The sequence below is a fragment of the Stenotrophomonas sp. UBA7606 genome, from assembly GCF_002477705.1.
Taxonomy (GTDB): domain Bacteria; phylum Pseudomonadota; class Gammaproteobacteria; order Xanthomonadales; family Xanthomonadaceae; genus Stenotrophomonas.
This window is the reverse complement of the sequence record NZ_DLJW01000046.1, coordinates 1-56,861: the sequence shown is the minus strand read 5'-3', so window position 1 is coordinate 56,861 and position 56,861 is coordinate 1. Positions and strand designations below refer to the sequence as shown.

The window sequence follows — 56,861 nt, the reverse complement described above, 5'->3', positions numbered from 1 at the left end:
CGGTCCAGCTCCTGCAGGCGCGAGGACACCACCACCGTCACGAAGGAAATGGTGAAGGTGACGTGCGCGATCCAGATCGCCACCACGCCCTTGGACGGCAGGCCGAACAGGCCACCCATCGACACCAGCATCAGCAGGATCGACAGGCCGATGATCACTTCCGGCATCACCAGTGGTGCGGTCACCAGGGCGCCGAAGATGGTTTTGCTGGGGAAACGCTTGAAGCGGGTCATCGCCATCGCCGCCATGGTGCCGATCACCATCGCCGCGCTCGCGGTCCAGAACGCGATCTTGATGCTGATCCACGCCGCCTGCAGCAGTTGGCGGTCACGGAACAGCTCGCCGTACCACTGCGTCGAGAAACCCGCCCACACCGTCGCCAGACGCGAGGAGTTGAACGAATACACCATCAACAACAGGATCGGCAGGTACAGGAACGCAAAGCCGAGCAGCAGGATGCTCCAACCCAACCAGGAACTACGCCGGGTCATGCTCATGCCAGCTTCCCTTCCAGCTCACGCTGCTGGGACCGGTTGAAGATGATGATGGGGATCAGCAGCAGGATCAGCATCACGATCGCCACCGCCGAGGCCAGCGGCCAGTCGCGGTTGTTGAAGAACTCGCCCCACAGCACGCGCCCGATCATCAGCGTATCCGGGCCACCCAGCATTTCCGGGATCACGAATTCACCCACCGCCGGGATCATCACCAGCATGCAGCCGGCGATGATGCCGCTGCGCGACAGCGGCAAGGTGATGCGCAGGAAGGCCTGCCAGGGCTTGGCGCCGAGGTCGTAGGCGGCCTCCAGCAGGCGATGGTCGAGCTTGACTAGATTGGCGTACAGCGGCAGCACCATGAACGGCAGGTAGCAATAGACGATGCCGATATAGGCCGCCACCGGGGTATAGAGGATGCGCAGCGGTTCGTCGATCAGACCCATGCTCATCAGCGTGCGGTTGATCAGGCCATTGCTGTCGAGGATGCCGATCCAGGCATAGACGCGGATCAGGAACGAGGTCCACGACGGCAGCACCACCAGCATCATCGCGATGTTGCGCGCCGACGGCGACATGCGCGAGATCACATAGGCCATCGGGTAGCCGATCAGCAGGGTCAGCAAGGTCGAGATCACCGCGATCTTGATCGAGCTCAGGTAGGCCACCACGTACTGGCTGTCGGTGAACAGCGCGGTGTAGTTGCCCAGGTTGAGATTGACCGTGAACGCGTTGTCCACGTATTCCACGATGGAGGTATACGGCGGCATCGCCACCGCCATCTTGGCGAAGGAGATCTTCAGCACGATCAGGAACGGGATCGCGAAGAACAGCAGCAGCCACAGGTAGGGCACGCCGATCACACCCGCGCGTGCACCCGGCAGCCAACGCCGCCAACCGCTGGTGAGTGGACGGGTCGCGCTCATGAGGTCAGCACCACGCCGTCGTTGTCGTCCCAGGACACCCAGACTTCGTCGTTCCAGGTGATGCCGTCGCTGTCCCAGCGCTTCATGTTGGCGAAGTTGGACAGGATCTTGGCGCCGCTGGGCAGGCGCACGTGATAGACCGAGTGGCTGCCGAAGTAAGCAATGTCCTCGACCACGCCAAACGCCTTGTTGGTTTCGCCCTCGGGCTCTTCCTTGGCGATATGCACCTTCTCCGGGCGCAGCGCGAACGCCACCGGCTGGCCTTCGTAACCGGTGATGCCGTGGCCGACATAGATCGGCGCAGGGAAGTCGGCGGTGCGCACGGTGACGTACTCGGGCAGATCCTCGTCGATCACGCCTTCGAAGGAATTCACCGAGCCGATGAATCCGGCGACGAAGCGGTTGGCCGGTTGCTCGTAGATATCATCCGGCTTGCCGATCTGCTGGATCCAGCCCTGGTCCATCACCGCGATGCGGGTGGCCATGGTCATGGCTTCTTCCTGGTCATGGGTGACCATGACGCAGGTGACGCCCAGCTGCTCGATGATGTTGACCAGCTCCAGCTGCATCTTCGAGCGCAGCTTCTTGTCCAGCGCGCCCATCGGTTCGTCCAGCAACAGCAGCTTGGGGCTCTTGGCCAGCGAGCGGGCCAGGGCCACACGTTGCTGCTGGCCGCCGGACAGCTGGTGCGGCTTGCGCTTGCCCAGCTTCTGCAGCTGCACCAGCTCCAGCATCTCGCCGACGCGGCGGGCGATGGCGTCCTTGGCCATGCCATCCTGCTTGAGGCCGAAGGCGATGTTCTGCTCCACCGTCATGTGCGGGAACAGCGCATAGGACTGGAACATCATGTTGATCGGCCGCTCGTACGGCGGCAGCGCGGTAATCGGCTGGCCGTCGAGCAGGATCGCGCCCTTGGTCGGGGTTTCAAAGCCGGCCAGGCAGCGCAGCAGGGTGGACTTGCCGCTGCCCGAACCGCCCAGCAAGGCGAAGATCTCGCCCTTGCGAACGTCCAGGTTGACGTCATCGACGGCGACAAAGCCATCGAACTCCTTGCGCAGATCGCGAATGGACAGATAGCCGGGCTCGCTGCTGAGGGCGATCGGGTCCGGCTTGGCGTCAACGGGCATGTAGGGGCTCCGGGAACAGGCGATTGGAAAACCGGCGTAGTGTAGCCCCCGTACAGGTCAGGGACACCGCCGATTTTGGCGCTTGGGGCGGGAAGACGCCTTCACATTCCAGCGGTCGGGGGAGCCCGGACAATCCGCGGTTGGCTGCTTCCCCCTCTCCCCAACCCCGCTCCCGCCAGGGGGAGAGGGGCTCAACATCGCGCAAGTTGAAGCACTGTCTGCAATTGCAGCTTCAAAGCCCCTCTCCCCTGGCGGGAGCGGGATTGGGGAGAGGGGGGGGAACTCCCCGCAAAAAAAACCCGCCGTCTCCGGCGGGTTTTCAGTGATCAGCGCGGCACTTCAGTGCCACCCAATCAGCGCGAACAACTTCAGGATCAGGTACGCACAACCACCTGCCGCCGGGATCGTCAGGATCCAGGCCCACAGGATGCGCTCGATCACGCCCAGGCGCAGGGACTTGGGGTTCTTGGCAAAGCCAACGCCCATGATCGCGGTGGAAATGCTGTGGGTGGTCGAAACCGGCATGCCGAAATGGGCGGCCAGGGTCAGGATGGTGGCCGAGCTGGTCTCCGCGGCGAAACCGTGGATCGGGTGCAGCTTGACCATCTTGTGACCCAAGGTCTTGATGATCTTCCAGCCACCGGAAGCGGTACCCGCGGCCATCACCACCGCACAGGTCAGCACGATCCACATGGCGATGCCATCACCGCTGTGCGCATCCGGGTGCATGAAAGCCAGCCAGGACGGCAGGTCGTTCAGCGCACCGGTGGCCTCGGCGCCGATCAGGGTCATGGCGATGATGCCCATGGTCTTCTGCGCGTCATTGTGGCCGTGGGCAAAGCCCATGTAGGCCGCCGAAACGATCTGCGCCTTGCCGAAGAAAGCATTGACCCAGCGCGGACGGGCCAGGCGACCGAGCAGGCCACCCACACGTGCCATGCCGGCAATGATCGCCCACAGCAGGCACATCACCACCACGCCAAGCAGGAAGCCGGCGATCGGCGAGGTGATCATCGGCACGAACACCTTCCACAAAAGGCCCTTGTTCTGCGCCCAGTTGCCGACGTTCTGCGACCAGATCAGCGCGTCCCAGTTGTTGTGCGCCGCAGCCAGGCCGGCACCGCACAAGCCACCGATCAGTGCATGCGAGGACGAGGACGGCAGGCCCTTCCACCAGGTGATCAGGTTCCATACGATGCCGCCAAGCAGCGCGCACAGGATCACCTGCGGGGTCACTTCGACCACGCTGGTGTTGAGCAGGCCATTGGCGATGGTCAGCGCCACGGCAGTGCCGGTGAGCGCGCCGATCAGGTTCATGCCAGCGGCCAGCATCACTGCCCAGCCGGGTGACAGAACCTTGGTTGCCACCACGGTGGCGATTGAGTTGGCGGTGTCGTGGAAGCCGTTGATGAACTCGAAGACGAGCGCGGCCAGGATCACCACCAGGACGAGGGTGAGCATCGAGCGTCCCCGTCAGCTGTTCTTGAGCACGATCTGGTAGACCACCACGCCGGCTTCGCGGCAACGGTCAATGGCCTTTTCCAGGATCTCGAAGAATTCCTTGAGCAGGAACATCTGCAGGTTGTCCAGGCGACCGGAATAGATGTCGCGGTACAACTCCAGCATCAGGCGGTCAGCCTCGTTTTCCAGCGCGCGCAGCTTTTCATTGAGCGCGGTCATGCGGTCCAGGTTCATGTGGCGCAGGTCATTGACCATTTCCACCACCACGCCGGCGGCCTGCTCCAGCATCGCCGCACGCGGGGCGAAATCGATCTGGTCCAGGTGCTGCACAGCCAACGAATAGCGATCGGCGAACTTCTCGATCTGCTTGGGGATCTTGTACAGCGCCGAACCCAGCGCTTCGATGTCCTCGCGTTCGATCGGGGTCATGAAACTGTCAACCAGCGCCTGGCTGATCTTGTCCGATGCCGCGCGCTCGCGCAGGCGGGCAAGTTTGAACGCATCCAGCGCCGGCTGACGATCGGCCTCGCGCATCATTCCATGCAGTGCCTTTGCACTGTCATAAGCGGCCTGCGCGGCCTCGTCGAGGTAGGTATAGAACTGCTTGCCGGAGCCAAAGATGGTCTGCAACGAAAACATGGGGAGCCTATTCGCCGTCGCGGGAGGGACGGCACCAAGGGGAATTATGACGGCTAGATGGCATTCAGGGTATTCCCGGCGTGCTCCCTGAACGAAAAGTGTGAACGTCTCGTTGCCGCCCCCGTGCCCAGGTTTGCTAAGATTCCCCGGCGCCTGCATGGCGCACCCTATGGACGACGACCCTTATCCCCCGCCACAGCGCCGGATCCCGCCCCTGAGCGGCCGCCGCCTCCGCAAGCACCCGCCCTCCCTGTCACCAACCCGGGGAGAGACCCGTGTTTGAGTTTTTCATCGTACTTGCCCTGATCCTGCTCAACGGCTTCTTTGCCATGTCCGAGATGTCGGTCATGACCTCGCGCAAGAGCCGCCTCAAGCAGCAGGCTGCCACCAGCAAACGCGCCGCCCGTGCCCTGGCCCTGTCCGAGAAGCCCGAGAATTTCCTGTCGACGGTGCAGATCGGCATCACCCTGATCGGCATCCTGACCGGTGTTTACGGCGGCGACGCCATTGGCGGCGCCATCGCGGCACAGCTGCAGGCCCTGTTCCCGGCGCTGTCAGCCAACTTCTCGCTGTTTGGCGCGGTCCAGCCCTGGTCGGACTTCCTTGGCAAGACCCTGGCCGTTGCGCTGATCACCTACCTGACACTGATTTTCGGCGAACTGGTGCCCAAGCGCGTTGCCTTGACCCGTTCCGAGGACATTGCCGGCATCGTCGCGGTGCCGATGAGCTGGCTGGCCCGCATTGCCGCCCCTGGCGTCTGGCTGCTGTCGCGCTCCACCCAGCTGGTACTGCGCCTGCTCGGCCTGGGCAAGACCGAATCGGCCTCGGTCAGTGAAGAAGAGATCCGCATGTTGGTGGCCGAAAGCCACGAGCAGGGCGTCATCGACAGCCACGAGCGCGACATGATGAACCGTGTCATGCGCCTGGGTGATCGCACCGCCGACAGTCTTATGACTCCGCGCAACCGCATCGCCTGGCTGGACACCACCAACGATCCGGAGAAGAACCTGCAGGCCATGCGCGACCATGCCTTCTCGCGCTACCCGGTATATCGGGGCAACGACCAGGACATCGCTGGCATCCTCGAGGTCAAGAGCCTGGTCACCCGCCTGAGCGGTGGCAGCCACAACCTGTTCGAGAACCTGCGCGAAACGCTGTATGTGTCCGAATCCACCCATGCGATGAAGCTGCTGGAGATCTTCCGCGAGGAGCACCAGTCGATGGCGCTGGTAGTGGACGAGTACGGTGAGATCCAGGGCCTGGTGACCATCTCCGACCTGATGGGCGCGGTGGTCGGTCGCCTGCAGGCCCCGGAGAACACCGACGATGACGCCCTGGTGGTGACCCGCGCCGATGGCTCGCTGCTGGTGGACGGCTCGCTGCCGGTCGACGACCTGCAGGAGCTTATGAACGGCGCCGAGCTGCCCGATGCCGAGGAAGGCGACTACTACACCCTGGCCGGCATGTGCATGCATTACTTCGGCCGCATCCCACATGCGAGTGAATACTTTGACTGGGCCGGCTGGCGCATCGAGATCGTCGACCTGGACGGTGCCCGCATCGACAAGCTGCTGCTACGCCGCTTGCCGGAAGAAGACGCCGATGACATCACCGGTTGAAACGGGTGACCATGCGGCGCCGGGCAACGGCTACCGCAATGAAGGCATCCGCACCCTGCTGGCGATGTTCGACCACGGCGATCCGGAAGAACACCTGACCCTTGGGCAGATCCTCAAGGGCCTGGAGCAGAGTGCGTTCGGCGTGTTCCTGTTCATCGCCATCCTGCCCTCCTTCATCCCGATCCCGGGCATCGGCGGCGCGGTCAGCGGCCCACTGGTGTTCCTGATCGGCATGCAGTTGCTATGCGGCATCACCCGGCCGTGGCTGCCAGGTTTCATCGCCCGCCGCGGCCCCAAGCGCGGCACCGTCCATCGCTTCCTGAGCAAGATCAGCCGTCCGCTGCAGCGCCTGGACCGGATGTTGAAGCCGCGCCTGCCCGCGCTGATCGGGCCCCTGCCGGCACGCATGCTGACCGGCGCCCTGTTGCTGCTGGTGGGGCTGCTGCTGTCGCTGCCGATCCCCTTCACCAACTACCTGTTCGGCTTCCAGCTACTGCTGTTCGCACTGGCGCTGCTTGAGCGTGACGGTGCGCTGATGTTGTTCAACTGGGTGGCCGCGATCGCTGCCGGCCTGTTCTTCGGCCTGGGCTCGGGCCAACTGATCAACGAAAGCATCGCACTGTTCCAGCGCTGGACCAGCTGAAGATTCAAGGTAGTGCCGAGCCATGCTCGGCAAGGGGCGTCACCAACAAAAACCCTCCCCTTCACCACCTGAGAAAGGGAGGGGTGAAAGGCTTACGCCGTTCCCACGCCCTGCCAGGCCTGCATGGCCAGCTCAAACGAACGCAGCCGAGCGGCCGGGTCGTAGATATTGGCGGCTACCATCATTTCATCGGGACGATGACGCTCGGCGAAGGCCTTCAGCCCTTCAGCCACCTGCGCCGCGTCACCGACGATGCTGCAGGCCAAGGCGCGCTCGACGCCGGCCTTTTCATGCGGCTCCCAGAACGTTTCGATGTCATCCAGCGGCGCCGGAATCCGCCCGGGCGTGCCACGCCGCAGATTGACGAAGGCCTGCTGCTGGCTGGTGAACAGGCGCTTGGATTCGGCCTGCGAATCACTGGCCACCACATTCAAGGCCAGCATCGCGTACGGCGCCTGCAGGCGCTCGGAAGGACGGAAATCGCGGCGGTACAAGGCCAAGGCTTCATCCATCGCGTCCGGCGCGAAGTGCGAGGCAAAGGCAAACGGCAGGCCCATCGCCGCCGCCAGCCGCGCACTGAACAGACTGGAACCCAGCAGCCACACCGGCACCGGGATGCCGCCGCCGGGCACCGCCTGCACGGCCTGGCCAGGCTGCACCGGCTCGAAGTAATGCAGCAGCTCATTCACATCCTGCGGGAACTGGTCGGCACTGTCGAAGTAGCGGCGCAGCGCGCGGGCGGTGGCGTGATCGGTGCCGGGCGCGCGGCCCAGGCCCAGGTCGATACGGTCCGGATACAGCGAGGCCAAGGTGCCGAACTGCTCGGCCACCTGCAGCGGCGAATGATTGGGCAGCATCACACCGCCCGAACCCACCCGGATGCGCGTGGTGCCGCCGGCAACGTGGCCGATCAGGACCGAGGTTGCCGCACTGGCGATGCCGGGCATGTTGTGGTGCTCGGCCAGCCAATAGCGGTGGTAGCCCCAGCGGTCGGCGTGCTGGGCCAGTTCCAGCATGTTGGCAAAGGCCTGCTGCGGGCTGGAACCCTCGCAGACCGGGGCCAGGTCAAGAATGGAAAGTGGAATCATGGGGCGGTTTCCAAGGGCAATGCACAGGACATGGGGCTGCTGCCCGCATTCTCCATGGCATTACCCCGCCCCTTGCCGGGACACTGTTTCCCATCCCGGCCCGTACCCGAGGCTCAGGCCTGGGCGTCGTCCTGGCGGTCCACCAGCGGCTGCAGCTGCGCATCCAGCGCCACCCGCTCGTCGAACACGAAGCAGCGGCCGTCATAGCCCTCGCCGCCCACTTCCTCGAAATAGCCGAGGATGCCGCCTTCCAGCTGCAGCACATTGTCCATGCCATCGTTCTGCATCCACAGCGCGGCCTTCTCACAGCGGATGCCGCCGGTACAGAAGCTCACCACCGTGGCATCGGCCAGGGCTTCGCGGTGCGGCTGCAGCGCCGCCGGCAGATCGGTGAACTTGGCGATAGGCAGGGTCAAGGCGCCGGCAAACGTGCCGTGGGCGAATTCCTGCCAATTGCGCGTGTCCAGCATCACCACGCGCTTGCCGTCGTCGTCGTGGCCTTGCCGCAGCCAGCGCTGCAGCGTGGCCGGGGCCACGCTGGGCGCGCGCGGGTAGTCCAGCGGCTGGCCGTCGTCACGGCGGAAGCTGATGATTTCCGACTTCAGCTTGGCCTTGAGCCGGGCGAACGGCTGCATCTGGCTGTAGCTGTACTTGATGCGCATGTCGGCAAAGCGCACATCGGCCTTGAGCTGGCTGTAGAAGCTGTCGATGCCTTCGCGGCTACCGGCCAGGAACAGGTTGATGCCCTCCTCGGCAACCAGGATGGTGCCGCGCAGCTCCAGGATCCGGGCGCGTTCAAGCAGGGTGGCGGTCAGCGTCTCGGCGTCGGTGAGCGGGACGAACAGGTAAGCGGCGGTATTGACGATCATGCGCCTAGTTTAAACGACGCTCCATGGACCGTAGCGTAAGCCGTAAAACACCGCGAAAGCCAAACCCCTCCCCAACCCTCCCCTCCGCCTTCGGCGCAAGGGAGGGGGCGAAACGAAAGGCAGGTGTAGGCCGAGCCATGCTCGGCAGGAGCCTGGCCAGCGCCCTCACCCCCGCAACAGGAAGAACGGCAACAACACCAGGGCCGCCGCCGCCAGCATGCCCAGCAGCACCGCCACCACGAACAATGGCCGCTGCCGCAGCAGGGAGCTGAACGTCTCCGCGCTGCCATCACGCAGCGCAGCCGCCCGCTCCTCGCGCACCCGCTGCCCGCGCTCGGCCTGGTAGGTCGCCATCAATGCCTTGGCGCGCGGCTGATCCTCGTTGTCGCGCAGCCAGATGCCGCCGCTGGAAATACCCCAGGGGCTGGCTTCGGTGCGGTACCAGGCGATGCCATTGCGGTCGAGCAATTCGCCGACCTCGGCGCTTTCGTCGTCACCGACATTACGTAGATTGAGCAGCAGTTTGGCCATGCCGCCATGATACCCGGCAGCGATGCGCTACCCTGCACGCCCCTTTCAACGGAGCGCGCCATGCGTCGCCTGTTCCTCCCGCTGCTGCTGTCCCTCCTGGTTGCCGGCTGCACCCCGCCCGGCCCGCCCCCCGGTGGCACCATCGCCGCATTCCAGCCCATCGATACCCAGCCCGGCAGCGGCGCCGAAGCCGTACCTGGCAGCAAGGTCACCGTGCATTACACCGGCTGGATCTACGACGAACGCAACGCCGACAAGCACGGCGAGAAGTTCGACAGCTCGGTGGATCGTGGCGAGCCGTTCAGCTTCAACCTCGGTGACAAGCAGGTCATCCGTGGCTGGGACGAAGGCGTGGCCGGCATGAAGGTTGGCGGCAAGCGCACCTTGATGATTCCGCCCGAGTACGGCTATGGCAATCGCGGCGTCGGCCCGATCCCGGCCGGTTCTTCGCTGGTATTCGATGTTGAACTGCTCGATGTCAAAGCTCGCTGATAGAACCGTCGCCGTCATTGGCGGCGGCCCCGCCGGCCTGTTCGCGGCCGAGCGGCTGCGCGCAGCGGGGCTGGCGGTCAATCTGTACGAAGCCAAGGGCTCGCCCGGGCGCAAGTTCCTGATCGCCGGCAAGGGTGGGCTAAATCTCACCCACTCCGACCCACGGCCGCTGTTCGACAGCCGTTACCGCGAACGCCAGGCCGAGATCGCAAGCTGGCTGGACGGTTTCGACGCGCAAGCGCTGCGCCATTGGGCGCAGGGCCTGGGCGTGGAGACCTATGTGGGCAGCTCCGGACGGGTATTCCCGGTCGATCGCAAGGCCGCACCGCTGCTGCGCGGCTGGGTGCGCCGCCTGAAGGAACAGGGGGTGCGCCTGCACGTGCAGCACCGCTGGCTGGGCTGGAACCCCGACGGCAGCCTGCGCATGGCTACGGCCGACGGCGAGATCGCCGTGCACGCCGATGCCACGGTATTGGCGATGGGCGGTGGCAGCTGGCCGGAACTGGGTTCGGACGGCAGCTGGATGGAGGTATTGCAGGCGCGCGGCATCGATACCGCGCCGCTGCAATCTGCCAACTGCGGGTTTGATATTGCCTGGACGCCGCATTTCAGCAGCCGCCACGCCGGTGCGCCGCTCAAGCCGGTGGTCGCACACTGGCGGGACCTGCACGGCCAGCCGCAGTCCCTGCAGGGCGAATGCGTGGTCAGCACCTACGGCATCGAGGGCAGCCTGATCTATGCCCTGGCCGCCGACCTGCGCGAGACCCTCAATCGCGATGGTGCCGTTACCCTCAGCCTGGACCTGGTGCCCGGCCGTGACGAAGCGCGCCTGCTGGCCGACCTGTCCCGCTCACGCAAGGGCCGCAGCTTCGGCGAACACCTGCGCCGTGCCGCAGGCCTGGACGCAGTGAAGGCGGGCCTGCTGTTTGAAGTACTGGGCAAGGATGCCGGCAACGATCTGGCCGCCGTCGCCCGCACCTTGAAACAGGTTCCGCTGCCCTTGCTGCGGCCTCGGCCCATGGCCGAAACCATCAGCACCGCCGGTGGCGTACGGCTGCAGGCACTGGATGCGGGCTTGATGCTGAAGGCACAGCCCGGCGTGTTCTGCGCGGGCGAGATGCTGGACTGGGAAGCGCCCACCGGCGGCTATCTGCTCACTGCCTGCTATGCCAGCGGCCTGCGCGCCGCCGAGGGCGTGGTGCGTTGGCTGCAGGACAGCGCCACCTGATCGGACACGCGCAGCCGCATCATCACCGGCAGGGCCGCACCAGCGGCGGCCCTGCCAGGTTTGGCGGTTCAATCGCCGCGCTGGCTGCGGCCCCGCTTGTGCATCTGCATGCAGGCCAATGCGATACCGCTGGGATGCGGGTAAAGCGCCTCGCCATCCGCGCTGAAACCAGCGCGCAGATAGAACGGCACTGCGTTCAACGATGCCGACAAGTGCAGCCCCCGCTGTGGATCCGACAAGGCTTCCACCCGCTCCAGCAACATCCTGCCTATCCCCTGCCCCGACCTGTCAGGGTCGACAAACAGCGCATCCACCTCGTTACCGGTCAGGTCGATCACGCCATAACCCAATAGCGTTCCCGCCGCATCTTCGGCCACCACGCAGCCCCCGCCTCCACCAGCGGCTGGAACTGCACCGGCGCCGCTGACGCCGCCCAACGCGTAATCACGTCGGGCGGATAATGCGTGCTGCAGGTTTCGCGCACGCAACGCGTGCGCAGTGCCCACAGCGCCGGAATGTCCGCAACGGTGCCGGCGCGACACCGCATGGCTCAGCACATCTTGGTGGTGCGCAGCGCCGCCACCCGCGCCGGCGGGGTAAATGAATCACTACGCGCCTCGGCCCAGTATTCGCGGAACACGGTGTGCTCGGGCACCTTCTTCAGCAGCTCGCCCGGTGCCAGGTAGCGGTACAGGCTGGCCAGCGAGCGGATCTCCACCGGCGAAACACGGCGCAGGATGTGCTCCGGGCCCAGCTCGGAAGGATCGTGCAGCCCGGCCGCACCCAGCAGGTCACGCAGCGCACGCAGGGTGTTCTGGTGGTAATTGAACACACGCTGACCCTTGTCCACCGGCTCCAGGTGGCGCCAGCGGCTCGGGTCCTGGGTGGCGATACCGGTCGGGCATTTGTCGTTGTGGCAGCTCAGCGACTGGATGCAGCCCAGCGCGAACATATAGCCACGGCCGGCATTGCACCAGTCCGCGCCCAGCGCGATGGTGCGGGCGATATCGAAGGCCGTGGTGACCTTGCCGGCCGCACCCAGACGAATGCGATCACGCAGGCCCAGGCCGACCAGGGTGTTGTGCACCAGGATCAGCGCCTCGTTCATCGGCACGCCAACGTGGTCGATGAACTCGGCCGGCGCAGCACCGGTACCCCCTTCGGCACCGTCTACGACGATGTAGTCAGGCAGCAGCCCGGTTTCCTGCATGGCCTTGGCGATGCCGAACCATTCCCAGGGATGACCGATGGCCAGCTTGAAGCCCACCGGCTTGCCACCGGACAGTTCGCGCAGACGCGCGACAAACTGCAGCAGTTCGATCGGCGTGGAGAACGCCGAATGCTTGGACGGCGATACGCAATCCACACCCATCGGCACACCGCGCGTCGCGGCGATCTCGGCACTGACCTTGGCCGCCGGCAGCACACCACCGTGGCCGGGCTTGGCACCCTGCGACAGCTTGATCTCGATCATCTTGACCTGATCGGAGCTGGCGTTCTCGACGAAACGCTCCTCGCTGAAGCGGCCGTTCTCGTCGCGGCAACCGAAATAGCCCGAACCAATCTCCCAGACCAGGTCGCCACCGTTCTCGCGGTGGTACGGCGAAATGGAACCTTCGCCGGTGTCATGGCAGAAGCCACCCAGCTTGGCACCCTTGTTCAAGGCCCGGATGGCATTGGCCGACAGCGAACCAAAGCTCATCGCCGAGATGTTGAACACGCTGGCCGAATAGGGCTTGGCGCAATCCGGGCCGATCAGCACGCGGAAATCGTGGTGGGCAATGGTGGTGGGTGACAACGAATGGTTGATCCATTCGTAGTCCACCGCGTAGGCACTGCGCAGGGTGCCAAATGGCACCACATCCATCTCGTTGCGCGAGCGCTGGTAGATCAGCTGGCGCTGCTGGCGTGAGAACGGTACGTCTTCCAGATCGCTCTGCACGAAGTACTGGCGGATCTCGGGACCGATGGATTCAAAGCCGTAGCGGAAATGCGCCAGCACCGGGTAGTTGCGGCGCAGCACGCTGCGGCGCTGCAGCACGTCCCAGGTACCCAGCACGGCCATCAAGCCGAACAGGCCGACCCCCCAGTACCAAGCCGGCCAATGGGAGGCCAACGCCAGCGAAACCGGCAACAGGATCAATGCCAGCACATAAACCAGATAACGATGCATTACCGTCCTCAACCAACGGGGATGGCGGATTCTACAACCGGTCGTCCACCACTTGCCTCGGCCAGACTGATTTCACGTCGTAGACCACCACGTCCGGCACACCCAATGCGCGGATCTGTGCGACGTCCAGGTCGCGGAACTGCTGGTGGGCCACGGCAAGCACCACTGCGTCGTAGGCAGCTGGCTGCGGTGCCTTCACAAGTTCCACACCGCCCATGTCATGCGCGCCGCGCGGATCGGCCCACGGATCATGGGCATCCACCCGTGCGCCGGCAGCCGCCAGCATCTGCACAAGGTCCAGCCCGCGGCTGTTGCGCAGGTCCGGACAGTCCTCCTTGAAGGTGACACCCAGCACCAGCACGCGCGCGCCCTGCAGCTGCTTGCCCTTGCCTTCCAACAGGCCCCGCACGCGGCTGACGACATGCGCGACCACGCGATTGTTGACGTCACGCGCGGTGTGGATCAGGTCCGGGTGATAGCCGACGCTTTCGGATTTGTGCAGCAGGTAGTAAGGGTCCACACCGATGCAGTGCCCGCCGACCATGCCAGGCCGGAACGGCAGGAAGTTCCACTTGGTCCCGGCCGCCTCCAGCACATCCAGCGTATCGATGCCAAGCCGGTCGAAGATCAGTGCCAGCTCATTGACCAGGGCGATGTTGACGTCGCGCTGGATGTTTCCACCACCTTGGCGGCCTCCGCCACGCGCAGGGACGCTGCCGGCCAGGTACCGGCGCTGATGATGCGCAGGTACAGCGCATCGACCACGCGCGCCGCCTCCGGGGTGGAGCCAGAGGTGATCTTGCGGATATCCGGCAGCCGCCGCTGTCGATCGCCCGGATTGATTCGTTCCGGGCTGTAACCACAGAAAAAATCAATGTTGAAACGCAGGCCCGAGCCCTGTTCCAGCAGCGGCACGCAGACCTCCTCGGTCGTACCGGGGTAGACCGTGGATTCGTAGATGACCAGGTCGCCCGGCTTGAGCATCCGCGCAATCAGCTCACTGGCCCCGCGCAGCGGCGCCAGGTCCGGCTGTTCAAAGGCATCGATCGGCGTTGGAACGGTGACGATGAAGGTATTGCATGCTGCCAGATCGGCCGCCTCTGGCGCTGTAGCGTGCATGCACGCCCGCAGCCAGTTCCGCGTCGTCCAGTTCCAGGGTGTGGTCATGGCCGGCCTGCAGCTCGGCGACCCGCGCCGCGTCGATGTCATAACCCAGCACATCCAGCGTCTTGCCAAACTCAACCGCCAGCGGCAGGCCTACATAGCCCAGCCCGATGATCGCAATCCGCGGTTGAGCCGCGGCAGTGATCTGGGCACTCATGCTGTCCCTTGAAAGTCTGCGAACTGGTGCCCGGAGCCGGAATCGAACCGGCATGGAGTTGCCCCCGGCGGATTTTAAGTCCGATGCGTCTACCAGTTTCGCCATCCGGGCATCGGCATAGCGTGCCTGATCGCGCCGCAATTGTGAATTGCGACGTCCTCCCAAAACCCGGTTGGCGCCCAGCGCCCGGGACTCAGCCGATGGCGCGTGAGTAGCGTGCCGGCTGCTGGGCGGCACGCAGGTAGCGGTCAAAGCACATGGCGATCAGGCGCAGCAGCGGCCGCCCCTGGCGGGTGGCGGCGACCACGCCATCGCGACAACTGGCCAGGCCATCGTGCTGCAGACGCTGCAGATCCTGTAGTTCATCGGCGAAGTACTGCTCGAACGCAACACCGTGGCGCTGGGCCAGCGCGCGCCCATCCACCCGCCCGTGGCACATCAGCTGCTGGATGAGTTCGGCACGCAGCAGGTCGTCGGCATCCAGCTCCAGCCCGCGCCAGATCGGCAACTCCGGCCCCTGGATACGCGCCTCCCATTCCTTCAGCTCGCGCGGGTTCTGGCTGTAGCTGTTGTCGATGCGACTGATCGCGCTGACCCCCAGACCCAGCAGGTCGCTGTCGGCGTGGGTGGTATAGCCCATGAAGTTGCGATGCAGGCTACCGGCCCGCTGGGCCTGCGACAGGTCTTCATCGGGCAAGGCGAAGTGATCCATGCCGATGTACTGGTAGCCCGCCGCCGACAGCCGCTCCACCGCCAGCCCCAGCAGGGCCAGCTTCTGCTCCGGATCGGGCAGGTCGGCGTCGAGGATCTGCCGCTGGGCCTTGAACATGTGCGGCAGATGGGCGTATCCATAGATCGCCAGCCGGTCCGGGCGCACCGCCATCACCGTGTCCAAGGTGCGGCCGAAGCCCTCCAGCGTCTGCTTCGGCAGGCCGTAGATCAGATCGACATTGACCGAGCGCATACCGTTGTCACGGCAGGCCTGGATGATGGCCATGGTCTCGTCCACGCCCTGCACACGGTTGATTGCCTGCTGCACGGCCGGGTCGAAGTCCTGCACACCCAGGCTGGCGCGATTGAAGCCCAGCGCCGCCAGCATGGCGATGTCCTCGACGCTGACCGAACGCGGATCCAGTTCGATCGAGAAATCACGCGCGGCACGCTCGCTGAAGTGGAAGTGGCCGGCCAGGCCTTCGATCAACCGGCGCAGCTGCTGCGGCTCAAGGAAATTGGGCGTACCACCGCCCAGATGCAGCTGGATCACTTCCCGCCCGGCTGCGAACAACGGTGCCACCCGCGCGGCTTCGGCCAGCACCTGGTCCACATAGCGCTCACCCTTGCTGCGATCGCGGCTGATTACCCGGTTGCAGCCGCAGTAGAAACAGGGGCTGGTGCAATAAGGCACATGCACATACAACGACAGCGGCCGGTCGGTGGCATTGCTGCGGCCGATCGCGGCACGGAAGTGCGCGGGGCCATAACCGTCATGGAAGTGCGGCGCGGTCGGATAGGACGTGTAACGCGGGCCGGGCCGGTCATGCCGGCGCAGCAGTTCAGCGTCGAAGGTCCAGCCCAGGGGGTTCAACAGTACGGGAGTGGTGTCCATGGGCAGCAGTTTGCCCGCGCAGGGCAGCACTCGCCTTGAGCCAGATCAATCCCGCCGCATAGGATGGCGGTCGTTCAGCCGAACAGCGGGAAGCGCTGGCTGCTGTAACGGCCCCATAGGGCGGCAGCCACCCGCTGCGCGGCGGCATCAGCCAGCTGCTTCATGTCCGGATTGCCCATTTCCGCGGTAGTCGCCGCGAACAGTGACAGCCAGCGCTCGAACAGCCGCCATTCCAATCCCGGAATAGCCAGGTGTTTGGGCATGGGCGCACCGGCAAAACGGCGGGTACCGCGCAGCATCGCCGACCAGAAATCGACCAGGTGCAGGATGTGCTGCTCCCAGTCATGCACCCTTGCCTGGAAGACCGGCCCCAGCAATGCATCGTCCTGCACCCTGGCATAGAAGCGGCGCACCAACTGCTCGACCTCGGCTTCGCTGCACACCTCCGGACCCGGCCGGGGGCCGTCCACACTGATCACCACCCTCCACCTCCAGCTCACTGGGCGCCCTTGATCAGGATCAAGGACGCAACCGGGCATTACCCCTAGCCTCGCATGCCGGGCAACCACTGAAAGGCCACAGCACACATTGCGCGGCCACATTCTAGCCCGCCAACCCGCGCCCCCCCGGAACCCGTGATGAATCCAGACAACACGTCAGCCAACGGACATCGCCGCCCGCTGATACAGCGGCTTGGCGCCGTGCTGTGGCCCAGTTTCTTTGCCGCCGGGGTTGCCGCCGCCGTGTTTTTCAGCATGGTCGATCCATTGGCCTTGGCCCATATCAGCTTCCCGGACCATTCAATCAGTCGTGAACTGGGCTACAGCGCCGGCTTCCTCCTGTTGTGGCTGGCAACTGCGTCGGCCAGCGCTTTCACCAGCCTGTTGCTGCGCCCGCGCGCCGACGAACTGCGGGACGAAGAACTGGAATGAGCAGCGCCGACAGCACGCGTGCGAAACGCAGCCTGATCCGGCAAGCGGTGGCCGCAGCGCTGTTGCTGGCCTTCTATGGCCTGCCGTGGCTGCGTATTGATGGCGCTCCCGCCCTGCTGCTCGACCTGGACACGCGCCAGCTGCAGCTGTTCGGCCTTGGGCTGCGAATGGCCGAGGCAACCCCATTGCTGTGGCTGACGTTGGCCGCCGCCGCAGGCCTGGCCCTGTTGACCGTACTGCGCGGACGCTTGTGGTGCGCCTATGTGTGCCCGCAGACCGTGCTTACACGGCTGTTCCGCAGCCTGGACCGGCTGACGACCCTGCCCGGCGCTGCCCGCCCCCTGGGGCCGGTAGTGCGCCACCTGCTGTGGGCAAGCATCGCGTTGTGGACGGGGATTTCCTTCGTGGGCTACTTCACCCCTATCCCAACATTGGTATCGGGCCTGCTGACACTGACCTTGGGGCCGTGGGAATACTTCTGGATAGCCTTCTACGCCCTGGCCACCTGGGCCAATGTGATCTACCTGCACGAGCAGGTCTGCAGCTACCTGTGCCCCTACAGCCGCCTGCAGCACCTGCTCAGCGACGCCGACACCCCCACCGTGCAGTACGAAGCCCCGCGCGGCGAACCGCGCGGCAGCCGTGAACACCCGCAGGCCAGCGTCCTGCAACGCGAACGTGGCCTGCTGGATCCGGTCACCGCCAGCGACTATGTATTCCGCGCCGCACATCCGGCCATCGCCGGGGTGATGCCCCGGTTCGCACCGGCCCATCTGGGTGACTGCATCGATTGCGGCGCCTGCGTGCGCGCCTGCCCGATCGGGCTGGACATCCGCAATAGCCGCTCCAGCAGCTGCATCGAATGTGGCGCCTGCATGGATGCCTGCGACGCGGCCATGGCGCGACTGCACTTTCCAGCCGGGCTGGTACACCGCAGCTGCAATGCGGACAGCGACGATGCTCGCCGCAAGCCGCGCGGCAAGCCTTGGCTGTTCGGAGCGTTGTGCCTGGCGGCCACCGCCATGGCCATCCACGGCTTCCTGCAGCTGGCTTGAGCCCTTCCCCGCGACCCGCCAGCCAACGCAACGGTAGTGCCGAGCCATGCTCGGCAAGGGCTTTCCCGGCAACCCCTTTGCACAAGCCGTCAAGCCAGTACTGCGTGGAAGACCCAGGAGCTTACCCCTCCCCAACCCTCCCCTTCGCTGCGCGAAAGGGAGGGGGGCCGAGGCCAGGTTGCAGCCTGCACAAGCACCGGTAGTGCCGAGCCGTGCTCGGCAGGGGCTTTCCCGGCGACCCCTTTGCAGGAGCAGCAAGCCATCAAGCCGGCATTGCGTGGCAGGCCCAGGAGCTTACCCCTCCCCAACCCTCCCCTTCGCTGCGCGAAAGGGGGGCCGAGGCAAGGCTGCAACCTGCACAAGCACCGGTAGTGCCGAGCCGTGCTCGGCAGGGGCTTTCCCCGGCAAACCCCACAAACAACAACGCCTCCCCGATGAAGGAAGGCGTTGCAAAGATCACATCACGAACCAGACGAGGCCCGCATCCGGCAATGCCGGATGCGCCCCCACCCGGATCAGCGGCCGGTCTTGATCTCGGTCCACAGACGGGTATACAGCTTGTCCGTCTCCGGGCTGTTGATCGCGTAGGTGAACATCTTGGCGGCCACATCCTCGGCCGGGTAGATGGTCTTGTCGTCGCGGATGGCCGGGTCGACCAGCGAGGTGGCCGACTTCACCGGGTTGGCGTAGTGGGTCACGTTGGTGTTGTTGGCGGCCACCTGCGGCTCCAGCAGGTAGTTGATGAAGGCATAGGCGTTGCCCGGGTGCTTGGCATCCTTCGGGATGGCCAGCATGTCGAACCACTGCGGTGCGCCTTCCTTCGGGATGGAATACGCCACTTCCACACCGTTCTTGGCCTCCTCGGCGCGGTCACGGGCCTGGATGATGTCACCCGACCAGCCCACCACCAGGCAGGTGCTGCCATTGGCCAGCGAACCCACGTACTGCGAGGAGTGGAAGTTCTGCACGTACGGGCGGATCGACTTCAGCAGGTCGGCCGCCTTCTGCAGCACGGCCGGGTCGGCGCTGTGCGGGTCTTCGCCCAGGTAGTGCAGGGCCACCGGGATCATGTCGGCCGGGGTGTCCAGCAGGGTCACGCCGCAGTCCTTCATCTTGGCGATGTTTTCCGGCTTGAACACCAGATCCCAGCTGTTGGCGATGTCAGCGCTGCCGCCGAAACGCTCCTTCAGCTTGGCCACGTTGTAGCCGATGCCGGTGCTGCCCATCATGTACGGCACGCCGTACTGGTTGCCCGGGTCCTGGCCGGCAATGCGCTGCATCACCGCCGGGTCGAGGTTGGCCAGGTTCGGGATCTTGCTCTTGTCCAGCGGCAGAAACACGCCGGCCTGGATCTGGCGACCGAAGAAGTTCAGCGTCGGCACCACGATGTCGTAACCGCTGTCGCCGGTCAGCAACTTGGTCTCGACCATTTCATCGCTGTCGAACACATCGTAGGTGACCTTGATGCCGGTGGTCTTCTCGAAGTTCGGGATGGTGTCCTCGGCGATGTAGTCCGAGTAGTTGTAGACGTTGAGGACCTTGGCCTCGCCGCCTTCGGCGGGCTTGGCGCCCTCTTCCTTGCCGCCGCAGGCAGCGAGCAGGGAGATGGCGACACCAACGGTGAGAATGCGCAGATTCATGGGTTCTCCAGTGGGATCCGGGAGCGGTATGGGGGACCGGCCAGGCCGGGTGGTGGCCTATTGTCCCATCTGCGGCGCCTTGATGTGTAGAAGGCCCTGGTTCTGCACTGGGAGGAGCGGCGTCATCGGCGAAGCCACTGCAGCAACAGCCAGCGCAGAGCTACCCCTCCCCGCCCCTCCCCTTTGCTGCGCAAAAGGGAGGGAGACAAGCCTTGCGCTCAGACATTCAGCAGCAGGAACTCCCGCTCCCAGGAGCTGATCACCCGGAAGAAAGTCTCGTATTCCTTGCGCTTGACCGAGATGTAGGCGCGGCAGAAGCGCCGCCCCAGCAGCTCCTGCAGAGCGTCGCAGGCTTCCAGCGCGTCCAGCGACTCGCCCAGCGAGCGCGGCAGCTCGTAGCCCAGCTCCTTGGCGTTGCCGGTGATCGGCGTGGTCGGCTTGAGCTGTTCGCGGATGCCCAGCAGGCCGCAGGCCAGGGTTGCCGCCATCGCCAGGTAGGGGTTGGCATCGGAGCCGGCAAAGCGGCTCTCCACGCGGTTGTTTTCCAGGCTGTCCATCGGCACGCGCAGGCCGCAGGTGCGGTTGTCGAAGCCCCATTCCACATTGCTCGGCGAGACCTCGCCAAACACCAGCCGGCGGTAGGAGTTGACGTTGGGCGCGAAGAAGCCCATCGCCGCCGGCACGTACTTCTGCAGGCCGGCCAGGTAGTTGTCGAAAATCTCGCTGTACTGGCCCTCGGTGCTGCCGGCAAAGACATTGCGGCCATCGCTCAGGCGCACCAGGCTCTGGTGGATGTGCATGGCGCTGCCGGGCTCGGTTTCCATCGGTTTGGCCAGGAAGGTGGCGTAGATGCCGTGCCGCAGGGCCGCCTCGCGCATGGTGCGCTTGAACAGGAATACCTGGTCGGCCAGCGACATCGCATCGGCGTGGGTGAAGTTGACCTCCAGCTGCGCTGCGCCGGATTCGTGGATCAAGGTGTCCACGTCCAGCTTCATCGCGTCGCAGTAGTCGTACATAAGATCGAGGATGGGGTCGAATTCGTTGACCGCGTCGATCGAGTACGACTGGCGGGCGGTTTCCGGGCGACCGGAGCGGCCGGCCGGTGGCAACAGCGGGAAGTCCGGATCGGTGTTCTTCTGCACCAGGAAGAACTCCACTTCCGGCGCCACCACCGGTTTCAGGCCAAGCTCCTCATAGGCCACCAGCACCCGCCGCAGCACATTGCGCGGCGCCAGCTCATGCGGCTGCCCGCTCTTGGTGTAGCAGTCATGGATGATCTGCGCAGTCGGGTCCGTCGCCCACGGCACCATGCGCACCGTGTCCGGGTCCGGGCGCAGGATCATGTCCGCATCGGCCGGCGAAGTCAGCTCGTAATAATCGTCCGGGAAGTCGCCGGTCACCGTGGTGGCGAAGATGCCTTCGGGCAGGCGCGTGCCATAGTCATGCGAGAACTTGTCTGCCGGGATGATCTTGCCGCGCGCGTTGCCGGTGACGTCCGGCACCAGGCACTCCACCTCGGTGATGTGCCGCTCCTTGAGCCAGCGCAGCAGCGAGCTTTCTTCCTGTACGGCGGCGGCGGTCTTGCGGGTGCGGGGGCGCGAAGTCATGGGGAACCAACTTGTTTATCTAACCGATAGCGGCGACAGGCCTCGCCGAAGGCTTGGAATATGCCCAGATGGAACGGGTTTTCGGTAACCCGCCACTCCGGGTGGAACTGCAGGCCGAGCAGGAAGCCCGGGGCGGGGCCACGGAAGGCCTCGACCAGCCCGTCCGGTGCCCGCGCCTCGATCTGCAGGCCTTCGCCCAAGCGGGCTACGCCCTGTCCGTGCACCGAGTTGACCATCACCTGGTTGCTGCCGGCAATCTCCGCCAGCATCCCACCCGGGCTGAGCTGCAGCGGATGCGCCGGCCCATATTGCACCGCCAATGATGACGCCGGGTCTTCACGGTGGTCGGCCAGGCCCGGCACCTCGTGCACCCGCGGGTGCAGGCTGCCGCCGAAGGCGACGTTGATCTCCTGGAAACCGCGGCAGATAGCCAGGATCGGCAAGCCCATTGCCAGCGCCTGCGGGATCAGCCCGAATACATTGGCATCGCGCGCCGGGTCATGCGGATTGCCCGGCCAGCTGAGGCCACCAGCGTAATGGTGCGGCTCGATATTGCTGGTGGCGCCGGTCAACAGCAGGCCATCAAGGGTGGCCAGCCACTGCGCCGGCGGCAGCGGCGGTTGCAGCAGGGGCAGCAGCAGCGGCATGCACTGCGCGCCGTCGACAACTGCCCGCACGTACTTTTCGCCGACCACGTGGAAGGGGTGTGAACCGATCGGTTTGCTGTCGGTGGGCAAGCCGACCAGCGGCAGGCTGGCCATGGGTGAAGCTCTTGAGACGTGCAGGCACGCTACCCCTGCCCCGCCCAATAGGCAACCACAGCGCATCTGCCATTCAACTGCGCGGCCGCACAATACCGCGGGTAACGCGCCGGCCTGCGCACGCTGCAGACATCCAGGTCGTTACACTTCCCGCCCCTGATCCGGCACAGTGCCCGTGGACGCCGCTGCATCCGTTTATCCCCCCAGCTGGTATGCCGCCAGCCAACCCGAGCTTGCCCCCCATCCGCCGCTGCGCGGCCAGACGCGTGCCGATGTGGCGGTGCTGGGTGCCGGCTACACCGGCCTGACCGCAGCACTGGCGCTGGCCGAGAAGGGCTACAAGGTCACCGTACTGGAAGCCGAGCGCGTGGGCTGGGGCGCTTCTGGCCGCAACGGCGGCCAGGCCATCGTCGGCTATGGCTGCGAGCAGGACACCCTGGAAGCACTGGTCGGTGACGCCGACGCACGCCTGCTGTTCGATTTCTCGCGCGATGGCATGCACATGCTCAAGCAGCGCATTGCCCGCCACGGCATCGACTGCGACTGGCGCGACGGCCACGCCAGCGTGCCCATCCATCCGCGCCAGGAACGCGCCCTGCGCGCCGACATCGAACGGATGGCGCAGCGTTATGACTACCCGCTGGAATGGTGGGACCGCGCCCGCCTGCGGCAGGAGCTGGCCAGCGAACGCTATCTGGGCGCAATGTATGACGCGGCCAGCGGCCACCTGCACCCGTTGGCCTATGCACAGGGCCTGGCCCGCGCGGCTGCAGCGGCGGGGGTGACCCTGCACGAACAGTCACCGGTGATCCGCCTGGAACGTGGTACACAGCCGGCGCTGGTAACCGCGCAGGGCCGGGTCGATGCCGATTTCGTGGTGCTGGCCGGCAATGCCTGGCTGCAGGACATCGCCCCCGAGCTGGAAACGCGGATGATGCCGGTGGGCACCTATATCGGTGCCACCCAGCCGCTGGGCGCCGAGCGCGCACGGGCCTTGATCCGCAACGACATGGCCGTGGCCGACGTCAACTGGGCGCTGGACTACTTCCGCCTCAGCCGCGACCACCGCCTGCTGTTTGGCGGCCAGGCCAATTACTCCGCGCTGCCGCCACCGGGCCTGCGCGCCAGCATGACCCGGCGCATGCGGCGGGTATTCCCGCAGCTGGCCGATGTCGAGCTGGACTACGTGTGGGGCGGCTATATCGACATCACCCGCAACCGCGCCCCGCACTGGGGCCGGATCACCCCGAACGTGTACTTCGCCCAGGGCTTCTCCGGCCACGGCGTGGCCAGCACCGGCCTGGCCGGCGAGGTGATCGCCGCCGCCATTGCTGGCCAGGCGCAGCGGCTGGATGTGTTCGAGCGCATCCCGCACGGCGTGTTCCCCGGCGGCAAGGCCCTGCGCATGCCGCTGCTGGTGGCGGCGATGTCCTGGTACAAGCTGCGCGATCTGTTGTGGTGAGGCAGGGAATCGCGATACCCAATTGCGGATGAAGGGCGCGGACCACCGCGAGTACGGGACAAGCGCTTGCCCATCCCAAAGCCCGAATCCCAGCTGCATACCGCCTCAAGTTCTTACGTTGGCAGCCGCTACACCCTCCGATGCTCCCCATTCCCGCCACCCCTGCCCCAACCTCCCCGGCCAGCTTCGACAGCCCGTCGATCGCGCCGCTGCCGCAGCGCATCCTGCTGGTGGAGAACTCGCGCACCTTTACCACGATGCTGCGCGAGGCCATCGAACAGCGGCTGGAACTACCCGTAAGCGTGGCATCCAGCTTGGCCGAGGCCGGCGAATTGCTGGACCGGGAGAGCGGCTGGTTCCTGGTGCTGACCGGGCTGGTGCTGGCCGACGGTGACCGCGACCAGGTGGTGAGCTACTTCGTCGACCGTGGCCTGCCCACCATCGTGGTCAGCGGCGTCTACGACGAGGACCTGCGCAAACGCGTGCTGCAGCAGCAGATCATCGATTACGTGCTGAAGAACACCCCCGGCAGCATCGACTACCTGGTGTGGCTGGTGCAGCGCATGGACCGCAACCGGCGCATCGCCGCATTGGTGGTGGATGACTCGCCCTCCGCACGCGCCTATGCCGCCGCCCTGCTGTCGATGTATGGCTACCAGGTGATCGAGGCCGCTGACGGTAGTGCGGCTCTGCACGCGATCGAGGCGGACCCAGCCATCCGCCTGGTCATCGTCGACCAGGAGATGCCCGGCATGGAGGGGGTGGAGCTGACCCGGCGCCTGCGTGCCCTGCGTGCACGTGACAAGGTGGCGGTGATCGGAATTTCCGGCAATTCCGATCCCTCGCTGATCCCGCGTTTCCTCAAGAACGGTGCCAACGACTTCCTGCGCAAGCCCTTCTCGCGTGAGGAGTTCTTCTGTCGCGTGTCGCAGAACGTGGACCAGCTGGAGCTGATCGGCACGCTGCAGGACCTGGCCACCCGCGACTTCCTCACCGGCCTGCCCAACCGCCGCAGCTTCCTGGAACAGAGCCAGCGCCAGCTGGCCAGCGCAGGTACCGGCGATGTATCCGTGGCCATGGTCGACATCGACCATTTCAAGCACATCAACGACAGCCTTGGCCATGAAGCCGGCGACCAGGCCATCCGCGCGGTGGCCGGCGTGCTGCAGGCACATACCCGCGGCCACAACATCAGCGCCCGATTTGGCGGCGAGGAATTCTGTCTGCTGGTCGCCGGCATGAGCGCCAGCGAAAGCACCCGGCACTTCGAGCAGCTGCGCGAGGCCATTGCCGCACTGCACCTGCAGTTTGCCGAGCGCAGCCTGCGCATGACCGTCAGCATTGGCGTCTGCCGCATGCCGCTCCGCGCCGGCGCCCTGCACCAGCTCATCACCGAGGCCGACCGCCAGCTTTACCTTGCCAAAGCCGCCGGCCGCAACCGCGTCTGCAGCGTGCAGTTGCCCTGAGCCGCCTGCAAAAACTGAACGGACGCCGCCGTCAACCACCGCCATTGATCCAGATCAACGCGAGCCTGCCCCGCCCTGCCTAGAGTGCAGTCCAGACACTCAGAGGGGAACCGTGGTGGCACTACTGGTATGGCAGGACGATCTCAATACGGGCGTGGAGGTCATCGACCACCAGCACATGCGCATCGTGGAGATGCTCAACCATCTGCATGTCGCGCAGAAAAGCCTGGAGCGCGTGGCCGTTGCCGAGGTGATCGATGAACTGGTCGACTACACCATGTCGCACTTCGCCTTTGAAGAAGAGCTGATGGAAGAAGCCGGTTACCCCTTCTGTGCTGCCCACAAGCGCGTGCATGAAGTGTTTGGCAAACGCGTCTCCGAATACCGCATGCGCTTCCAGGCCGGTGAGGATGTCACCGACGAACTGCGCAACATGCTCTCGCGCTGGCTGTTCAACCACATCCGTGGCGATGACAAGGCCTACGCCGAGCAGGTGAAACGCCACCTCAACCAGTTCGCCAAGGACCACCAGGAAGGCAGCTGGCTGGGGCGCACGCTCAAACGCCTGTTCCGCTGATCCCGCATGTGCAGGATCGGCACGGTGTATGCCCTCCCCTCAGTGCAATCGCCCGTGCCGGTCCTGCCTCCTGCCGTTCACCCCTGTTCCCGTGCCAGGAGTTGCTGGCGCCGCCCGATGGCCAGCAAGGCCAGGCCGGTCACCACCGCGGTGGCACACAGGTAGCCGCCGACCGCGGCAATGCCGAATCTGCCGGCCAGCCAGGTAGCCGCATACGGTGCCGGCGCAGCGCCCAGGATGCCGGCCAGGTTGAACGACAGCGACGCACCGGTATAGCGCACCTGCACCGGGTACAGGCTGGCCAGCATGGTGCCGCAGGGCCCGTAGGTCAGGCCCATCAGGAACAGCCCCAGGGACAGGAACAGCAGTACCTGCAGCGGATGACCTGCCTGGAACAGCGGCTGGAAAAGCAGGCCGAACAGGAAGATGCCCAGCGTCGCCCACAACATTGCCTTGACCGTGCCATACCTGTCGCCGTACAGCGCAGCCAGCGGAATGCCTGCCGCGAAGAACAGGATGCCGACCATCTGCAGCAGCAGGAAGTCCTCGCGCGCATAGTGCAATGCAGAGGTGCCATGACCCAGGGTGAATACCGTCATCAGGTAGAACAGCACGAAGGTGGCAAATGCCGCCAGGGTGCCCACCACCACCGCGAAGCCATGCGTGACCAGCACCTCACGCATGGGCAGGCGCACCCGCTCGCCGCGCTCCAGCGCCTTCTGGAAATCCGGTGTCTCGCGGATGTTCAGCCGCACCCACAGGCCAACAATCACCAGCAGCGCACTGGCAATGAACGGCACGCGCCAGCCCCAGGCCAGGAAGCTGGCGTCATCCAACACCCGCCCCAGCAGCAGGAAGGTGCCAGCCGACAGCAGAAAGCCCAGCGGCGCGCCCAACTGCGGGAACATGCCGTACCAGGCGCGCTTGCCTGGCGGCGCATTCTCGGTGGCCAGCAACACCGCACCGCCCCATTCGCCGCCCAGCCCCAAGCCCTGCCCAAACCGGCACAGCGCCAGCAACAACGGCGCCAGCATGCCGATGTCGTGGTAGGTGGGCAGCAGGCCGATCGCCACCGTGGACAGCCCCATGGTCAACAGCGCTGCCACCAGCGTGGCCTTGCGGCCGATGCGATCACCGTAGTGGCCAAACACCGCCGAACCCACTGGCCGGGCGATGAAGGCCACCGCAAACGTCGCCAGCGACTGCAGCAAGGCGGCATTGCTGCTGCTCTCGGGAAAGAACAGCTTCGGAAACACCAGCACCGCCGCCGTGGCGTAGATGTAGAAATCAAAGAATTCGATGGTGGTGCCGATCAGGCTGGCCGCCAGGACGCGGCGCGTGGAGTTCAACGGGGCAGAGCTGGCGGTTGTCGACATGGTGGTGGCGGCGGAAACAGTGACGGCAGTCTGCCACGCAGCCCTCGGTTCCCCGCAATTGGTTGCAGGCGACACGGATGTCACGCAGCGCCGACGTGCTGTCCTGGCCCCCGCCCGCCTGGGCAGCTTGGCGGAAAGCGCGTTGCCGATCTGCCCGATACCGCCCGGGACCGTGTCGCGTGCCACCTATCACGCTTTTCCGCCCGCTTTTACCTGGCTGAACGCAGCTTGACCGAGCGCCGTTTACGCTCGACAAGTTCCTTGTGTACCTCCCCCCAAGCATCAGGAGAATCCCATGAGCGAATCCACCCCGCGCTTCGACCACGCCCCCGACGCAACCCGCCGCTACTGGCATAACACCCCCCTCAACACCCTGCCGCCGCCGGACATGGTTGGCAACTACCAGCGCTTCAAGCCACTGCCCACCGAAGGCATAGAAACCCGCAAGGCCTGGATCGTCGGCGGCGGCATCGCCGGCATGGCCGCTGCCTTCTACCTGATCCGCGATGGCCATATGCCGGGCGAGAACATCACCTTGATCGAGGGCCTGGATATCGAAGGAGGTTCGCTGGACGGTGCCGGCAATGCTGAGGATGGCTATATCGTGCGCGGCGGCCGCGAGATGAACTGGAACTACGACAACCTCTGGGACATGTTCCAGGACGTGCCGGCGCTGGAACTGCCCGCAGGCTTCAGCGTGCTTGACGAGTACCGCCTGGCCAATGATGCCGACCCCAACTGGTCCAAGTCACGTTTGATGCACATGCAGGGCCAGGTAGTGCCCGACTTCAGCCGCTTCGGCCTTACCCGCAAGCAGCAATGGGAGGTTGTCAGCCTGCTGCTCAAGCGCAAGGACCAACTGGACGACCTGACCATCGAGGATCACTTCAGCGCAGGGTTCCTCACCAGCAATTTCTGGTTCCTGTTCCGCTCCATGTTCGCCTTCGAGAACTGGCACAGCCTGCTGGAAATGAAGCTGTACATGCATCGGTTCCTCGACGCCATCGACGGCTTCGGCGACATGTCGACACTGGTGTTCCCCAAGTTCAATCAGTACGACACCTTCGTCACCCCGCTGATCAAGCTGTTGCGCGAGAAGGGGGTGCAGGTGAAATTGGGCACGCAGGTGCTGGACATGGACTTCGACCAGCAAGGCGAGGAGCGCACGGTCACCGCACTGCATACCCGCACCCGGCAAGGCGACGGGCGGCTCGAGGTGGCTCCGCGCGACCTGGTGATCGCCTTGACGGGCTCGATGACCGAAGACACTGCCTATGGCGATCTCGACACCGTGCCGGTGCTTGCAAAGCGCCACGGTGGCCCCGCCGAAGGCAGCAGCTGGGGTCTGTGGCGCAACCTTGCCGCCAAGTCGCCGGTGTTTGGCAAGCCCGACAAATTCTGCGGCGACATCGACCGCTCGATGTGGGAGTCGGCCACTCTCACCTGCAGGCCGTCACCACTGGTTGACAAGCTTGCCGCGCTGTCGGTCAACCCTCCAGATTCGGGACGAACAGTCACCGGCGGCATCATCACCTTCACCGATTCCAATTGGGTGCTGAGCGTCACCATCAACCGTCAACCACACTTCCCGGGCCAGCCGAAGGACACCGTGGTGATGTGGGTCTATGCGCTGCTGATGGACCAACCGGGCAATTTCGTCAAGAAAGCGATGCCCGAATGCACCGGACGCGAGATCATCGCCGAGCTCTGCCACCACCTGGGCATCGCGGACCAGCTCGATGCCATCCTGCCGCATACCAAGGCACGCCTGGCGCTGATGCCCTACATCACGGCGCAGTTCATGCCGCGGGCAGCGGGTGATCGCCCACAGGTGGTGCCGGCCGGCTGCACCAATCTGGCCCTGGTGGGCCAGTTCGTGGAAACCGCAAACGACGTCGTTTTCACCATGGAAAGTTCGGTGCGCACAGCGCGCATCGCAGTCTACAGTCTGCTTGACCTGCCAAAGCAGGTGCCGGACCTCAGCCCCACCCAATACGACATACGCAACCTGCTGAAGGGTGCGCGCGCCCTCAACAACGGCGAGCCGTTCATTGGTGAGCGGCTGTTGCACAAGCTGCTGGACGACACCTACTTCGCCCACATCCTGCCGCCGCTGCCAGACAACGAAGGTGAAACCACCCGGCGCGAGCGTCTGGAAACAGAGCTGGTCGCATTGCGTGACAACGGCGGTGCGGTACTGCAGGGTTTCGCACAGTGGCTGGACCGCTTTGCCTCGCAGTTGCGCAAGCGCAGCGGCAACTGATGCCAGCGGCGACATCGCCGGGGGCCACGTACCCGGCGATGTCCTGGTAGATCACGCCTGCAGGGCCGCCGGATAACCCCCTGCAGACATGTTCTTGCCCTGCCCTGCACATCCGTTAACCGCTCTTCCGTGCCGCTGCGCCCCTGCGCAAGGATTCACGCCGCGGTACAGGATCGACCGTTTAGGGTTTGACCCGCGCCACAAGCGCGAGGAATCCGAAGGAGCACACCATGATGACCAGACGACCCCTTTGCACCGCCCTGCTCAGCGCAGGCTTTCTGATGGCCGGCATCGGCCTGGCCCAGGCCCAGAACGCGTTGACCGCACCACAGGTACGCGCCCAGCTCGAAGCGCAGGGCTATACGGATGTGAAGGACATCAAGTTCGACGACGGCATGTGGGAGGCCGATGCCAGGAGTGCGGATGGCAGGCAGGTCGACGTAAGGCTGGATCCTCGCAACGGCACCGTCTACCCCGACAAGGCGGTCTCGCAGTTGAGCGAAGCCGATATCCGCGCGCAGCTGTCCAGCGCCGGCTACACCGGCGTCAGTGATGTAAAGCTGGACGACGGCATGTGGAAGGCCAAGGGCAGGACCGCCGCCGGCGAGAAGGTCGAGGTCCACCTGGACCCCGCGACGGGTGCGGTGGTCGCCCAGGAAAAGGATTGAGGGGCAGCGAGGCGGTCCCGAACTGGCACCGCCTCGCCCATGCTCAGGCAAATGCATCCATGAACAGGAAGGTGCCTGGCTGACGCTGGTACTGATCGATCATCGGCACCAGCCGCTGGAAGTGCGCGCTGGCGCAGTGTGCATCCAATGCCGCGTGATCGGGCCATTGCTCGATGAAGATGAAATGGCCGGGATCGGTCTGGTCGAGGAACAGATCGTAGGCAATGCAAGCGGGCTCAAGGCGGGTTTGCCGCACCAGTTCGCGGTACAGCGGCAACACATCGTCGATGTGCTCGGGTTTGATGAAATCCTGCGCGATGACTTTCAGCATTGTTTCGGAAACGGGGTTGGCAAGTTGGCGCCCAACCTTGGCTGCAGATGTTGTTGCTGGCAAGCGCTGTGTCGTTGTTGTCGTGGCACACGGGAGGCAGGAACTGTTGCTGTCGCTTGCAAAGCCTCAAAAGCCAACCCCTCCCCAGCCCTCCCCTTCGCTGCGCGAAAGGGAGGGGGCAACAGCTCCTCCCCTTTGGCGTAGCCAAGCGGGAGGTTGGGAGGGGGTAGCTTTTGCTGTTGCTTGCAACGCTCCCAAGGCCCCCAGCCCTCCCCTTCGCTACGCGAAAGGGAGGCCGACAAAGGGCAATCATCAGCCTTCCAGATTGATCCAGGTCGCCTTCATCTCGGTGTACTTGTCGAAGGCATGCAGGGATTTGTCGCGCCCATTGCCCGATTGCTTGTAACCACCAAAAGGGGCGGTCATGTCACCGCCATCCCAGTAGTTGACCCACACACTGCCAGCACGCAGGCCACGCGCAACACGGTGCGCGCGCGCGATGTCGCGGGTCCACACGCCGGCCGCCAATCCATATTCACTATCATTGGCCAGCTGCAGCGCCTGCTGCTCCCCATCAAAGGCGATCACCGACAGTACCGGCCCGAAGATCTCCTCGCGCGCGATGCGCTGCTGCGGGCTCACCTCGTCAAATACCGTGGGCTCGATATAGCAGCCCCCCTCCACCACCTGCGCACGTTTGCCGCCCAACAACAGCCGCGCGCCCTCGGCGGTGCCTGCTTCGATATAGCCCAATACGCGCTGCGCCTGGGCCTCGTCCACCATCGCGCCCATCGCCGCCTTTGGCTCGAAGGGATGCGCCGGCTGCATGTGCCGGCCGTGCTCGACCACCCGTGCCACGAATTCATCCTTGATCGAGCGCTCCACCAGCAGCCGCGAGGCCGCTGTGCATACCTCGCCCTGATTGTAGAAAATGCCGGACGCAGCGGCTGCCGCCGCTTTGTCCAGATCGTGCGCATCGGCAAACACGATGTTCGGGCTCTTGCCGCCGCATTCCATGTAGGCGCGCTTCATGTTGGACAGGCCCGCACACTGCAGCAGACGCTTGCCTACCGCGGTGGAACCGGTGAACACCAGCCCGTCCACGTCCATATGCAGCGCCAGCGGCTCACCCGCGCCCTTGCCATTGCCGGGCACCACGTTGAACACCCCGTCGGCAATGCCGGCCTCGGCTACCAGTTCGGCGAAGCGCAGCGCGCTCAGCGGCGACTTCTCCGAGGGCTTCAGCACCACCGAGTTGCCGGCCGCCAAGGCCGGTGCGATCTTCCAGGCAGCCATCAGCAGCGGGAAATTCCACGGCACGATGGCCGCGATCACGCCCAAGGGTTCCCGGGTTATCAGGCCCAGCTCGTTGGCGCCGGTTGGCGCTACTTCGCCATACAGCTTGTCCACCGCTTCGGCCGTCCACTGGATGCAGCGGATCACCCCGCCGATATCGACACTGCGCGCCTCGGCTACCGGCTTGCCCATGTCCAGGGTTTCCAGCACGGCCAGTTCATCGGCATGCTGCTCGACCAGGGCCGCCAGCTTCAGCAGATGGTGCTTGCGCTTGGAGGGCTTCAGTGCTGCCCAATGCCCGGCATCGAAACTGCGCCGCGCAGCAGCCACCGCGCGATCAACATCCACCTGCCCGCACTCGGCCACCCGCCCCAGCACGCGTCCGTCAATCGGGCTGATGCAGTCGAAGGTGGCGCCGGACGCGGCATCCACGTACTGGCCGTTGATGAACGCGCGGGTACGCAACGAGACGCTGTCAGCCAGCGCCTGCCATTGTTCGCGGATATGGGGGCTGTTCATGGTCGTTTTTCCGGTGGCGGCGCTTTGCGGCGATGCGTTCATGGTACGCCGCCGCCCCTGCACAGCTGGTGTGGATACCCAAACCGGCGCGATTGCAAGGGTTGGCGCTGACCGTCGCGGGCTTCACAATGCCGGCCCAATGTTTCAACCGGCAGCGCAATGGACATCATCGTCAACCAGGAACTCAAGGCCTATATCGACCCGCTCACGCAGGACGAACACGACGCGCTGGAGCGCAGTCTGCTGGCCGAAGGCTGCCGCGACGCACTGGTGCTGTGGGGCGATGTGCTGATCGACGGCCACAACCGTTATGGCATCTGCAGCAAGCACGGCATTCCGTTCAACACGGTGCAGAACACACGTTTCAAATCCATGGATGACGTGCATCTTTGGATGATCGAGCAGCACCTGGGGCGTCGCAGCGTGTCCGATTACCAGCGCGGCGTGCTGGCACTGCGCAAGCGCGACATCCTGGAGGCGCGGCGCCGTGCTGAACAGGAGCAGCTGCGCCGCGAAAGCGACGGCGAAGCCACCCTCAGCGAGGCCGGCGACGATACCGACACCCCGCCGTGGGAGCCGGCACCCAAGCTGTCCAAGGCCGATCTGGCCCGCGAGGCCAAGCTCAGCCCCAGCCAGGTGACGATGATCGAGAAGATCCACGAGCACGCCACTGCCGAGGTGATCGAGGCGATGCGCGTGGGCGCGATCTCGCTGAGTGCGGCAGCCACCGTGGCCAGCCTGCCCGAGGAAGAACAGCGCGCGGCCGCGCGTGGCGGCAAGGACGAGCTCAAGCAGGCTGCCAAGCGCGTGCGTGAAAGCAAGCGCAAGCCCAAGCCCACGCGTGAGGATGCCGATGACGCGGCGCAGCCGCTGAGCATGGCCGAGGCCGATGGCCTGGACGGCAGCAGCGAAAGCCCGGAAGTGCAGGCCCTGCGCCAGCGCGTGGCCTCGCTCACCGCCGAGAACCAGGCCCTGCGCATGGAGCTGGACGCACTGCGCGCGCGCATGCTGGCCGCCCAGGCCGAACCTGCAACCGAGGCTTGATCGCGCCGAGCCCGGCCCCTAGGCTGCTGACATCCCTGCAAGGAGCATGTGATGGCCTCGGCCTCCCCGGAACTTGAAAGCTTTGTCCGCGACGCGCTGATGCGCGGGCATAGCCGCCAGCAGGTCAGCACCGCCTTGTTGGCGGCCGGCTGGAGTGAACAGCAGATCAGCGGCGTGCTCGACGGCTGGGCCGAGGTGGACTTTGCCCTGCCGGTGCCGCGCCCGCGCGCCTCCTTGTCGGCGCGCGAGGCCTTTGCCTACCTGGTGTTGTTCAGCACGCTGTATTTCTTCGCCTGGAACCTGGGCAGCCTGCTGTTCCAGCTGATCGAATACCTGCTGCCCGATCCAGCCGATGCCGATTGGCAACGCCTGCGTCTGGACGGCGGCATCCGCTGGGCGATCTCGGCACTGGTGATCGCGTTCCCGGTATTTGCCTTCGTTGCCCGCCGGGTCAGCCTTGATGTTGACCGCCACCCGATCAAGCGCCTGTCACCGGTACGCCGCTGGCTCACCTACCTGACCCTGTTCGTCGCCGCCATCGTCCTGATCGGCGACCTGACCGCGCTGGTCTACAACCTGCTCGGTGGCGACCTGAGCCTGCGCTTCGTGCTGAAGGTGGCGGTGGTCGCGGCCATCGCCGGTACCGTGTTTGGCTACTACCTGTGGGATCTGCGCCAAGAGGAGGTAGACGCATGAGCCGCACTCCTTGGGGCAGCCGGGTCCTGTGGGCCACCGGCCTGGTCACCGCCGCCGCCATCGCTGCCGGGGTATGGGTGATCGATTCCCCCAACCAGCAGCGGCTCAAGCGCCTGGATGGCGCGCGCCTGTCCGAACTGCAGGCCTTGGACAGCGCGGCCCGCAGCTATTGGCGCGAGCACGATGCCCTGCCCGCCGACATCCACGCCCTGCTCGAGCAGCCCGGGGTGGCACTGTCCAGCAGCGACCCCGCGGGCGGTCCGGACTTCAGCTACCGGCCGTTGGATGCGAGCCACTTTGAACTGTGCGCACGCTTTGACACCAGCAGCGCCGATGGTCCGCGCCGCGCCGCGCTCAACGAATGGGCGCATCCGGCCGGGCGACACTGTTTCCGCCGCACGCTGGCCCGCAACGATGACACCTGAGCCGTGAGCCCGCCCGCTGATCCCCGCCGCGCGCAGCTGCGCCGGCTCAAGGCCTATGCGCTGGCGATGCTGCTGGCCATGCTGGCCGGCTTCATCGTCAGCCATATCAACGGCGAGCGTGGCATCTGGGCCTGGGTGGGCGCGTTCTGCGAGGCCGCCACGGTCGGTGCACTGGCCGATTGGTTCGCGGTGGTGGCGCTGTTCCGGCGCCCGCTCAACCTGCCCATACCGCACACCGCCATCATTCCGCGCAACAAGGCACGCATTGCCGACAGCCTGGCGGTATTCGTGCGCGATCACTTCCTGGAGCCGGAAGCGCTGCTGGCCAAGCTGAAGGTATTCGACCCCGCCACCCGCCTGGGCGAATGGCTGTCGCAGCCGGCGCAGGCCAGGATGCTGGCCGGCATGGCGCGCGGCTGGGCGGTGCAGGCGCTGGATCTGTTGGATGAAGCCGCCGTGCGCCGTTCCATCCAGGGCTTTGTCGTCGCCCAGTTGCGGCAATGGAACGCGGCGGCCACCGCCGGTGAACTGCTGGGCCTGCTCACCGCCGACAATCGCCACCAGCGCGTGCTCGATGAAGGGCTTACCCGCGTGGCCAACTGGCTGGACAACGACAAGGTGCGGCAGCAGGCCTCGGCGCTGATCGTGCGCTACATCCGCAAGGAATGGCCCAAGCTGGCCAGCACGGTGGACTGGGTCAAACCCATCGACGAGATCGGCGATTCGCTGGCGGACCGGCTGGCACGCGCAGGCCTGGAAGAACTGCAGGCCATCCTCTCCCAGCCCGACCATCCGCTGCGCCAGGACTACGCGCTGTGGCTGGGCAACTACATGCGCCGCCTGCGCGAGGACCCCGCATTGGCCGCCAGGGTGGACGCACTCAAGCAGCAGGTGATCGACCACCCGGCCGTGCAGGACTACGTGCAAGGCCTGTGGCAGCGCATCCACGAGTACCTGCGCAGCGACCTGTCCCGCGAGGACTCGGTATTGGCCGGGCACCTGGAACGCAGCCTGGGCCGGCTTGGCGCCAGCATCGGCAGCGACCCGGCCCTGCGCGATGCACTCAACCAGCACATGCTGTCCGGTGCGGAGAAGCTGACCAACCGCCTGCGCAGCGGTGTCACCGAGCACATCGCCCAGACCGTGAAGGGCTGGGACGAGAACAAGCTGGTCGAACAGCTGGAGCTCAGCGTCGGCCGCGACCTGCAATACATCCGCTTCAACGGCACGCTGGTCGGCGGCCTGATCGGCCTGCTGCTGCACGCCCTCACCGGCTGGTTGAAGTTCTGATCAGCGCAGCGGCAGGGGCGGCGCCGGCAACGGCGCTATCGCTGTTACAGCGGGGCGTTTCAACAAGCTCAGCTTTGCGGCTTACGCCGCTCCTACCGCGATGCCGTCTCCTACCCTTTTGCGGCCAGCGCCTGCAGCGCTGTGGCCAGCCGATCCACCTGCGCTGTGGAGGTGAAAATGCCCGGCGTTACCCGCACACATGCACCTTGCGCCAGCCCATCACGGTGCACGGTGAACACCCCATGCTGTTCCAGCAACTGACGCGCCACCGCTACGTTTTGCTCCAGCGTGGTGCGGCCATGCAGGCGGAACGATGAAATGGCGCTGCTGCTGGCCGTCTCATCACTACCGATCAGCTGTACGCCGGGCACCTCCCGCACCGCATCGCGCCAGCGGTTGCGCAGCAGCAACAGACGCTCGCGCTTGGCCTGCACACCGATGGCCGCGTGGAAATCCAGCGCTGCCGGCAAAGCCAGGAAGGCGGCGAAATTGGCGGTACCGGTATGCACGCGGCTGGCAATGCCACGATCCGGGTCGCCCATGTAAGGGTCGATATCCGCGACCCGCCCGCGTCGCACATACATCGCCCCGACACCTACCGGCGCGCCTATCCACTTGTGCAGGTTGATGCCGACAAAGTCCGCCCCCAGCTCCGCCACCTGCATGTCCACCTGCCCCACCGCATGGGCAGCGTCCACGATCACATCCACGCCACGCGCACGCGCCATCGCCGCGATCTCGGCCACCGGCAGCAACATGCCGTTGCGGTGGTTGACCTGGGTCAGCAGCATCAGCTTCAGACGCGGATGCCTGCGCAGTGCATCGGTGTAGACCTGCAGTGCGGTCGCTGCGTCGCAGGGTTCGGGCAGGCTGATCGCCACCGGCGCCGCACCACGCCGTTGCTGCAGCCAGCGCAGCGCGGTGATGGTGCTGTCGTAGTCGATATCGGCATACAGCACCTGGTCACCGGGCTGCAGCCGGTTGTACCCACCGATCAAGGCCTGCAGCGCTTCGGTAGCACTGCGGGTCAGCACAATCTCATCCTCGCCAACCCCGAGGAAGGCGGCCAGCCGTTGTTGCACCTGCCGCGCGCGCGGCGGGAAGGCGACGCGGCCAAACCACGCATTGCCCTGATTCACCTCCGCCGTGGCCTGCTGGTAGGCCTGCAGCACCGGCCGTGCCATCGCCCCCCAATAGCCGTTGTCCAGCATCACCACGTCATCGGTGAGATCGTACTGGGCGGCCACCGCCGCCCAGTACGCTTCATCACCGGCCAATTGCCGCGCGGTTTTCCCCGCTGCCGTTGGCAGCGGCGCAGGCGCTACCTTTGCCAGCGCAGCGCTGGCGGCACCTGCCAGCGGCAACCAGGCTGCCGAGCGCAGCAATCGACGTCGGTTGCTGTCCATACTCAGAAGCTCAGCCGGTATTCGGCGTACACATTGCGCCCGTCGGTGTCGTAGGGAGCATTGCGCGAATAGATCAGGCCACGGCTGGCCTGGAAGCTTGCCTCGTCCGGATACCGATCAAACACGTTGTCGGCACCTACCCGCAGCGTATGCATCGCGTTGATGCGGTAGCTCACCGCCAGGTCGAAGAACTGCATGGCACCAAAGCGCTGGAAGATATCGCCGGTGGCGTTGCCGGAGGAATCGGTCCATGCGCCGTAGTGGCGCAGCTTGCCCAGCAGGCTCCAGCTGCCCACCTCATAGTTGGCGCTGAGCGTGCCTTTCTGCCGCGGCAGGCGTTCTTCGAACACCACCCGCTGGCTGGCGTTGGTGGCCACACCCGTGGTGCCCTTGTCGACCTCGGTCTTGTTGTAGTTCCAGCCCAGGGTCAGGTTCAGGCGGCCCGCGCCCAGCCCGGTGGCGTAGCTCCCGACCAGGTCGATGCCGCGGGTGGTGGTGTCGAAATCGTTGGTGAAATAACTCACCGAGGTATAGCCCATCGGATTGGCAACGCCAGCCGGTATCTGGAACGAGGCCGACTGGCTGAAGCGGTCGGTGACCTTGATGTCGTACAGGTCCACCGAGCCGGAGAAGCCAGCATCGTTGCGCCAGGTCAAACCCAGCGATGCGGTGCGCGACTGCTCCGGCTTCAGGTCCTTGGCACCCAGCATGCGTGCCAATGGGTCACTGGGCGACAGCCGGCCGGAGGTGAATACCTGCAGCGTCACCGTGTCCAAACCCTGCTGGGTGTTGGTGGTATAGAGCTGGCCTGGCGTCGGTGCGCGGAAGCCGGTGGATACCGAGCCGCGCACCGCCAGATCGGGGGTGAACTCGAAGCGCGAGGACAGCTTGCCATCCACGGTCTGACCGAAGCTGGAGAAGTGCTCATAGCGCGTGGCCGCACCCACGCTCCAGCGCGCGGTCATTGGCACCTCCACGTCCACATAGGCGGCATAGCTGCGCTGATCCCAGCTGCCGGCGTTGTCCGGGCTGAAACCCGGTGCACCGTTGGAGTTGCCGGCCAGGCCGGCCGCAGCGCCGGGGCCGATCGCATAGGAGGCCGGATCACCGGCATCCACGCTGTAAGTCTCCTCGCGGAACTCGGCACCAAAAGCTACGTTGACCGGCGAGGCCAAGGCCGCCAACGGCAGGCTGTAGACGAAGTCGGCATTGAGGTTGCGCTCTTCCTGGCTCAGGCGGCCGAGGTAGAACGCGGTCGGGCTGTCCGGGCCCAGCGAGGCGTTGATCGAGTTGCCAAGGCTGTACTCGATGCGGTTGCGGCCGTAACTGCCGCTGACGTCCCAGTCCAGGTTGTCGCCGGCATGCCCGCGTACGCCGAACAGCAACTGCAGGTCATCGTAATCGGTGCCGTACTTCGGGCTGAAGCCGGTGGGATACAGATCACGCACATCCCAGCCCGGGAACAGCGCAGTGGTGTTGTATACCGACGCGGTGCCGTCGGGGTTGCGCCAGTTGAAGTCGCTGACGCCATCGCCCTTGCCATACAGGCCATAGCCATAGACTTCGGTGGTATCACCCAGCTGGTGCTTGAGGTTGAAACCGATACGCTTGTTCTCAAGGTCCGGCTGGCCCCAACGTTGCACCGGGTTGGGCACCTGCAATTCCGGATGCGCCTGCTGGAAGGCAATGGCATCGGCGCGCTGGCGGGTACGCGAGGTAGCGTCGGACTTGTCGTAATCGGCAAACAGCGACAGGCTGCCGGTGTCGCCCAGTGCAATGCCGGTACGCGCACCGATGTTGCGCGAGGTGCCGTCACCTTCGCTGTACTGCGACAGGCCCATGGTCACGTCGGTGCCGATGCTGTCGTCGAGGATGATGTTGATGACGCCGGCAATCGCATCGGAGCCGTACTGCGCCGAGGCGCCGTCGCGCAGCACTTCGATACGCTGGATGGCGCTCTTGGGAATCTGCGCCAGATCAGGCCCCTGCGCGCCGCGCGCGCCCAGCAAGGCGGAGCGATGGAAACGCCGGCCATTGACCAGCACCAAGGTCTGGTCCGGCGACAGACCGCGCAGCGTGGCCGGGCGCACGAATACCTGGCCATCGTTCATCGGCATGCGCTGCACCACGAACGAAGGCACCAGCTGTGCCAGCACGTCGGCCAGATCAGCGGATTCGATGCCGCGGATTTCTTCCTGCGAGAACACATCCACCGGTGCCAGCGTATCGAACTGGGTGCGATTGGAACCACGCGTACCGGTGACGATCATCGCATCCAGCGTGGTCGCCTTTGCCGCCGGCGTTGCCTCGATCTGTTGTGCCCTTGCGCCGGTTGCAGCGCCCCCTGTTACCAACACGCCTACTGCAATCGCCAACGCACTACGCTTCACTTGCTGCTCCGTAATTGAAAGAACGCTGCGCCTGCCGGTCTGCAGCGCGCGCCGCATTGTCGTAACAGCCTGTTGCCCGGCGATGACAGATGCGCACCCTCACGGTATGCAGAGAAACAACAGACGCTTGCCTGTGCCGTAGCTCGCAGATCCCAGGCATGCAGATGCAACAGCCACGCCACTGCAGCGGACAGCCCAATCGGCAACGCCGGCATCGATGACACTTGTGCTTGCTTAATCAAATGCGAACAATTATCGTTACCAGGTAGGCAGTACGCCCAGCTCCGTGCGGCAAGAAGGCTTCACTTCTGTTCCGCCACGCCCCGTGTACCCCGATATCCGAACTGATGCCATGCGTGCCGTTGCAGGCCACGCCGTGCATGCAGGCCAACTGGCGGGAGCGGCATGACCCGGGCATCCACGCATCGCGTGGGCTGCGCCGTGGGCGATTCCTGTGGTTGGCAACCCATTGCCCAACAGGAAATCATCATGTCCTCCCGTACCAACCTGCCCCGGCCGGCACTGCTGGCTGCCGCGCTTTCCGTCGCTGTAAGCAGTATTGCGCTGCCGGCCCTGGCCGAAGAAGCGGCCCCTGCCGCCACCACCCTGGACGCGGTGAAAGTCGTCGCCGAAGGGGAGTTGCCAAACTCCTACACCGTCAAACATGCGCGGACCGCGACCAAGCTGGACCTGTCACTGCGTCAGACGCCGCAGTCGGTCACCGTCATCACCCGTCAGCGGCTGGACGACATGGGTCTGTTCTCGCTGTCCGACGTGATGGGCCAGGTTACCGGCGTGCATGTGTCTGTCACCGACAGCGAGCGCATCAACTACGTCTCGCGCGGCTACAACATCACCAATTTCCAGGTCGACGGCATGCTCAACACGTTTGGTGGGTCGATCAAGACCAATACCGACAACGTGATCTACGAGCGCATCGAAGTGGTGCGTGGCGCCACCGGCCTGACCACCGGTGCAGGCGATCCGTCCGGCACCATCAGCTTCGTGCGCAAGCGTCCCACCGATACCGTGCAGATGGGTGCGAACCTGACGCTCGGCCGTTGGGGCAACCAGCGCATGGAGTTCGACATCGGCGGCCCGGTGGCCTGGGACGGTCGCATCCGCGCCCGCGCGGTCGCTGCCAAACAGCAGAGCGATTCGTTCCGCGACGTCTACAAACTCGACAAGAACGTGTTCTACGGCATCATCCAGGCCGACGTCAGCAACAGCACCCTGCTTGAGCTCGGCTACGAGTACCAGTCGCCGGAGACCTCCGGCGTGACCTGGGGCGTGGTGCCTTACTGGGGCGTGGATGGCAACCCGGCCAACCTGCCGCGCTCGACCAACATGTCAGCCTCGTGGAGCCAGTGGCCCATCGTCGAGAAGACCAGCTTTGCCCGCATCGAGCAGCAGCTCGGCGCCGGTTGGGCATTGAAGGGCAGCTTCACCCACGCCGATCGTGAAACCGATGGCAGCGTCTGGTACGGCGCCAATGGTTTCCCGCGCCCGGATGGCACCGGCGTCACCGCCTACCTCTCGCATTTCGCCGAACAGAGCACGATGGATGTGTTCGACGTGAACGTCGGCGGCAACTTCAAACTGTTCGGCCGCGAGCACGAGCTGGTGTTCGGGCTGGGCGAGTCCGTGCGCAAGGGCGAGTACCCGTCCATCACCATCCCCGCCTACTCCAATGACTACGCGAACGTACCTGACTGGCGCAACTGGACCGGCGACATCGCCGAACTGCCGATCGTGCGCAACGGCTACCTGGGTTCGGAAGACGAATTGAAGCAGCGTGCCGCCTATGTCGCCGCCCGCCTGCAGTTGGCCGATCCGCTGCTCGCCGTTGCCGGTGCCCGTTACAGCACCTGGGAAACCAAGACCTGGCGCTACACCTACGACACCGCCGGCAACCGCACCGGTACCACCCGCACGGGTTACAAGCCGGAGAACACGCTTACCCCGTACCTTGGCCTGATCTACGACATCAACAAGTACTTCAGCGCCTACGCCAGCTATACCGACATCTTCCAGCCGCAGAACTACCGCGACAAGAACAACAGCTACCTGGAGCCGGTGGTCGGCGACATGTGGGAAGCCGGCTTCAAGGCTGAATTCTTCGATGGCCTGCTCAACACCTCGGCCGCCGTGTTCAAGGGCGTCAAGGACAACGTCGCCGAACTGGACGACAGCGTGCCGGTGAACTCGCTGCCCGATGGTTCCAGCGCCTACCGTTCCACCGGCAAGGGCAACAAGGTCAAGGGTTGGGAAGTGGAAGCACAGGGCAGCCTGGGCGAGCACTGGAACCTGTCGGCCGGCTTCGCCCATACCACCAGCTACAGCCAGGCAGGCGTTCGCCAGAACACCACCACACCGGTGGACACCTTCCGCCTCAATACCAGCTGGCGTCCCGGCGGTGCCGAAGGTCGCTTCTGGCTGGGCGGCGGCGCTACCTGGCAGAGCGAAATCTGGCGCAACAGCAGCAAGCCCGCCGCCGACTACCTGACCAGTGGCCGCACCGTAAGTGCGCGCATCACCCAGGACTCGTTCTACCTGCTGAACCTGTCGGCGGGCTACCGCTTCAACGAGAACTTCAGCGCCCAGCTCAACGTCAACAACCTGCTGGACAAGGCGTACTTCAGCAACGTGGGCTTCTACAACGGCGTGTACTGGGGTGAGCCGCGCAATGTGCTGCTGACCCTGCGCTGGAAGCTCTGATCCCTCCAGGGAACCACTGCCCGGCAGTGGCGGCCACGGACGGCCGACTTATCCCTCGCCACCGACACCGCCGGTGGCGTCCGTATTGATCCGACTATGCAGGTCTCCGTGGACAGCACGCCTCTCGCCAGCCCCTGGTACACCCGTTTTGGCAGTTTCCTCGCACGCCCCTGGTGGGGCGTGTTGTCGCGCTCGCTTGCCGCCATCGTCGGCGGCTATGCGCTGGCCGCCACTTCTTCGATGTTCTTCGCCGTGGCCTTGCCCATCGCCCGCAGCCAGGCCGTGCTGACCGGCATGCTGGTCGCCATCGTGCTGTGCGCCTGCGCCGCGTTGTGGGCATTCGCGACCCGCAGCGCGCTGCGCGCGTGGGTCGGCATCCTGATCCCGACCGCGCTGTTGTGGCTGGGTACCCAGTGGTTGGGAGCGGCCGCATGAAGAACGGATTCCGCCAATCGATGGCGTGGCTGCATACCTGGACCGGTTTGCTGGTCGGTTGGTTGCTGCTGCTGATCTTCATGGCTGGCACCGCCAGCTATTACCGCGAGGAGATCAGCCGTTGGATGCGGCCTGAGCTGCCGCGCAGCACGGTCAGTGCCGACGATGCCGCTGGGCGCGCGCTCAGCTTCCTGCAGCACAAGGCACCGCTGGCCGAGAGCTGGACCGTTACCCTCCCCGATGCCCGCAACCCGGCGATGCGCATGTTCTGGCGCAATCCGGAATCCATGGTCAAACCGCCAGTCGAAGGCGAAAAGCGCCGACGCCGTGGTGGTGGCCGCTTCGGTGACGCCACCGTCGATCCCAATACCGGCAATGAAGTCACCGCACGCGAAACCCGCGGTGGTGATTTCTTCTATCGCCTGCATTTTGACCTGCACTACATCCCGGTGATCTGGGCACGCTACATCGTCGGTTTCTGCGCGATGTTCATGCTGGTGGCGATCATTACCGGCATCATCACCCACAAGAAGATCTTCAAGGACTTCTTCACCTTCCGCCCGCAGAAAGGACTGCGCTCGTGGCTGGATTTCCATAACGTCAGCGCGGTGATGGCGCTGCCCTACCACGCGATGATCACCTACACCGGCATCGTCACCTTGATGTTCCTGTACCTGCCGTGGGGGGTGAAATCGGCCTATCCGAACGACGAGGACGCCTTCTTCAGCGAAGCCTTCGCGCGCATGGCCGAAGTGGAATCCCCGGCACAAGGCACGGCGGTGCCCGTGCCGATCCAGCAATTGATGGACAGCGCACGCAAGCAGTGGAACGGCGCCGATATCGCCGGCTTCACTGTGTACCGGCCCGGCGCGGCGAACACGGTGGTCGACATCCAGCAGCGCGATGGAAAACGCCTGTCGATAGACACGCCGTCGCTGCGCTATGACGCAGTCAGCGGCCAGTTGCTGGAAGCCAGCCCTGGCGCCGGTGGCGCGACGCAGACGCGTGGCGTGATGTACGGCCTGCACCTGGCACGCTTCGCGGACTGGGGACTGCGCGCCCTGTTCTTCCTGTCCGGCTTGATCGGCTGCCTGATGGTGGCCAGCGGCGTGGTGCTGTGGGCGGTGAAGGAGCGGCCCAAGCATGCCAAGTCCGGCAAGACCGGCTTCGGCCTGCGCCTGGTCGATGCCTTGAACATTGGTGCCGTTGCCGGTTTGCCGGTCGCCTTCGCCGCTTATTTCTGGGGCAACCGCTTGTTGCCTGTGCAACTGGCCGAACGTTCGGCTGCAGAGGCCAATGTGTTCTTCTGGGCCTGGGGCGCCGCCCTGCTGGCGGCTTTCATCTGGCCCAAGCGGATGATGTGGGCCTGGCAGCTGTATGTCGGCGCAGCCTTGTTCGCGCTGATCCCCCTGCTCAATGTCTTGACCACGAATGCGCATCTTGGCGCGAGCATTGCCGCCGGCGACTGGGTATTGGCCAGCTTCGACCTGTGCATGATCGCCTTCGGCGCGATGCTGGCCTACTGCGGCTGGCGCATGCAGCGCTGGCAGCCACCGTTGAGTGCCGCGGAGAAAAAGCGCAGGCAACAAGCCGCCGCGGCTGCGGAGGCGAGCGCATGATGCTGCTTGTCCTGGGTTTGTCGTTCGCCGCCTTTGTTGCGCTGTCCTTTGCGATGGAAAAGCACCAGTTGGACCTTTACGGCAGGGCTGCTACGAGCACTGCACGCATGCAGCTGTGGCGCTGGTTGGGCTGGAGTCTGCTGACGGCTGCATTCGCGCTGTGCGTGTGGCGACACGGCTGGGCGTTGGGGCCGGTGTGGTGCTTGGGTGCAATGACGATCGCCGGCCTGCTGTTGGCCTTCGGGCTGTATCCGTATCGCCCGCGCTGGATCGCGCCTTTGGCGTGGGTGTTGCCGGTCGTGGGGTTGGCGGCAGCAAGCTTGATGTAGAGCCGAGCCATGCTCGGCTGGGGCGTTACCAGCCAGGGCGAAAAGCACCCCTCCCCAGCCCTCCCCTTCGCTGCGCGAAAGGGAGGGAGCACAGGTAGAGCCGAGCCATGCTCGGCTGGGGCATTGCCGCGCAAATCAAAGCCCCCCTTCCCAGCCCTCCCCTTCGCTGTGCGAAAGGGAGGGAGCATAGGTAGAGCCGAGCCATGCTCGGCTGGGGCATTACCCAGCAAAGCAAAAGCCCCCTTCCCTGCCCTTCCCTTCGCTGCGCGAAAGGGAGGGAGCGCGGGTGGGCTGCGGCTTTATCGACGGAGCCTCTGCCGAGCATGGCTCGGCACTACAGGATGGCATTGCCAGGAAAGTCTCTGCCGAGTATGGCTCGGCACTACAGGTGGCATTGCCTGGAAAGCCTCTGCCGAGCATGGCTCGGCAATACAGGTGCGGCGGCTTAGACCCGGCGCAGTTCCCAGGCGCGGTGGATGCGGGCGTTGCGCTCGAAATCCGGGCCGATGGTCTGTGCGGAGATTTCGCGGCAATGCGCGAACTCGGCAACGGCGTTCTCTTCCAGCTTGAAGCGGCGGAAGTTGTTGGAGAAATACAGCACGCCATCGGAGGTCAGCCGCGCCATCGCCGCACGCAGCAGGCGCACGTGCTCGCGCTGGATGTCGAAATCGTCGGCACGCGCCGAGTTGGAGAAGGTCGGCGGATCGCAGAAGATCACGTCGTAGCGGTTCTTCTCCGCCTCCAACCAGGTCACCGCATCGGCCTGCACCAGGGTGTGCTGGCTGCCGCCCTTGCCGTTGAGCGCGAGGTTGTCGGCACACCATTGCAGGTAGGTACCGGACAGATCCACGCTGGTGGTCGAGCTGGCGCCGGCTACCGCCGCTTCCACGCTGGCCACACCGGTGTAGCAGAACAGGTTGAGGAAGCGCTTGCCGCGTGCTTCCTGCGCCATATGCGTGCGCAGCGGGCGGTGGTCGAGGAACAGGCCGGTGTCCAGGTAATCGAACAGATTCACCCGCAGCAGTGCATCGTTCTCGCGCACCAGGATGAACTCGCCGCGCTGCTCGAAACGACCGTACTTGCTGCCGCCCTTGCCACGCTCACGTGACTTCAGGGCGACCTGTTCGGCCGGCACCTGGAATACCTCGCGCGCGGCGGCCAGCAGTTCGTTGCGACGTCGGCGCACATCCACGTCCGGAATGGTGGCCGGCGCGGCGTATTCCTGCACATGCAGGAAGGTGCGGTTCTTGCCACCGTCTTCGCGGTAGACGTCGATGGCGGCCGCGTATTCCGGCAGGTCGGCATCGTAGGCACGGAAACAGGTGATGCCCTCGCGCGACAGCCAGTTCTTGTATTTCTTCAGATTCTTGCGCAGGCGGTTGGCCACCATCTGCGCGCCTTCGCTGAGTTCGCGCGGCTGGCCGGCGTTCTCACGCTCGGGCACGGCAATCGGGTCACAGACGATCAGCGCGCATTCGATGGCGCCGTTGAACATCTGGTACTTCTTGGCCGCACGCAGTCCGGTGGCGAAGGCCAGGTCGGCGCTGCCGCACAGCAGGCTTGCACGCCAGGTGGGCACCGCACGCTTGAGCGCATCACCAATACGGCGATACAGCACGGTGTCGGCAGCCAGGCGCTCGTCGTAAGGGGGATTGCAGACCACGCAGCCGGTTTCCTGCGGCGGCACCTGCATATCGGCCACGTCACGCACGCCGAACCAGATGGCCTCGCTGACGCCCGCAACCTCGGCGTTTTCCTTGGCCGCACGGATTGCCGCCGGGTCGATGTCGCTGCCATGGATGACCTGCTTGAGCGCGGCACGACCGGCCTGTTCGCGCTGGCGCGCTTCGGCCATCAGTTCCTTCCACTGCGCCTGATCGAAACCGCGCCAGCGGCTCGGTGGGATGCTGCCATGGCGCTGCAGACCCGGTGCGACGTCGGCTGCCATCAAGGCGCCTTCGATCAGCAAGGTACCGCTGCCGCACATCGGGTCGAGCAGGCCACCGCCTTCGGCGTGGATCTTCGGCCAGTTGGCGCGCAGCAGTACGGCGGCAGCCAGGTTTTCCTTCAGCGGTGCATCGTTCTGCGCCATGCGCCAACCACGGCGGTGCATCGGGCCACCGCCCAGGTCGATGGAGATGGTGGCCCTGCCCTTGCGCAGCGACAGGTTGATGCGCACATCCGGGAACTCGACGTTCACCGACGGCCGCTCCATGCCCTGGTCACGCAGGCTGTCGACCACGCCGTCCTTGACCCGTTGCGCGGCAAAGCGCGCGTGGGTAATGGCGGTGCCAGACACATGCGCGTCCACCGACAAGGTCAGCTCGGGGCTGATGTGCTGGTCCCACGGCATGGCCGCCACGCCCTGGTACAGCGAGTTCTCGTCCGGGCAGTCGAATTCCTGCAGCGGCCACAGCACGCGGCTGGCCAGGCGCGACCACAGCACCACCCGCTGTGCATCGCGCAGCTCGCCCTCGGCATTGACGCCGGCAATGGTGGCGGTCGCCCGCGGCAGGCCCATCGCCAGCAGTTCGTCGGCAAGCAGGTATTCAAGGCCCTTGGCGCAGGAAACAAAGAAATTCACGGGAGCTATCAACTTTCGAAGAGGGAATCGGGCCAGCCAGGCGGGCAGGCACGGTGGCCGGCCCCGGGGCATCCAGGGCCGCTATTGTAGGCAGTTGCCCGCCGCGGCGTCGGAATCGGCCGGCGGCGGCGTTCACAAACCGCGCAGCAAGGCTTCGAAGGCCTGCGCCGAGGCGTCCACATGGCGCATCAGGCGGTGGCCGTCATCGACCAGCAGCAGCCGCGCCCTGCGCTCGGCGGCCCAGGCGATCACGTCGGCGGCCGGGATCAGTTCGTCGTTCCAGGCGTGGACCACGCTGATCGGCACCGCCGCTGCATCCAGCGCCGGCATCGGTCCCATCGTGGTGGGCGGCACCATCAGGAACAACCCGGCCACCGGCACCTGCAGCGAGGTGATCGCCGAGATATAGGCGCCCAGGCTGGATCCGCCCAGCACCAGCGGGCCACGTGCCGCCATCTCGGCCGCGCGTTCGACCAGCCGCTGCAGGCGCGCCGGCACATCGCCGACCCGGCTGATCTCGTGCCTGGCATCCAGGTCGGTGTAATCCGGGCGTTCGTGGCTCCAGCCCAGGCGTTCGGCCACCTCGGCCAGCGCGGTGACCTTGGTGGCGTCGGGGCCGCTCTCGAAGCCGTGCGACAGGATGCAGTGGCCGCGACTCATGGCTGGCGGCGGGTCATGGGGAAATTCATGGGTGAATGCTAGCATCCACCCATGCACCTGCCGCCGCCCATCATCGCCAAACCGCTGCCCTACGAACACCTGCTGGCGCAGCGCAAGCCCACCGACATCGACCTGGTGGTGATCCACTGCACCGAACTGCCGGACCTGGCCACCGCCCGCGAGTATGGCGAGCGCGCCCTGTACGACAACGGCAGCGGCAACAGCGGCCATTACTACATCGACCGCGATGGCAGCATCCAGCAATACGTGGCCCTGGACCGCGTGGCCCACCACGTGCGCGGCATCAACCCGCGTTCGATCGGCATCGAGCTGGTCAACAACGGGCGCTGGCCGAACTGGTTCGACTCCAACCACCAGACCATGACCGAGCCCTACCCGGAAGCGCAGATTGCAGCGCTGGTACGCCTGCTGGAATGGTTGCCACAGGCAGTACCGTCACTGCGCTACATCGCCGGCCACGAGCAATTGGATACCGCCCTGGAACCTGCCAGCGATGACGCCGGCCGCAGCGTGCAGCGCAAGCTGGATCCGGGCCCCTTGTTCCCGTGGGAGCTGGTATTGCGCTCCATCGACCTGCAGCGGATGCCGGGCTGACCCCGGCTACTGCGGCAGATACTGGAATTTCTCGCCAGCCGTCACCGCCAGGTCGAGGCGATTGACCGCCGGTGCGATGGGGCACACCACATGCGGGGTCAGCGCGCAGGGCGGGTTCTCGGCGCGGTTGAAATCCAGCACCAGCTTGCCGTCGCGGGGTTCGGCTGCGTACAGGTAGCGAGCGCCGCCATAGGTCTCCCTGCCGCTGGTGCGGTCGGAAAACAGGAAGAACAGCTGCCGCGATGGCAGCGCCTCCTTGTCCAGTACCGGTTGCAGGCGGAAGGTACGCCCGTCCATCTCGAATACCGCTTCACCCGGCACCTGCGCCGGCAACGGCGTGCCGATCGAGGTCAACAGCACCGCCTGCCGGGCCTGGGCATAGGGCTGCCAACGCGCCTGCACCTGCCAGCGACGGTCCACCGGAAAGTGCTCGATGCCCTGGAAGTTACGTCGACGCGCCGAGCCGGGGTCGCGGAAACGCCAGCCCAGTACACTGCCCATGCGCACAAGATAGAACTCGGACGTACCCAGCCTGATGCGACTGGCCTCCTGCATACCGGCCACCCCCGGGCGCAGTTCGGCCTGGCGCAGCGGGTGACCATTGAGGGTTGCTCCGCTGCCGGGCTTGCCGTCGATGCGGGCATTGCCGTTTGCGTCCACCTCCAGCAGCCCCAGCTGTGCTGGGCCCGCCGGCAGCAACAGATCATTGCCCGGGGCACTGCCCAACCGGTAGCTGCCCGGGCGCAGACGCCCGGAGCCAATGTAACTGAGCCAGCCATCGCCGGCCCGCAGCCGTGCCAGCCGCTGCGCACGCCATTGTTCGACGTCGCGCGCGTACTGGCGCGCGTCCATCGCCGTTGACGCATCCGGCGCGGTGTCACAGCCACTCAACAACAGCAGCGCCAACAGCAGCACCAGGCCCATCCGCATTGTCATCGTTCCCCCCGGATCCCTGCGCCGCCACGGCGACGCGTCGTTTCAGCCCACAGCCACCGGCCGCCGCTCGTCACTGGACCAGCCACTCCAGGAATCGGCAAACACCCGCAGGCCCTGCAGACCTGCATGCTCAAACGCCAGCAACAAGTGGCAGGCAGTCACACCGGAACCGCACATCACTACCGCCTGCGCGGGCGCATGCTCGCCCAGCAAGGGCAGCAACTCGGCACGCAGTTCGGCCGCCGGCCGCATGTGGCCATCGCGCAGGTTCATTGCGAGCGGGCGATTGACCGCACCGGGCACGTGGCCCGCAACCCGATCCAGCGGCTCCACCTCACCGCGGTAGCGCTCGCCGGCGCGCGCGTCCAGCAACCAGCCCGGCGCCTGCGGCAAGCGTGCCTGCACCTCGTCGGCACTGACCACCTGCGCCAGATCAAACCTGCCCGGATAGGGCGCAGTGCGGGTAACCGCCACCTCCGCGGCAGCCTCCACGGCCTGCCCCGCCGCCTGCCAAGCGGCCAAGCCACCATCCAGCACGGCAACCTTGTCGTGGCCGATCAGCCTCAGCAGCCACCACAACCGGGCGGCGGCCATGCTGCCGTCGGCGGCGTCGTAGACAACCACCTGCGTCTGCGGGGCGATCCCCCAACCGCCCAGCGTGGCCGCAAACGCCTCGCTGTCCGGCAACGGGTGACGGCCATGGCCGTGTTTGCCCAGGTCGGACAGATCCCGGTTCAGATCGGCATACAGCGCTCCCGGTATATGCCCTGCCGCATATTGCTGGCGGCCGGCTTGGGCATCGGCCAGTGAAAAGCGCGCATCCATCACCCGCACCGCGGTACTGGCGATTGCGCGCGCGTCCAACACCCGTGTTGCATCGGCCTGCAGGATCGCGGCCAGGCTGGCAACGTCCACCAGGGTGGTCCACGGCGGGCTGTTCGTAGTCATGCCACTTGCTCCAATCGACGACGCAGGTTGTAGAGGATGGCAGCCGTTGCGCCCCAGATGCGCTGGCCAGGCCAGGTGTACTCCATCACGTGGCGTACCCGCCCGTGATAGTCCACCGGCACCTGCCGCAGGTTGGCCGGATCCATCAGGAAATCCAGCGGCACTTCGAACACTTCGGCCACCTCGCCCGGCTCGGGCCGGGCAATGAAATCCGGATCCACCACCGCCACCACCGGCGTCACCCGGAAACCGGTAATGGTGATGAACGGATCGAGGTAACCCAACGCCAGCACCTGGCTCGACGCCAGCGCGATTTCTTCATCGCTTTCGCGCAGCGCCGCCGCCAGCGGGTTGCGGTCGCGCTTTTCCATGCGCCCACCAGGGAACCCGACCTGGCCGCCATGGTTGCGCAGCGCCTCGGTGCGCCTTGTCAGGATCACCTGGGTGCCGTGTGGGCGCGGCACCAGGCCGGCCAGCACGGCCGCTTCCACCGGTGGCCCGGGCGGCAGCAGGTCTTCCAGCTCGCTGCGGTTCCAGCCGGGGCCGTTCGGCGCATCCAGCAAGGGCAGCAAGGCCTGCTGCAGACGCTCTCGCCCGCCCAGCTGCGCTGCAAATGCCGTGGCATCGCGCGCACGTTGCGGCAGCTCCTGTTCCATCACCCGTTGACGCTCGCGCTCGCTCATCGCCATCCACCCGCCAATTTCCGCACCCGTACGCCAGCAACCGCGGCAAAAGCCCGCCGGGTCCAAGGCGCAGATTCCGATACAGGGGCTGGAAATGAGACGCGGCGGTGGCGGAGCAACAAATTCATGCATCGCGCTAGCGTAGCGCGCCAAAGTGTCAGCGGACAGGCCAGATTGGTCGGCCGTGACCGGCAACGCAGCGCGACGTCCATACCCACAGGGATCTTGGTGCCCCATTCATTATGTGACGCACATCAACTATTGAGCTTGCGTTCATCCGAGGGCACACTCGGGTTGCCGACAGGGGGACACCGAACTATCCGTAATGCAGGCGCGTCCGCGCAGGCCTGATTTCAGGCCCTGTGAATTCGCCTACAGCCGCGTAGCGCCTTTTCGCTTCACTCTGTACGGAGTACGGAAATGAAATTGGCAAAACCTCTCCTTTTGCTCCCCGCACTGGCCTTGGCTGCCGCCTCGGTCATGGCCAGCGAACCTACCGCTGCGGAGCAGACCGCCGACAACGGCATGGTCGCCGGCATCGACGCAAAGACGGGCAAGCTGCGCAAGCTCAGCGACAGTGAAATCCGCGCCTTGTCCGACAAGGCCAACGCCATGCCTGCCGCCGCCCGCAGCAGCGCAGGTGCCAATGCCGCATGGGCACGCATACCGCAGACCGGCGCCGATGCCAGCAAGACCCTGCGCCTGCAGAGCAATGGCATGACCACGGCCGACCTGCCGCTGTCCTCGCTCAATGCATTGACCGTGCAATGTGCCGCCGATGGCAGTGTGCAGTTGCTGGAGAACGGTGCCGCGGTTTCCCATGATCGGCAGGAGGTGTCCAAATGAAGGCGCAACTTCTCTCGGCCATGGTCGTGGCCACGCTGTATGCCGCCTCCGCGCAGGCTGCCATCATCACCCCGGTCAACCAGGACCCGGCTGGCAAGGGTCTCAATGACACCACCGCGCGCGCGCCGGAGGGCGGCAACCCCGGCGTAAGCGTTGGTGAACAGCGGCGCATCGTCTACCAGTACGCGGCCGACCTGTGGGGCTCGGTGCTGCAGAGCGATGTGGAAACCTTTGTCGGCGCCAGCTTCCAGGACCTGGCCTGCACCGCCACCGGCGGCACGCTGGGCTCGGCCGGTGCCTCATGGGTGGCTGCTTCGGCACCGTCGGGTGCCCAGCTGGGCATGATCTACCACGGCGCCCTGGCCAACGCCGTCAATGGCTCGCGCATCACCATCAGCAGCAGCGGCACCGACATCACCAGTCGATTCAATGCCAACCTGGGCGGCACCAACCCGGACGGTTCGCCGTGCATGACCGGCTCGGGCTGGTACTACGGACTGGACGGCAACACGCCTGCCGGGCAGATCAACTTCCTGGACGTGGTGATGCATGAAATCGGCCACGGCCTGGGCTTCTCCGGCTTTGTCGGCTACACGAGCGGCCGCCTGGGTGAACGTACCGGCATTCCCAGCTACTACGGCTATTCCGACGTCTACACCGACAACGCCTACGACAACCTCACCGGCAAGCGTTTCACCGATGCGTCGATGACCAACGCGCTGCGCGCCACCTCGATCAAGACCCGCGGCGCACCCGCCTGGGACGGTGCCAGCGCCAAGGCACAGACCCCGCTGTGGCTGGATCCGGCACTGGTCCTGTCGGTCAGTGGCACGTCGGTGGTATCGCAGTTCTTCGGCACCGCGTCGTTCGGGCCGGCGGCCACCGCGGCCAACTTCAAGGGACCGGTGGTGGTGGCCAATGATGGCACCGGGCCGGACACCGCCGATGCCTGCGAGGCGCTGCCGGCAGGCAGCCTTGCCGGCAAGGTGGCCTACGTCAATCGCGGCACCTGCGCGTTTGAGATCAAGGCCGCCAATGTGCAGGCCGCTGGTGCGGTGGCCGCGATCATCGGCAATGTCGCCAGTTCCGCCGATCCGGGTACGGCGCCGGGCATGGCGGAAGACGCCTCGGTCAACGCCACCATCCCGACCCTCAGCGTCAACCTCAGCGATGCCAACCTGATCAAGGCGGCAGCCCAGGCCGGCACGGCGATGACGGCCGCGCTGGGCAATGTCGCCGGGCAGATGGCTGGCGCCGATCGCAGCGGGCGACCGCTGCTGTATGCACCGGCGACAGTGGCCAGCGGCTCCTCGTTCTCGCACTTCGAGAGCGTACTCAAGCCGGACGCCCTGATGGAACCCGCCAACAGCGACAGCACCGATGCTGCACGCATCGTTGACCTCACCCTGGGTGTGTTCGCCGATGAAGGCTGGGGCTTGAATGGCGGCAACGCCCGTATCGGCAGCTGCGATACCGGCGTGAAGCTGTTCAAGGCGCCGGGCATGATTGCAGGTGCCAACGTGCAAGCCCAGGACCGTCTGTGCAGGGTGGGTGCCAAGGGCAACCGTGGCCAATACCTGCGCTGCATGAACGACACCGCCAGCAGCCTGAAGGCCATCGGCATGGTCAGCACCGTCGAGCAGGCGGGCATCCGCAGCTGTGCTGCAAAACTGACGTCGCTGTAAAAAGCCGCAGCGGCTTTCAGGGTTACCGACCGGCGCCCAAGGGCGCCGGTTTTTTTGTGACTACCTGCGAGGCGCAACGCCTGCCAACATTCGGGTTGATGGGTTGTTCGCTCCGCCCTGCCCGTTCACTGGATCAAAAAAAACGCCGGCGTTGCCACCGGCGCTTTTCTTCTTACGTTTTGCTGGCGATTACTTGACGCTGACCAGCTTGATCTCGAACTGCACAGCCACGTTCGGCGGGAACGGGGTGCGCGGATCGGCACCGTAGGCCTGATCCGGCGGCAGGGTCACTTCCCACTTGGCACCGGCCGGCATCTGCAGCAGCGTGGTGCGCATGGCCGCCATCTCCACTTCGCTCAGCTTGATCGACGGGATCGACTGGGCCGGGCGGGCTTCGGTCGGGCGCTGGCCATACGGGAACGGACCAGCGACTTCCAGCGCGACGGTACTGGCCTGGGTCGGCTTGGCACCGTTGCCGGCTTCGATCACGCGGTACTGCACGTTGTTGGCCAGGCTCTGCACGCCCGGCTTGGCCTTGTTGGCGGCCAGGAACTGGTCGCTGCGGGTCTTGTTTTCAGCGGCAGCCTTTTCGTACTCGGCCTTGGCGGCCTGGGCACGGCCCTGCTCACGGCGCTGGAATGCCTCGACGGCCGGCTTCAGCTGGTCGGCGGTGATGGCCGGCTGCTTCTTGGCGTAGGCGTCCTGCAGGCCCTTGACCACCGATGCGATGTCCAGCTGTTCGCCACGGCCGGTGAGTTCGGCCAGGTTGTTGCCGTAATCGTAGCCAAAGTAATAGCTCAGCTTGCCCTTCTCGGACGAGACGTCCTGGGCGAATGCAGCGCCGGTAATGGCCAGAGCGGCCACGGCGACCGCGATAGAACGCAACTTCATCAAACAGTTCTCCAGGAAAGGTGTCTCAGGGCAACCATGCCGCTAGAGGCGACGGGTTAGGATAGCCGTCACAAAGGCTGTCCGCCACTGACGACGCCGATTCAGACAGGGCAAGGGTTCCAGTAGTTCCCGGCTCACTTTTTTTTAACTTTTCAGGAGTCCAGCTGTATGTCCGATGCACCGGTTTCTACCCGCACCCAGGATGGCATCCACACCATCACCGTGCAGCGCCCGGAGAAGCTCAACGCGCTCAACCGGCAGACGCTGGAGGTACTGGACGCAGCATTTGCAGCCGCCGCGCAGGATCCGGCGGTACGGGTGGTGGTATTGACCGGTGCTGGCAGCAAGGCATTCGTGGCCGGCGCGGACATCGCCGAGATGAACGCCCTGACCCCGGTCCAAGGCCGCGACTTCTCGCTGGTTGGCCAACGTTTGATGCGCCGGATTGAACGTTTGAGCAAGCCGGTCATCGCAATGGTGAACGGTTTCGCACTGGGTGGTGGCATGGAGCTGGCCATGGCCTGCCATCTGCGCATCGCCGCCGACAGCGCCAAGGTGGGCCAGCCAGAGATCAACCTGGGCCTGGTGCCGGGCTTCGGCGGCACCCAACGCCTGCTTCGCCTGGGCGGGCGTGCCGCTGCGCTCGAGTTGTGCCTGCTGGGTGCTCCCATCAGCGCCGAGCGCGCGCAGCAGCTGGGCCTGGTCAATCGGGTGGTGCCCGCCGCAGAGCTGGAAGCAGAGACCACCAAGCTCGCCGTGCAGTTGGCCAACGCCGCACCGCTGGCGCTGCGCGGCATCCTGGATGCGATCAACGTCGGTGGCGAATGCGGCATCGAGGAAGGGCTGGAATACGAAAGCGCACAATTTGGCCTGGTGTTCTCCACCCAGGACATGCGTGAAGGCACCCGTGCCTTCCTGGAACGCCGCAAGCCGGAATTCAGGAACTGCTGAGCCACGCCATGCCCGCCGTACACGCCACGCCCGGACAGCTGTTGCAGCTGGTACTGGACGACGCTCTGGATGCAGCGCTTGACGCTGGCCTGATGGACTACCAGCCGCAGGCCGGCGACGCCGCCCTCGACCCACTGCACCCGGACCTGCCACAACGCCTGCAACAGGCCCAGCAGCAACTGCGCACGGCCTGGGCTGCACGTGAACGCCACCGCGCCCGTGCGGCGCGGCTGGCCCGCCGCGCCGCCGAGCGTGAGGCGCGACGTGCGCCAGCGCCCGCGGCCAACAGCAAACCTGCCCTGCCCTCGGCGGCGGCGGCGATCCTGGCCCGGGCCCGGGCCAAGGCCAAGGCCGCAGGAAGCACACCGCAATGACAACCACTGCAGCGAAGAAAACCACGGCCCGCAAGACCACCGCCAGCAAGCGCCCGGCAAGGAAGGCTACACCCGCCAAGGCCGGCACCGCCCGCGGCAGCAAACGCATGAGCGCAGCCGAAGTACTGGAGATGTTCACCCGCCTGCGCGAACTCAACCCGCACCCGACCACCGAACTGGAATACAAGACCCCGTTCGAGCTGCTGGTCGCGGTCACGCTGTCGGCCCAGGCCACCGACGTGGGCGTCAACAAGGCCACGCGCAAGCTGTTCCCGGTGGCCAACACCGCCCAGGCCATCCTTGCGTTGGGAGAGGAAGGGCTCAAGCGCTACATCGCCACCATCGGCCTGTTCAATGCCAAGGCCAGGAACGTGATTGCCGCCTGCGCCATCCTGGTTGAAAAATACGGCGGAGAAGTCCCCGCCGACCGTGCCGCGCTGGAAGCCCTGCCCGGCGTCGGTCGCAAGACTGCCAATGTGGTGCTCAACACCGCGTTCGGGCAGCCAACCATGGCGGTGGATACGCACATCTTCCGTGTTGCCAACCGCACCGGGCTGGCACCTGGCAAAGACGTGCGTGCGGTGGAGGATGGCCTGGTCAAGGTGATTCCCGCCGAGTTCCTGCAGGATGCGCACCACTGGTTGATCCTGCACGGGCGCTATGTGTGCAAGGCACGCAAACCGGATTGCCCGCAATGCGTGATCCGCGACCTCTGCCATTTCAAGGACAAGACCGCCGACGCCGCCTGAGCGTCGGCAGTTGCCATCTGCACGACACCTGCCGGTAACAGCGCACCTGCCAAATGCGCAGGTGCTTGCCCTGCCTGGGCCATAACAGTCGCCGGACTGTCACATTTACGCAATCTTTACAGCCTAGCCTTCGCAGCAACCTCAACCTGCCTGCAAGGCTACCCACCCAATGAAACTGCATCGCCAACTCCTCACCGCGGCCGTGGCTGCTGCACTGTTCGCGCCGGCTGCACACGCTGAAGTCGCCATCGACGTTATTGGCGGTTCCGAAATCACCTTCGAAGGCCTGGTCCAGGCCGACGGCAACTGGTTCGACAACGACAAGGCCGACCTGAACGGTGTTGCCAAGAACGGCAAGGACAGCGAGTTCGAGCTGCGCCGCGCCGAGCTGGTGCTGAAGGGCAAGGGCCCGGGCAA

The 56,861-nt window shown here is 65.4% G+C and carries 51 protein-coding genes, 1 tRNA gene and 3 pseudogenes (1 of these 55 running past the window's edge); 27 read left to right on the top strand and 28 right to left on the bottom strand.

The features are described 5' to 3' along the window. The 5 genes from B2527_RS06745 to B2527_RS06725 all read right to left on the bottom strand — a co-directional run. On the bottom strand, positions 1–497 hold the 5' portion of the coding sequence (locus tag B2527_RS06745) for an ABC transporter permease subunit (RefSeq protein ID WP_293706776.1). Its footprint begins 349 nt before the window's first position; 497 of the gene's 846 nt are visible here — the first part of the coding sequence; its start codon is at positions 495–497; its stop codon lies beyond the left edge, outside the window. Further along, positions 494–1,420, bottom strand: coding sequence for an ABC transporter permease subunit (locus B2527_RS06740; RefSeq protein ID WP_293706775.1), 927 nt, complete (start codon positions 1,418–1,420; stop codon positions 494–496). Before B2527_RS06740 ends, B2527_RS06745 begins: the two co-directional genes overlap by 4 nt. Further along, positions 1,417–2,547 carry an ABC transporter ATP-binding protein gene (locus B2527_RS06735; protein ID WP_293706774.1) on the bottom strand — a complete coding sequence of 377 codons (1,131 nt, stop codon included), beginning with the start codon at positions 2,545–2,547 and terminating at the stop codon, positions 1,417–1,419. The genes B2527_RS06740 and B2527_RS06735 overlap by 4 nt, the downstream gene beginning before the upstream one ends. Before the next feature lie 339 nt (positions 2,548–2,886). Further along, on the bottom strand, positions 2,887–4,008 hold the full coding sequence (locus B2527_RS06730) for an inorganic phosphate transporter (protein WP_293706773.1): 1,122 nt from the start codon (positions 4,006–4,008) through the stop codon (positions 2,887–2,889). Positions 4,009–4,020: 12 nt separating this feature from the next. After that, a complete protein-coding gene (locus B2527_RS06725; protein ID WP_132862713.1) occupies positions 4,021–4,647 on the bottom strand; it encodes a DUF47 domain-containing protein in 627 nt (208 codons plus the stop codon). 275 nt (positions 4,648–4,922) lie between these two features. On the opposite strand from B2527_RS06725, the gene B2527_RS06720 reads away from it, so the two are divergent. Continuing rightward, entirely contained in the window at positions 4,923–6,266 is a 1,344-nt protein-coding gene (locus B2527_RS06720) for a hemolysin family protein (protein WP_293706772.1), read from the top strand. Next, positions 6,250–6,909, top strand: a complete 660-nt coding sequence (locus tag B2527_RS06715) for an exopolysaccharide biosynthesis protein (protein ID WP_293706771.1) — start codon at positions 6,250–6,252, stop codon at positions 6,907–6,909. Before B2527_RS06720 ends, B2527_RS06715 begins: the two co-directional genes overlap by 17 nt. A 92-nt stretch (positions 6,910–7,001) precedes the next feature. On the opposite strand, the gene B2527_RS06710 is transcribed toward B2527_RS06715, so the two are convergent. The 3 genes from B2527_RS06710 to B2527_RS06700 form a co-directional block, all read right to left on the bottom strand. After that, positions 7,002–7,997, bottom strand: a complete 996-nt coding sequence (locus B2527_RS06710) for an LLM class flavin-dependent oxidoreductase (protein WP_293706770.1) — start codon at positions 7,995–7,997, stop codon at positions 7,002–7,004. Between the two features lie 113 nt (positions 7,998–8,110). Further along, positions 8,111–8,866, bottom strand: a complete 756-nt coding sequence (locus B2527_RS06705) for a sulfurtransferase (protein ID WP_293706769.1) — start codon at positions 8,864–8,866, stop codon at positions 8,111–8,113. A gap of 165 nt (positions 8,867–9,031) precedes the next feature. After that, on the bottom strand, positions 9,032–9,397 hold the full coding sequence (locus tag B2527_RS06700; protein ID WP_293706768.1) for a DUF6164 family protein: 366 nt from the start codon (positions 9,395–9,397) through the stop codon (positions 9,032–9,034). A 60-nt stretch (positions 9,398–9,457) separates the two neighbouring features. Here B2527_RS06700 and B2527_RS06695 point away from each other — a divergent pair, with 60 nt between their 5' ends. Both B2527_RS06695 and B2527_RS06690 read left to right on the top strand, forming a co-directional pair. Beyond that, the gene (locus B2527_RS06695) at positions 9,458–9,889 is read left to right on the top strand and encodes an FKBP-type peptidyl-prolyl cis-trans isomerase (RefSeq protein WP_293706767.1); all 432 of its coding nucleotides are present in this window, start codon (positions 9,458–9,460) and stop codon (positions 9,887–9,889) included. Next, positions 9,873–11,117: a TIGR03862 family flavoprotein gene (locus tag B2527_RS06690; RefSeq protein WP_293706766.1), complete on the top strand. Its 1,245-nt coding sequence runs from the start codon at positions 9,873–9,875 to the stop codon at positions 11,115–11,117. The genes B2527_RS06695 and B2527_RS06690 overlap by 17 nt, the downstream gene beginning before the upstream one ends. A gap of 68 nt (positions 11,118–11,185) precedes the next feature. On the opposite strand, the pseudogene B2527_RS06685 reads toward B2527_RS06690, so the two are convergent. From B2527_RS06685 to B2527_RS06660, 6 genes and pseudogenes are all read right to left on the bottom strand, one after another. Continuing rightward, positions 11,186–11,664: pseudogene (locus B2527_RS06685) on the bottom strand (GNAT family N-acetyltransferase). 3 nt (positions 11,665–11,667) lie between these two features. Further along, positions 11,668–13,290 (bottom strand): FMN-binding glutamate synthase family protein, encoded by a 1,623-nt coding sequence (locus tag B2527_RS06680; protein WP_293706764.1) that lies wholly within the window; start codon positions 13,288–13,290, stop codon positions 11,668–11,670. Positions 13,291–13,321: 31 nt separating this feature from the next. Continuing rightward, positions 13,322–14,611, bottom strand: a pseudogene (locus tag B2527_RS06675) (nucleotide sugar dehydrogenase). A 24-nt stretch (positions 14,612–14,635) separates the two neighbouring features. Next, positions 14,636–14,722, bottom strand: a tRNA-Leu gene (locus B2527_RS06670). Between the two features lie 82 nt (positions 14,723–14,804). Next, complete coding sequence (gene hemN, locus B2527_RS06665; RefSeq protein WP_293706763.1) at positions 14,805–16,217, bottom strand: oxygen-independent coproporphyrinogen III oxidase; 1,413 nt, start codon at positions 16,215–16,217, stop codon at positions 14,805–14,807. 74 nt (positions 16,218–16,291) lie between these two features. Next, positions 16,292–16,699, bottom strand: coding sequence for a group III truncated hemoglobin (locus B2527_RS06660; protein ID WP_293706761.1), 408 nt, complete (start codon positions 16,697–16,699; stop codon positions 16,292–16,294). A 156-nt stretch (positions 16,700–16,855) separates the two neighbouring features. Here B2527_RS06660 and B2527_RS06655 point away from each other — a divergent pair, with 156 nt between their 5' ends. Continuing rightward, positions 16,856–17,149 (top strand): hypothetical protein, encoded by a 294-nt coding sequence (locus B2527_RS06655; RefSeq protein WP_293706760.1) that lies wholly within the window; start codon positions 16,856–16,858, stop codon positions 17,147–17,149. Beyond that, on the top strand, positions 17,146–18,204 hold the full coding sequence (locus B2527_RS06650) for a 4Fe-4S dicluster domain-containing protein (protein WP_293706758.1): 1,059 nt from the start codon (positions 17,146–17,148) through the stop codon (positions 18,202–18,204). Before B2527_RS06655 ends, B2527_RS06650 begins: the two co-directional genes overlap by 4 nt. A 515-nt stretch (positions 18,205–18,719) precedes the next feature. On the opposite strand, the gene B2527_RS06645 is transcribed toward B2527_RS06650, so the two are convergent. The 3 genes from B2527_RS06645 to B2527_RS06635 form a co-directional block, all read right to left on the bottom strand. Continuing rightward, the gene (locus B2527_RS06645) at positions 18,720–19,844 is read right to left on the bottom strand and encodes a polyamine ABC transporter substrate-binding protein (RefSeq protein ID WP_293706756.1); all 1,125 of its coding nucleotides are present in this window, start codon (positions 19,842–19,844) and stop codon (positions 18,720–18,722) included. 218 nt (positions 19,845–20,062) lie between these two features. Then, positions 20,063–21,451 (bottom strand): glutamine synthetase family protein, encoded by a 1,389-nt coding sequence (locus B2527_RS06640; RefSeq protein WP_293706755.1) that lies wholly within the window; start codon positions 21,449–21,451, stop codon positions 20,063–20,065. Then, a complete protein-coding gene (locus B2527_RS06635) occupies positions 21,448–22,212 on the bottom strand; it encodes a gamma-glutamyl-gamma-aminobutyrate hydrolase family protein (protein WP_293706753.1) in 765 nt (254 codons plus the stop codon). The genes B2527_RS06640 and B2527_RS06635 overlap by 4 nt, the downstream gene beginning before the upstream one ends. 175 nt (positions 22,213–22,387) lie before the next feature. On the opposite strand from B2527_RS06635, the gene B2527_RS06630 reads away from it, so the two are divergent. The 3 genes from B2527_RS06630 (at position 22,388) to B2527_RS06620 (ending at position 25,717) form a co-directional block, all read left to right on the top strand. Continuing rightward, a complete protein-coding gene (locus tag B2527_RS06630; RefSeq protein WP_293706751.1) occupies positions 22,388–23,674 on the top strand; it encodes an NAD(P)/FAD-dependent oxidoreductase in 1,287 nt (428 codons plus the stop codon). A gap of 140 nt (positions 23,675–23,814) precedes the next feature. Beyond that, entirely contained in the window at positions 23,815–25,140 is a 1,326-nt protein-coding gene (locus B2527_RS06625; protein ID WP_293706750.1) for a diguanylate cyclase, read from the top strand. 115 nt (positions 25,141–25,255) lie between these two features. Continuing rightward, positions 25,256–25,717, top strand: a complete 462-nt coding sequence (locus B2527_RS06620; RefSeq protein WP_293706748.1) for a bacteriohemerythrin — start codon at positions 25,256–25,258, stop codon at positions 25,715–25,717. Between the two features lie 77 nt (positions 25,718–25,794). Here B2527_RS06620 and B2527_RS06615 read toward each other — a convergent pair whose 3' ends face one another. Further along, on the bottom strand, positions 25,795–27,093 hold the full coding sequence (locus B2527_RS06615) for an MFS transporter (RefSeq protein WP_293706747.1): 1,299 nt from the start codon (positions 27,091–27,093) through the stop codon (positions 25,795–25,797). Here B2527_RS06615 and B2527_RS06610 point away from each other — a divergent pair. From B2527_RS06610 to B2527_RS06600, 3 genes are all read left to right on the top strand, one after another. Next, positions 27,056–27,325, top strand: a complete 270-nt coding sequence (locus B2527_RS06610; protein ID WP_293706797.1) for a hypothetical protein — start codon at positions 27,056–27,058, stop codon at positions 27,323–27,325. The two genes, B2527_RS06615 and B2527_RS06610, sit on opposite strands and share 38 nt — an antisense overlap. A gap of 63 nt (positions 27,326–27,388) precedes the next feature. Next, on the top strand, positions 27,389–29,356 hold the full coding sequence (locus tag B2527_RS06605; protein ID WP_293706746.1) for an oleate hydratase: 1,968 nt from the start codon (positions 27,389–27,391) through the stop codon (positions 29,354–29,356). Positions 29,357–29,589: 233 nt separating this feature from the next. Next, positions 29,590–30,024, top strand: coding sequence for a PepSY domain-containing protein (locus B2527_RS06600; RefSeq protein WP_293706745.1), 435 nt, complete (start codon positions 29,590–29,592; stop codon positions 30,022–30,024). A gap of 43 nt (positions 30,025–30,067) precedes the next feature. Here the strand turns inward: B2527_RS06600 and B2527_RS06595 are convergent, their stop codons facing one another. Continuing rightward, complete coding sequence (locus B2527_RS06595) at positions 30,068–30,355, bottom strand: putative quinol monooxygenase (RefSeq protein ID WP_293706743.1); 288 nt, start codon at positions 30,353–30,355, stop codon at positions 30,068–30,070. Between the two features lie 312 nt (positions 30,356–30,667). Beyond that, the gene (locus tag B2527_RS06590) at positions 30,668–32,170 is read right to left on the bottom strand and encodes an aldehyde dehydrogenase (RefSeq protein WP_293706741.1); all 1,503 of its coding nucleotides are present in this window, start codon (positions 32,168–32,170) and stop codon (positions 30,668–30,670) included. A gap of 159 nt (positions 32,171–32,329) precedes the next feature. Here B2527_RS06590 and B2527_RS06585 point away from each other — a divergent pair, with 159 nt between their 5' ends. The 4 genes from B2527_RS06585 to B2527_RS06570 are packed head-to-tail and all read left to right on the top strand — an operon-like array spanning position 32,330 to position 35,625. Further along, positions 32,330–33,214: a plasmid replication/partition related protein gene (locus tag B2527_RS06585; RefSeq protein ID WP_293706740.1), complete on the top strand. Its 885-nt coding sequence runs from the start codon at positions 32,330–32,332 to the stop codon at positions 33,212–33,214. A 51-nt stretch (positions 33,215–33,265) separates the two neighbouring features. Continuing rightward, entirely contained in the window at positions 33,266–33,910 is a 645-nt protein-coding gene (locus B2527_RS06580; protein WP_293706739.1) for a DUF5671 domain-containing protein, read from the top strand. Continuing rightward, the gene (locus B2527_RS06575; RefSeq protein WP_293706738.1) at positions 33,907–34,335 is read left to right on the top strand and encodes a hypothetical protein; all 429 of its coding nucleotides are present in this window, start codon (positions 33,907–33,909) and stop codon (positions 34,333–34,335) included. Before B2527_RS06580 ends, B2527_RS06575 begins: the two co-directional genes overlap by 4 nt. 3 nt (positions 34,336–34,338) lie before the next feature. Then, positions 34,339–35,625, top strand: coding sequence for a DUF445 domain-containing protein (locus B2527_RS06570; protein WP_293706736.1), 1,287 nt, complete (start codon positions 34,339–34,341; stop codon positions 35,623–35,625). Positions 35,626–35,735: 110 nt separating this feature from the next. Here the strand turns inward: B2527_RS06570 and B2527_RS06565 are convergent, their stop codons facing one another. Together B2527_RS06565 and B2527_RS06560 are read right to left on the bottom strand one after the other, a co-directional pair. Next, positions 35,736–37,031, bottom strand: coding sequence for an aminotransferase class V-fold PLP-dependent enzyme (locus tag B2527_RS06565; protein ID WP_293706734.1), 1,296 nt, complete (start codon positions 37,029–37,031; stop codon positions 35,736–35,738). 2 nt (positions 37,032–37,033) lie between these two features. Next, positions 37,034–39,421, bottom strand: a complete 2,388-nt coding sequence (locus tag B2527_RS06560; protein WP_414717020.1) for a TonB-dependent receptor plug domain-containing protein — start codon at positions 39,419–39,421, stop codon at positions 37,034–37,036. Between the two features lie 489 nt (positions 39,422–39,910). Between B2527_RS06560 and B2527_RS06555 the strand changes: the two genes are divergently transcribed. The 4 genes from B2527_RS06555 (at position 39,911) to B2527_RS06540 (ending at position 44,522) form a co-directional block, all read left to right on the top strand. Then, complete coding sequence (locus tag B2527_RS06555) at positions 39,911–42,139, top strand: TonB-dependent siderophore receptor (RefSeq protein ID WP_293706732.1); 2,229 nt, start codon at positions 39,911–39,913, stop codon at positions 42,137–42,139. 108 nt (positions 42,140–42,247) lie between these two features. After that, the gene (locus B2527_RS06550; protein ID WP_414717019.1) at positions 42,248–42,574 is read left to right on the top strand and encodes a DUF3649 domain-containing protein; all 327 of its coding nucleotides are present in this window, start codon (positions 42,248–42,250) and stop codon (positions 42,572–42,574) included. Then, complete coding sequence (locus tag B2527_RS06545) at positions 42,571–44,193, top strand: PepSY-associated TM helix domain-containing protein (RefSeq protein WP_293706728.1); 1,623 nt, start codon at positions 42,571–42,573, stop codon at positions 44,191–44,193. Before B2527_RS06550 ends, B2527_RS06545 begins: the two co-directional genes overlap by 4 nt. Then, the gene (locus B2527_RS06540) at positions 44,190–44,522 is read left to right on the top strand and encodes a DUF3325 domain-containing protein (RefSeq protein ID WP_293706726.1); all 333 of its coding nucleotides are present in this window, start codon (positions 44,190–44,192) and stop codon (positions 44,520–44,522) included. The genes B2527_RS06545 and B2527_RS06540 overlap by 4 nt, the downstream gene beginning before the upstream one ends. A 445-nt stretch (positions 44,523–44,967) precedes the next feature. Here B2527_RS06540 and rlmKL read toward each other — a convergent pair whose 3' ends face one another. After that, on the bottom strand, positions 44,968–47,106 hold the full coding sequence (gene rlmKL / locus B2527_RS06535; protein ID WP_293706725.1) for a bifunctional 23S rRNA (guanine(2069)-N(7))-methyltransferase RlmK/23S rRNA (guanine(2445)-N(2))-methyltransferase RlmL: 2,139 nt from the start codon (positions 47,104–47,106) through the stop codon (positions 44,968–44,970). A gap of 132 nt (positions 47,107–47,238) precedes the next feature. Beyond that, complete coding sequence (locus tag B2527_RS06530; protein WP_293706792.1) at positions 47,239–47,766, bottom strand: hypothetical protein; 528 nt, start codon at positions 47,764–47,766, stop codon at positions 47,239–47,241. 51 nt (positions 47,767–47,817) lie between these two features. Here B2527_RS06530 and B2527_RS06525 point away from each other — a divergent pair, with 51 nt between their 5' ends. Further along, positions 47,818–48,381 (top strand): N-acetylmuramoyl-L-alanine amidase, encoded by a 564-nt coding sequence (locus tag B2527_RS06525; RefSeq protein WP_293706724.1) that lies wholly within the window; start codon positions 47,818–47,820, stop codon positions 48,379–48,381. Between the two features lie 6 nt (positions 48,382–48,387). On the opposite strand, the gene B2527_RS06520 is transcribed toward B2527_RS06525, so the two are convergent. Genes B2527_RS06520 through B2527_RS06510 form a run of 3 tightly spaced genes read right to left on the bottom strand, consistent with a single transcriptional unit; the run spans position 48,388 to position 51,080 of the window. Further along, the gene (locus B2527_RS06520) at positions 48,388–49,317 is read right to left on the bottom strand and encodes a DUF1684 domain-containing protein (RefSeq protein WP_293706723.1); all 930 of its coding nucleotides are present in this window, start codon (positions 49,315–49,317) and stop codon (positions 48,388–48,390) included. A 42-nt stretch (positions 49,318–49,359) separates the two neighbouring features. Next, positions 49,360–50,265, bottom strand: a complete 906-nt coding sequence (locus B2527_RS06515) for a sulfurtransferase (RefSeq protein WP_293706721.1) — start codon at positions 50,263–50,265, stop codon at positions 49,360–49,362. Beyond that, positions 50,262–51,080, bottom strand: a complete 819-nt coding sequence (locus B2527_RS06510; RefSeq protein WP_293706720.1) for a CoA pyrophosphatase — start codon at positions 51,078–51,080, stop codon at positions 50,262–50,264. Before B2527_RS06510 ends, B2527_RS06515 begins: the two co-directional genes overlap by 4 nt. A 288-nt stretch (positions 51,081–51,368) precedes the next feature. Between B2527_RS06510 and B2527_RS06505 the strand changes: the two genes are divergently transcribed. After that, on the top strand, positions 51,369–51,794 hold the full coding sequence (locus tag B2527_RS06505; RefSeq protein WP_293706719.1) for a post-PEP-CTERM-1 domain-containing protein: 426 nt from the start codon (positions 51,369–51,371) through the stop codon (positions 51,792–51,794). Continuing rightward, positions 51,791–53,479 (top strand): PA domain-containing protein, encoded by a 1,689-nt coding sequence (locus B2527_RS06500; RefSeq protein ID WP_293706718.1) that lies wholly within the window; start codon positions 51,791–51,793, stop codon positions 53,477–53,479. The genes B2527_RS06505 and B2527_RS06500 overlap by 4 nt, the downstream gene beginning before the upstream one ends. Positions 53,480–53,668: 189 nt before the next feature. Here the strand turns inward: B2527_RS06500 and B2527_RS06495 are convergent, their stop codons facing one another. Then, complete coding sequence (locus B2527_RS06495; protein WP_293706717.1) at positions 53,669–54,370, bottom strand: FKBP-type peptidyl-prolyl cis-trans isomerase N-terminal domain-containing protein; 702 nt, start codon at positions 54,368–54,370, stop codon at positions 53,669–53,671. A 168-nt stretch (positions 54,371–54,538) separates the two neighbouring features. On the opposite strand from B2527_RS06495, the gene B2527_RS06490 reads away from it, so the two are divergent. The 4 genes and pseudogenes from B2527_RS06490 to B2527_RS06475 form a co-directional block, all read left to right on the top strand. After that, positions 54,539–55,321, top strand: a complete 783-nt coding sequence (locus tag B2527_RS06490; RefSeq protein WP_293706715.1) for an enoyl-CoA hydratase/isomerase family protein — start codon at positions 54,539–54,541, stop codon at positions 55,319–55,321. Next, on the top strand, positions 55,315–55,695 hold the full coding sequence (locus B2527_RS06485; RefSeq protein ID WP_414717021.1) for a hypothetical protein: 381 nt from the start codon (positions 55,315–55,317) through the stop codon (positions 55,693–55,695). Before B2527_RS06490 ends, B2527_RS06485 begins: the two co-directional genes overlap by 7 nt. Positions 55,696–55,802: 107 nt before the next feature. Further along, positions 55,803–56,444, top strand: a complete 642-nt coding sequence (gene nth / locus B2527_RS06480; protein WP_293706790.1) for an endonuclease III — start codon at positions 55,803–55,805, stop codon at positions 56,442–56,444. A gap of 169 nt (positions 56,445–56,613) precedes the next feature. Then, positions 56,614–56,861 (top strand): annotated as a pseudogene (locus tag B2527_RS06475) (porin); the annotation flags it as partial.

Coding starts and splice junctions, on each gene's coding strand:
- hemN (WP_293706763.1), bottom strand. CDS start 16,217: ATGGACACCACTCCCGTACTGTTGAACCCCCTGGGCTGGACCTTCGAC.
- B2527_RS06625 (WP_293706750.1), top strand. CDS start 23,815: ATGCTCCCCATTCCCGCCACCCCTGCCCCAACCTCCCCGGCCAGCTTC.
- B2527_RS06495 (WP_293706717.1), bottom strand. CDS start 54,370: ATGAAGTTGCGTTCTATCGCGGTCGCCGTGGCCGCTCTGGCCATTACC.
- B2527_RS06680 (WP_293706764.1), bottom strand. CDS start 13,290: ATGCATCGTTATCTGGTTTATGTGCTGGCATTGATCCTGTTGCCGGTT.
- B2527_RS06540 (WP_293706726.1), top strand. CDS start 44,190: ATGATGCTGCTTGTCCTGGGTTTGTCGTTCGCCGCCTTTGTTGCGCTG.
- B2527_RS06545 (WP_293706728.1), top strand. CDS start 42,571: ATGAAGAACGGATTCCGCCAATCGATGGCGTGGCTGCATACCTGGACC.
- B2527_RS06690 (WP_293706766.1), top strand. CDS start 9,873: ATGTCAAAGCTCGCTGATAGAACCGTCGCCGTCATTGGCGGCGGCCCC.
- B2527_RS06575 (WP_293706738.1), top strand. CDS start 33,907: ATGAGCCGCACTCCTTGGGGCAGCCGGGTCCTGTGGGCCACCGGCCTG.
- B2527_RS06605 (WP_293706746.1), top strand. CDS start 27,389: ATGAGCGAATCCACCCCGCGCTTCGACCACGCCCCCGACGCAACCCGC.
- B2527_RS06500 (WP_293706718.1), top strand. CDS start 51,791: ATGAAGGCGCAACTTCTCTCGGCCATGGTCGTGGCCACGCTGTATGCC.
- B2527_RS06710 (WP_293706770.1), bottom strand. CDS start 7,997: ATGATTCCACTTTCCATTCTTGACCTGGCCCCGGTCTGCGAGGGTTCC.
- B2527_RS06715 (WP_293706771.1), top strand. CDS start 6,250: ATGACATCACCGGTTGAAACGGGTGACCATGCGGCGCCGGGCAACGGC.
- B2527_RS06580 (WP_293706739.1), top strand. CDS start 33,266: ATGGCCTCGGCCTCCCCGGAACTTGAAAGCTTTGTCCGCGACGCGCTG.
- B2527_RS06505 (WP_293706719.1), top strand. CDS start 51,369: ATGAAATTGGCAAAACCTCTCCTTTTGCTCCCCGCACTGGCCTTGGCT.
- B2527_RS06565 (WP_293706734.1), bottom strand. CDS start 37,031: ATGGACAGCAACCGACGTCGATTGCTGCGCTCGGCAGCCTGGTTGCCG.
- B2527_RS06595 (WP_293706743.1), bottom strand. CDS start 30,355: ATGCTGAAAGTCATCGCGCAGGATTTCATCAAACCCGAGCACATCGAC.
- B2527_RS06520 (WP_293706723.1), bottom strand. CDS start 49,317: ATGACAATGCGGATGGGCCTGGTGCTGCTGTTGGCGCTGCTGTTGTTG.
- B2527_RS06585 (WP_293706740.1), top strand. CDS start 32,330: ATGGACATCATCGTCAACCAGGAACTCAAGGCCTATATCGACCCGCTC.
- B2527_RS06695 (WP_293706767.1), top strand. CDS start 9,458: ATGCGTCGCCTGTTCCTCCCGCTGCTGCTGTCCCTCCTGGTTGCCGGC.
- B2527_RS06640 (WP_293706755.1), bottom strand. CDS start 21,451: ATGACTTCGCGCCCCCGCACCCGCAAGACCGCCGCCGCCGTACAGGAA.
- B2527_RS06600 (WP_293706745.1), top strand. CDS start 29,590: ATGACCAGACGACCCCTTTGCACCGCCCTGCTCAGCGCAGGCTTTCTG.
- B2527_RS06650 (WP_293706758.1), top strand. CDS start 17,146: ATGAGCAGCGCCGACAGCACGCGTGCGAAACGCAGCCTGATCCGGCAA.
- B2527_RS06740 (WP_293706775.1), bottom strand. CDS start 1,420: ATGAGCGCGACCCGTCCACTCACCAGCGGTTGGCGGCGTTGGCTGCCG.
- B2527_RS06555 (WP_293706732.1), top strand. CDS start 39,911: ATGTCCTCCCGTACCAACCTGCCCCGGCCGGCACTGCTGGCTGCCGCG.
- B2527_RS06730 (WP_293706773.1), bottom strand. CDS start 4,008: ATGCTCACCCTCGTCCTGGTGGTGATCCTGGCCGCGCTCGTCTTCGAG.
- B2527_RS06510 (WP_293706720.1), bottom strand. CDS start 51,080: ATGCATGAATTTGTTGCTCCGCCACCGCCGCGTCTCATTTCCAGCCCC.
- B2527_RS06735 (WP_293706774.1), bottom strand. CDS start 2,547: ATGCCCGTTGACGCCAAGCCGGACCCGATCGCCCTCAGCAGCGAGCCC.
- B2527_RS06705 (WP_293706769.1), bottom strand. CDS start 8,866: ATGATCGTCAATACCGCCGCTTACCTGTTCGTCCCGCTCACCGACGCC.
- B2527_RS06700 (WP_293706768.1), bottom strand. CDS start 9,397: ATGGCCAAACTGCTGCTCAATCTACGTAATGTCGGTGACGACGAAAGC.
- B2527_RS06645 (WP_293706756.1), bottom strand. CDS start 19,844: ATGAATCTGCGCATTCTCACCGTTGGTGTCGCCATCTCCCTGCTCGCT.
- B2527_RS06515 (WP_293706721.1), bottom strand. CDS start 50,265: ATGACTACGAACAGCCCGCCGTGGACCACCCTGGTGGACGTTGCCAGC.
- B2527_RS06525 (WP_293706724.1), top strand. CDS start 47,818: ATGCACCTGCCGCCGCCCATCATCGCCAAACCGCTGCCCTACGAACAC.
- B2527_RS06590 (WP_293706741.1), bottom strand. CDS start 32,170: ATGAACAGCCCCCATATCCGCGAACAATGGCAGGCGCTGGCTGACAGC.
- B2527_RS06635 (WP_293706753.1), bottom strand. CDS start 22,212: ATGGCCAGCCTGCCGCTGGTCGGCTTGCCCACCGACAGCAAACCGATC.
- B2527_RS06655 (WP_293706760.1), top strand. CDS start 16,856: ATGAATCCAGACAACACGTCAGCCAACGGACATCGCCGCCCGCTGATA.
- B2527_RS06490 (WP_293706715.1), top strand. CDS start 54,539: ATGTCCGATGCACCGGTTTCTACCCGCACCCAGGATGGCATCCACACC.
- B2527_RS06530 (WP_293706792.1), bottom strand. CDS start 47,766: ATGAGTCGCGGCCACTGCATCCTGTCGCACGGCTTCGAGAGCGGCCCC.
- B2527_RS06615 (WP_293706747.1), bottom strand. CDS start 27,093: ATGTCGACAACCGCCAGCTCTGCCCCGTTGAACTCCACGCGCCGCGTC.
- nth (WP_293706790.1), top strand. CDS start 55,803: ATGAGCGCAGCCGAAGTACTGGAGATGTTCACCCGCCTGCGCGAACTC.
- B2527_RS06725 (WP_132862713.1), bottom strand. CDS start 4,647: ATGTTTTCGTTGCAGACCATCTTTGGCTCCGGCAAGCAGTTCTATACC.